54 protein-coding genes and 3 pseudogenes (1 of these 57 running past the window's edge) are annotated in these 57,671 nt (G+C 52.7%); 34 read left to right on the forward strand and 23 right to left on the reverse strand.

All coding sequences use genetic code 11. The annotated features are described in order from the left end of the window. A pseudogene (locus ACH0WD_RS21905) lies at positions 1–128 on the reverse strand (phage tail protein); the annotation flags it as partial. 66 nt (positions 129–194) lie between these two features. On the opposite strand from ACH0WD_RS21905, the gene ACH0WD_RS21910 reads away from it, so the two are divergent. From ACH0WD_RS21910 to ACH0WD_RS22000, 19 genes and pseudogenes are all read left to right on the forward strand, one after another. Then, the gene (locus ACH0WD_RS21910) at positions 195–788 is read left to right on the forward strand and encodes a recombinase family protein (RefSeq protein ID WP_001749283.1); all 594 of its coding nucleotides are present in this window, start codon (positions 195–197) and stop codon (positions 786–788) included. Between the two features lie 59 nt (positions 789–847). After that, positions 848–2,038 (forward strand): phage tail sheath protein, encoded by a 1,191-nt coding sequence (locus tag ACH0WD_RS21915; protein ID WP_001286716.1) that lies wholly within the window; start codon positions 848–850, stop codon positions 2,036–2,038. A 12-nt stretch (positions 2,039–2,050) separates the two neighbouring features. Further along, on the forward strand, positions 2,051–2,569 hold the full coding sequence (locus ACH0WD_RS21920; RefSeq protein WP_001251408.1) for a phage major tail tube protein: 519 nt from the start codon (positions 2,051–2,053) through the stop codon (positions 2,567–2,569). A gap of 55 nt (positions 2,570–2,624) precedes the next feature. After that, positions 2,625–2,900, forward strand: coding sequence for a phage tail assembly protein (locus ACH0WD_RS21925; protein WP_001031303.1), 276 nt, complete (start codon positions 2,625–2,627; stop codon positions 2,898–2,900). Then, entirely contained in the window at positions 2,897–3,052 is a 156-nt protein-coding gene (locus ACH0WD_RS21930; RefSeq protein ID WP_000143830.1) for a GpE family phage tail protein, read from the forward strand. The genes ACH0WD_RS21925 and ACH0WD_RS21930 overlap by 4 nt, the downstream gene beginning before the upstream one ends. After that, on the forward strand, positions 3,045–5,492 hold the full coding sequence (locus ACH0WD_RS21935; RefSeq protein WP_001749285.1) for a phage tail tape measure protein: 2,448 nt from the start codon (positions 3,045–3,047) through the stop codon (positions 5,490–5,492). The genes ACH0WD_RS21930 and ACH0WD_RS21935 overlap by 8 nt, the downstream gene beginning before the upstream one ends. Positions 5,493–5,506: 14 nt before the next feature. Then, positions 5,507–5,986 carry a phage tail protein gene (locus ACH0WD_RS21940; protein WP_000978897.1) on the forward strand — a complete coding sequence of 160 codons (480 nt, stop codon included), beginning with the start codon at positions 5,507–5,509 and terminating at the stop codon, positions 5,984–5,986. Next, a complete protein-coding gene (locus ACH0WD_RS21945; protein ID WP_001749286.1) occupies positions 5,986–7,149 on the forward strand; it encodes a phage late control D family protein in 1,164 nt (387 codons plus the stop codon). The genes ACH0WD_RS21940 and ACH0WD_RS21945 overlap by 1 nt, the downstream gene beginning before the upstream one ends. A gap of 81 nt (positions 7,150–7,230) precedes the next feature. Then, positions 7,231–7,449 carry a prophage transcriptional regulator OgrK gene (ogrK, locus tag ACH0WD_RS21950; RefSeq protein WP_000468308.1) on the forward strand — a complete coding sequence of 73 codons (219 nt, stop codon included), beginning with the start codon at positions 7,231–7,233 and terminating at the stop codon, positions 7,447–7,449. Positions 7,450–7,685: 236 nt separating this feature from the next. Then, the gene (gene fieF / locus ACH0WD_RS21955) at positions 7,686–8,588 is read left to right on the forward strand and encodes a CDF family cation-efflux transporter FieF (protein ID WP_001077325.1); all 903 of its coding nucleotides are present in this window, start codon (positions 7,686–7,688) and stop codon (positions 8,586–8,588) included. A 184-nt stretch (positions 8,589–8,772) separates the two neighbouring features. Continuing rightward, positions 8,773–9,735 (forward strand): 6-phosphofructokinase, encoded by a 963-nt coding sequence (gene pfkA / locus ACH0WD_RS21960; protein ID WP_000591793.1) that lies wholly within the window; start codon positions 8,773–8,775, stop codon positions 9,733–9,735. 203 nt (positions 9,736–9,938) lie between these two features. Then, on the forward strand, positions 9,939–10,928 hold the full coding sequence (locus tag ACH0WD_RS21965; protein ID WP_000758720.1) for a sulfate ABC transporter substrate-binding protein: 990 nt from the start codon (positions 9,939–9,941) through the stop codon (positions 10,926–10,928). A gap of 100 nt (positions 10,929–11,028) precedes the next feature. Continuing rightward, positions 11,029–11,784: a CDP-diacylglycerol diphosphatase gene (locus tag ACH0WD_RS21970; RefSeq protein WP_000750756.1), complete on the forward strand. Its 756-nt coding sequence runs from the start codon at positions 11,029–11,031 to the stop codon at positions 11,782–11,784. A gap of 262 nt (positions 11,785–12,046) precedes the next feature. Further along, entirely contained in the window at positions 12,047–13,381 is a 1,335-nt protein-coding gene (locus ACH0WD_RS21975) for an MFS transporter (protein ID WP_000777314.1), read from the forward strand. Between the two features lie 10 nt (positions 13,382–13,391). Further along, entirely contained in the window at positions 13,392–14,351 is a 960-nt protein-coding gene (locus tag ACH0WD_RS21980) for an aminoimidazole riboside kinase (protein ID WP_000646487.1), read from the forward strand. A gap of 9 nt (positions 14,352–14,360) precedes the next feature. Further along, the gene (locus ACH0WD_RS21985) at positions 14,361–15,401 is read left to right on the forward strand and encodes an ADP-ribosylglycohydrolase family protein (RefSeq protein ID WP_000557874.1); all 1,041 of its coding nucleotides are present in this window, start codon (positions 14,361–14,363) and stop codon (positions 15,399–15,401) included. 62 nt (positions 15,402–15,463) lie between these two features. After that, positions 15,464–16,186 carry a GntR family transcriptional regulator gene (locus ACH0WD_RS21990; protein ID WP_001535809.1) on the forward strand — a complete coding sequence of 241 codons (723 nt, stop codon included), beginning with the start codon at positions 15,464–15,466 and terminating at the stop codon, positions 16,184–16,186. A 97-nt stretch (positions 16,187–16,283) separates the two neighbouring features. Then, a pseudogene (locus ACH0WD_RS21995) lies at positions 16,284–16,409 on the forward strand (hypothetical protein); the annotation flags it as partial. A 51-nt stretch (positions 16,410–16,460) separates the two neighbouring features. Further along, a pseudogene (locus ACH0WD_RS22000) lies at positions 16,461–16,601 on the forward strand (CDP-diacylglycerol diphosphatase); the annotation flags it as partial. An 89-nt stretch (positions 16,602–16,690) separates the two neighbouring features. Here the strand turns inward: ACH0WD_RS22000 and ACH0WD_RS22005 are convergent. The 3 genes from ACH0WD_RS22005 to lsrR all read right to left on the reverse strand — a co-directional run bounded on the left by ACH0WD_RS22005 (position 16,691) and on the right by lsrR (position 19,694). Next, positions 16,691–17,041, reverse strand: coding sequence for a cupin domain-containing protein (locus tag ACH0WD_RS22005; protein ID WP_001173086.1), 351 nt, complete (start codon positions 17,039–17,041; stop codon positions 16,691–16,693). Positions 17,042–17,054: 13 nt separating this feature from the next. Then, complete coding sequence (gene lsrK / locus ACH0WD_RS22010; protein ID WP_000113082.1) at positions 17,055–18,647, reverse strand: autoinducer-2 kinase; 1,593 nt, start codon at positions 18,645–18,647, stop codon at positions 17,055–17,057. An 87-nt stretch (positions 18,648–18,734) separates the two neighbouring features. Further along, positions 18,735–19,694 carry a transcriptional regulator LsrR gene (lsrR, locus tag ACH0WD_RS22015; RefSeq protein ID WP_001283049.1) on the reverse strand — a complete coding sequence of 320 codons (960 nt, stop codon included), beginning with the start codon at positions 19,692–19,694 and terminating at the stop codon, positions 18,735–18,737. Between the two features lie 255 nt (positions 19,695–19,949). On the opposite strand from lsrR, the gene lsrA reads away from it, so the two are divergent. The 7 genes from lsrA to ACH0WD_RS22050 all read left to right on the forward strand — a co-directional run bounded on the left by lsrA (position 19,950) and on the right by ACH0WD_RS22050 (position 26,622). Then, positions 19,950–21,485, forward strand: a complete 1,536-nt coding sequence (gene lsrA / locus ACH0WD_RS22020; protein ID WP_001167248.1) for an autoinducer 2 ABC transporter ATP-binding protein LsrA — start codon at positions 19,950–19,952, stop codon at positions 21,483–21,485. Continuing rightward, positions 21,479–22,522 carry an autoinducer 2 ABC transporter permease LsrC gene (gene lsrC / locus ACH0WD_RS22025; protein ID WP_000911133.1) on the forward strand — a complete coding sequence of 348 codons (1,044 nt, stop codon included), beginning with the start codon at positions 21,479–21,481 and terminating at the stop codon, positions 22,520–22,522. Before lsrA ends, lsrC begins: the two co-directional genes overlap by 7 nt. Then, entirely contained in the window at positions 22,519–23,520 is a 1,002-nt protein-coding gene (lsrD, locus tag ACH0WD_RS22030; RefSeq protein WP_000981826.1) for an autoinducer 2 ABC transporter permease LsrD, read from the forward strand. Before lsrC ends, lsrD begins: the two co-directional genes overlap by 4 nt. A 28-nt stretch (positions 23,521–23,548) precedes the next feature. After that, positions 23,549–24,571: an autoinducer 2 ABC transporter substrate-binding protein LsrB gene (gene lsrB, locus ACH0WD_RS22035; protein WP_000090739.1), complete on the forward strand. Its 1,023-nt coding sequence runs from the start codon at positions 23,549–23,551 to the stop codon at positions 24,569–24,571. Positions 24,572–24,599: 28 nt separating this feature from the next. Next, positions 24,600–25,475: a 3-hydroxy-5-phosphonooxypentane-2,4-dione thiolase gene (gene lsrF, locus ACH0WD_RS22040; RefSeq protein WP_000774146.1), complete on the forward strand. Its 876-nt coding sequence runs from the start codon at positions 24,600–24,602 to the stop codon at positions 25,473–25,475. Positions 25,476–25,557: 82 nt separating this feature from the next. Next, on the forward strand, positions 25,558–25,848 hold the full coding sequence (lsrG, locus tag ACH0WD_RS22045) for a (4S)-4-hydroxy-5-phosphonooxypentane-2,3-dione isomerase (protein ID WP_001543603.1): 291 nt from the start codon (positions 25,558–25,560) through the stop codon (positions 25,846–25,848). A gap of 9 nt (positions 25,849–25,857) precedes the next feature. Next, the gene (locus ACH0WD_RS22050; RefSeq protein WP_001088049.1) at positions 25,858–26,622 is read left to right on the forward strand and encodes an epimerase; all 765 of its coding nucleotides are present in this window, start codon (positions 25,858–25,860) and stop codon (positions 26,620–26,622) included. Between the two features lie 91 nt (positions 26,623–26,713). Here ACH0WD_RS22050 and tpiA read toward each other — a convergent pair whose 3' ends face one another. Continuing rightward, positions 26,714–27,481, reverse strand: a complete 768-nt coding sequence (gene tpiA, locus ACH0WD_RS22055; protein ID WP_001216339.1) for a triose-phosphate isomerase — start codon at positions 27,479–27,481, stop codon at positions 26,714–26,716. A 112-nt stretch (positions 27,482–27,593) separates the two neighbouring features. Beyond that, positions 27,594–28,190, reverse strand: coding sequence for a YiiQ family protein (locus ACH0WD_RS22060; protein WP_000802241.1), 597 nt, complete (start codon positions 28,188–28,190; stop codon positions 27,594–27,596). 100 nt (positions 28,191–28,290) lie between these two features. Between ACH0WD_RS22060 and ACH0WD_RS22065 the strand changes: the two genes are divergently transcribed. Further along, positions 28,291–28,719 carry a DUF805 domain-containing protein gene (locus ACH0WD_RS22065; RefSeq protein WP_000155232.1) on the forward strand — a complete coding sequence of 143 codons (429 nt, stop codon included), beginning with the start codon at positions 28,291–28,293 and terminating at the stop codon, positions 28,717–28,719. Between the two features lie 109 nt (positions 28,720–28,828). Here the strand turns inward: ACH0WD_RS22065 and fpr are convergent, their stop codons facing one another. From fpr to ACH0WD_RS22085, 4 genes are all read right to left on the reverse strand, one after another. Further along, positions 28,829–29,575 carry a ferredoxin--NADP(+) reductase gene (gene fpr / locus ACH0WD_RS22070; RefSeq protein WP_000796301.1) on the reverse strand — a complete coding sequence of 249 codons (747 nt, stop codon included), beginning with the start codon at positions 29,573–29,575 and terminating at the stop codon, positions 28,829–28,831. Between the two features lie 96 nt (positions 29,576–29,671). Further along, complete coding sequence (glpX, locus tag ACH0WD_RS22075) at positions 29,672–30,682, reverse strand: class II fructose-bisphosphatase (protein WP_001250617.1); 1,011 nt, start codon at positions 30,680–30,682, stop codon at positions 29,672–29,674. Between the two features lie 111 nt (positions 30,683–30,793). Continuing rightward, the gene (glpK, locus tag ACH0WD_RS22080) at positions 30,794–32,302 is read right to left on the reverse strand and encodes a glycerol kinase GlpK (protein ID WP_000136808.1); all 1,509 of its coding nucleotides are present in this window, start codon (positions 32,300–32,302) and stop codon (positions 30,794–30,796) included. Positions 32,303–32,322: 20 nt separating this feature from the next. After that, positions 32,323–33,168: an MIP/aquaporin family protein gene (locus ACH0WD_RS22085; RefSeq protein WP_000084285.1), complete on the reverse strand. Its 846-nt coding sequence runs from the start codon at positions 33,166–33,168 to the stop codon at positions 32,323–32,325. Between the two features lie 398 nt (positions 33,169–33,566). Between ACH0WD_RS22085 and zapB the strand changes: the two genes are divergently transcribed. Then, entirely contained in the window at positions 33,567–33,806 is a 240-nt protein-coding gene (zapB, locus tag ACH0WD_RS22090; RefSeq protein WP_000051370.1) for a septal ring assembly protein ZapB, read from the forward strand. A gap of 221 nt (positions 33,807–34,027) precedes the next feature. Here zapB and rraA read toward each other — a convergent pair whose 3' ends face one another. The 7 genes from rraA to priA all read right to left on the reverse strand — a co-directional run bounded on the left by rraA (position 34,028) and on the right by priA (position 42,011). Beyond that, a complete protein-coding gene (rraA, locus tag ACH0WD_RS22095) occupies positions 34,028–34,513 on the reverse strand; it encodes a ribonuclease E activity regulator RraA (RefSeq protein ID WP_000872918.1) in 486 nt (161 codons plus the stop codon). A 92-nt stretch (positions 34,514–34,605) separates the two neighbouring features. Beyond that, entirely contained in the window at positions 34,606–35,535 is a 930-nt protein-coding gene (menA, locus tag ACH0WD_RS22100) for a 1,4-dihydroxy-2-naphthoate polyprenyltransferase (protein ID WP_000139636.1), read from the reverse strand. Between the two features lie 66 nt (positions 35,536–35,601). Further along, positions 35,602–36,933 (reverse strand): HslU--HslV peptidase ATPase subunit, encoded by a 1,332-nt coding sequence (hslU, locus tag ACH0WD_RS22105; protein ID WP_001293360.1) that lies wholly within the window; start codon positions 36,931–36,933, stop codon positions 35,602–35,604. A 9-nt stretch (positions 36,934–36,942) separates the two neighbouring features. Further along, positions 36,943–37,473, reverse strand: a complete 531-nt coding sequence (hslV, locus tag ACH0WD_RS22110) for an ATP-dependent protease subunit HslV (protein ID WP_000208240.1) — start codon at positions 37,471–37,473, stop codon at positions 36,943–36,945. Between the two features lie 91 nt (positions 37,474–37,564). Beyond that, positions 37,565–38,539 (reverse strand): cell division protein FtsN, encoded by a 975-nt coding sequence (ftsN, locus tag ACH0WD_RS22115; RefSeq protein ID WP_000068811.1) that lies wholly within the window; start codon positions 38,537–38,539, stop codon positions 37,565–37,567. 93 nt (positions 38,540–38,632) lie between these two features. Continuing rightward, entirely contained in the window at positions 38,633–39,658 is a 1,026-nt protein-coding gene (gene cytR, locus ACH0WD_RS22120; RefSeq protein WP_000841337.1) for a DNA-binding transcriptional regulator CytR, read from the reverse strand. 154 nt (positions 39,659–39,812) lie between these two features. After that, positions 39,813–42,011 carry a primosomal protein N' gene (gene priA, locus ACH0WD_RS22125; RefSeq protein WP_000109407.1) on the reverse strand — a complete coding sequence of 733 codons (2,199 nt, stop codon included), beginning with the start codon at positions 42,009–42,011 and terminating at the stop codon, positions 39,813–39,815. A 203-nt stretch (positions 42,012–42,214) separates the two neighbouring features. Here priA and rpmE point away from each other — a divergent pair, with 203 nt between their 5' ends. Then, positions 42,215–42,427: a 50S ribosomal protein L31 gene (gene rpmE / locus ACH0WD_RS22130; RefSeq protein ID WP_000715284.1), complete on the forward strand. Its 213-nt coding sequence runs from the start codon at positions 42,215–42,217 to the stop codon at positions 42,425–42,427. Between the two features lie 44 nt (positions 42,428–42,471). On the opposite strand, the gene ACH0WD_RS22135 is transcribed toward rpmE, so the two are convergent. The 3 genes from ACH0WD_RS22135 to metJ form a co-directional block, all read right to left on the reverse strand. Beyond that, a complete protein-coding gene (locus ACH0WD_RS22135) occupies positions 42,472–43,134 on the reverse strand; it encodes a TIGR02117 family protein (protein WP_000792796.1) in 663 nt (220 codons plus the stop codon). Between the two features lie 200 nt (positions 43,135–43,334). Continuing rightward, positions 43,335–45,125: an aryl-sulfate sulfotransferase gene (locus tag ACH0WD_RS22140; RefSeq protein ID WP_000899638.1), complete on the reverse strand. Its 1,791-nt coding sequence runs from the start codon at positions 45,123–45,125 to the stop codon at positions 43,335–43,337. 456 nt (positions 45,126–45,581) lie between these two features. Then, the gene (gene metJ / locus ACH0WD_RS22145) at positions 45,582–45,899 is read right to left on the reverse strand and encodes a met regulon transcriptional regulator MetJ (protein ID WP_000852811.1); all 318 of its coding nucleotides are present in this window, start codon (positions 45,897–45,899) and stop codon (positions 45,582–45,584) included. Between the two features lie 264 nt (positions 45,900–46,163). Between metJ and metB the strand changes: the two genes are divergently transcribed. Together metB and ACH0WD_RS22155 are read left to right on the forward strand one after the other, a co-directional pair. Then, positions 46,164–47,324, forward strand: a complete 1,161-nt coding sequence (gene metB / locus ACH0WD_RS22150) for a cystathionine gamma-synthase (RefSeq protein ID WP_000197213.1) — start codon at positions 46,164–46,166, stop codon at positions 47,322–47,324. Positions 47,325–47,326: 2 nt separating this feature from the next. Next, entirely contained in the window at positions 47,327–49,759 is a 2,433-nt protein-coding gene (locus tag ACH0WD_RS22155) for a bifunctional aspartate kinase/homoserine dehydrogenase II (protein ID WP_000110805.1), read from the forward strand. A gap of 115 nt (positions 49,760–49,874) precedes the next feature. Here the strand turns inward: ACH0WD_RS22155 and mscS are convergent, their stop codons facing one another. The 3 genes from mscS to ACH0WD_RS22170 all read right to left on the reverse strand — a co-directional run bounded on the left by mscS (position 49,875) and on the right by ACH0WD_RS22170 (position 53,092). After that, complete coding sequence (gene mscS, locus ACH0WD_RS22160) at positions 49,875–50,732, reverse strand: small-conductance mechanosensitive channel MscS (protein WP_000398251.1); 858 nt, start codon at positions 50,730–50,732, stop codon at positions 49,875–49,877. A 2-nt stretch (positions 50,733–50,734) separates the two neighbouring features. Continuing rightward, a complete protein-coding gene (locus ACH0WD_RS22165; RefSeq protein ID WP_000406812.1) occupies positions 50,735–51,733 on the reverse strand; it encodes a hypothetical protein in 999 nt (332 codons plus the stop codon). A 234-nt stretch (positions 51,734–51,967) separates the two neighbouring features. Then, complete coding sequence (locus ACH0WD_RS22170; RefSeq protein ID WP_001134803.1) at positions 51,968–53,092, reverse strand: hypothetical protein; 1,125 nt, start codon at positions 53,090–53,092, stop codon at positions 51,968–51,970. A gap of 135 nt (positions 53,093–53,227) precedes the next feature. Here ACH0WD_RS22170 and ACH0WD_RS22175 point away from each other — a divergent pair, with 135 nt between their 5' ends. The 3 genes from ACH0WD_RS22175 to katG form a co-directional block, all read left to right on the forward strand. Then, the gene (locus ACH0WD_RS22175; protein WP_000865252.1) at positions 53,228–54,784 is read left to right on the forward strand and encodes a bifunctional UDP-sugar hydrolase/5'-nucleotidase; all 1,557 of its coding nucleotides are present in this window, start codon (positions 53,228–53,230) and stop codon (positions 54,782–54,784) included. A 194-nt stretch (positions 54,785–54,978) separates the two neighbouring features. Continuing rightward, on the forward strand, positions 54,979–55,869 hold the full coding sequence (gene metF, locus ACH0WD_RS22180; RefSeq protein WP_000007508.1) for a methylenetetrahydrofolate reductase: 891 nt from the start codon (positions 54,979–54,981) through the stop codon (positions 55,867–55,869). 164 nt (positions 55,870–56,033) lie between these two features. Then, positions 56,034–57,671, forward strand: partial view of a catalase/peroxidase HPI gene (gene katG, locus ACH0WD_RS22185; RefSeq protein ID WP_000108115.1) — the 5' portion only. It continues 543 nt past the right edge of the window; 1,638 of the gene's 2,181 nt are visible here — the first part of the coding sequence; it begins with the start codon at positions 56,034–56,036; its stop codon lies off the right edge, out of view.

Below are 57,671 nucleotides of genomic sequence, written 5' to 3' on the forward strand. Positions count from 1 at the left end.
AGTGTAATGGTAGTCGATGTTACCGCGCCGATAGTTCTCGCAAATTGTTTTTTGTCCGGAATATCGCCGCCATTCTGCGATTTTTGCAGTGCACCCGCAGCGAGATTTATCGTTTCTCCTAAACCAACGTTTATGAAAATGCAGAGATAACGGGCAACTGGCATCATCTCCGGTTTTTATTCAGGGGGATGCTCATGCTTATTGGCTATGTACGCGTGTCAACAAATGACCAGAACACGGAATTGCAGCGTAATGCGCTGGAGTGTGCAGGATGTGAGCTGATTTTTGAGGATAAAATCAGCGGCACGAAGTCTGACCGACCGGGACTGAAAAAACTGCTCAGAACATTATCAGCAGGTGACACTCTGGTAGTCTGGAAGCTGGACAGGCTGGGGCGTAGTATGCGGCATCTGGTCATTCTGGTTGAGGAACTGCGCGAACGCGGCGTTAATTTTCGCAGCCTGACAGATGCTATTGATACCAGCACGCCGATGGGGCGTTTTTTCTTTCATGTGATGGGTGCCCTGGCTGAAATGGAACGAGAACTCATTGTCGAGCGGACACGCGCCGGACTGGAAGCGGCCAGAGCTAAAGGTCGTATTGGTGGCAGACGTCCGAAGCTCACCGCGAGTGAGTGGGAACAGGCAGGACGGTTGCTGGCTGCGGGTGAATCACGTCAACGCGTGGCGCTGATTTTTGATATTGGCCTGTCCACGCTCTATAAAAAATTCCCCTCATCAGCGACAAAGAATAAATTGTGTCATCCCTTAGCCAACCGGGACAAATAGCCTGACATCTCCGGCACAACTGAAAATATCACTCACCCATTAACCACGGAGTTAAACGGATGAGTGACTATCATCACGGCGTGCAGGTGCTGGAGATTAACGACGGCACCCGCGTCATTTCCACCGTATCCACCGCCATTGTCGGCATGGTCTGCACGGCCAGCGATGCGGATGCGGAAACCTTCCCCCTCAATAAACCGGTGCTGATTACCAATGTGCAGAGTGCAATTGCAAAGGCCGGTAAAAAAGGCACGCTGGCGGCATCGTTGCAGGCCATCGCTGACCAGTCAAAACCGGTCACCGTTGTCGTGCGCGTGGAAGACGGCACCGGCGATGACGAAGAAACGAAGCTCGCGCAGACCGTTTCCAATATCATCGGCACCACCGACGAAAATGGTCAGTACACCGGACTGAAAGCCCTGCTGGCGGCGGAGTCGGTAACCGGTGTTAAACCTCGCATTCTCGGCGTGCCGGGACTGGATACCAAAGAGGTGGCTGTTGCACTGGCATCAGTCTGTCAGAAGCTGCGCGCTTTCGGGTATATCAGCGCATGGGGCTGTAAAACTATTTCCGAGGTGAAAGCCTACCGTCAGAATTTCAGCCAGCGTGAGCTGATGGTCATCTGGCCGGATTTCCTCGCATGGGATACGGTCACCAGTACCACCGCCACCGCGTATGCCACCGCCCGTGCGCTGGGTCTGCGCGCTAAAATCGACCAGGAGCAGGGCTGGCATAAAACGCTGTCCAATGTCGGGGTGAACGGTGTTACCGGCATCAGCGCATCTGTATTCTGGGATTTGCAGGAGTCCGGCACCGATGCTGACCTGCTTAACGAGTCAGGCGTCACAACGCTGATTCGCCGCGACGGTTTCCGCTTCTGGGGTAACCGTACCTGCTCCGATGACCCGCTGTTCCTCTTTGAAAACTACACCCGCACCGCGCAGGTGCTGGCCGACACGATGGCTGAGGCGCACATGTGGGCGGTGGACAAGCCCATCACCGCAACGCTGATTCGCGACATCGTTGACGGCATCAATGCCAAATTCCGTGAGCTGAAAACAAACGGCTATATCGTGGATGCGACCTGCTGGTTCAGCGAAGAATCCAACGATGCGGAAACCCTCAAGGCCGGAAAACTGTATATCGACTACGACTATACCCCGGTGCCTCCTCTCGAAAACCTGACCCTGCGCCAGCGTATTACCGATAAATATCTGGCAAATCTGGTCACCTCGGTTAACAGCAATTAAGGAGCCTGACCGATGGCAATGCCGCGCAAACTCAAGTTAATGAACGTCTTTCTGAACGGCTACAGCTATCAGGGCGTCGCAAAGTCCGTCACGCTGCCAAAACTGACCCGTAAGCTCGAAAACTATCGCGGTGCGGGGATGAACGGCAGCGCACCGGTAGACCTCGGCCTTGATGACGATGCGCTGTCAATGGAGTGGTCGCTCGGTGGTTTCCCGGATTCGGTTATCTGGGAACTTTACGCTGCAACTGGTGTGGATGCCGTGCCGATTCGTTTTGCAGGCTCTTACCAGCGTGACGATACCGGCGAAACGGTGGCCGTTGAAGTGGTCATGCGTGGACGTCAGAAAGAAATCGACACCGGCGAGGGTAAACAGGGAGAAGACACCGAGTCGAAAATCTCCGTGGTCTGCACCTATTTCCGGCTGACGATGGACGGTAAGGAGCTGGTCGAAATTGACACCATCAACATGATTGAGAAGGTGAACGGCGTCGACCGGCTGGAGCAACACCGCCGCAATATCGGCCTGTGATTTTCATCCGGTCAGCCAGGCTGACCGGTAACCCCGATTCAGAAGTGAGAAAACCATGAACAAAGAAAATGTCATTACCCTGGACAATCCGGTCAAACGTGGTGAGCAGGTTATCGAACAGGTCACGCTGATGAAACCCAATGCCGGGACGCTGCGCGGTGTCAGTCTGGCTGCGGTCGCGAACTCCGAAGTCGATGCACTGATTAAGGTGCTGCCGCGCATGACGGCACCGATGCTGACCGAGCAGGAAGTCGCCGCGCTGGAACTGCCTGACCTTGTGGCTCTGGCCGGTAAGGTGGTCGGTTTTTTGTCGCCGAACTCGGTGCAGTGACGTTTCCGAAAAATCTCTCGGTCGATGACCTGATGGCGGATGTGGCTGTGATATTTCACTGGCCGCCATCAGAACTGTATCCCATGAGCCTGACCGAACTCATCACATGGCGCGAAAAGGCGCTCCGGCGAAGCGGAAACACGAATGAGTAACAATGTAAAATTACAGGTATTGCTCAGGGCTGTTGACCAGGCATCCCGCCCGTTTAAATCCATCCGCACAGCGAGCAAATCGCTGTCGGGGGATATCCGGGAAACACAAAAATCACTGCGCGAGCTGAACGGTCACGCATCCCGTATTGAGGGATTTCGCAAGACCAGTGCACAGCTCGCCGTGACTGGTCATGCACTTGAAAAGGCACGGCAGGAGGCCGAAGCCCTTGCCACACAGTTTAAAAACACCGAACGTCCGACCCGTGCTCAGGCGAAAGTGCTGGAATCCGCAAAGCGTGCGGCGGAGGACTTACAGGCGAAATATAACCGCCTGACGGATTCCGTTAAACGCCAGCAGCGGGAACTGGCCGTTGTGGGAATTAATACCCGCAATCTTGCACATGATGAGCAGGGACTGAAAAACCGTATCAGTGAAACCACCGCACAGCTTAACCGTCAGCGTGACGCGCTGGCGCGTGTCAGTGCGCAACAGGCAAAACTTAACGCAGTAAAACAGCGTTATCAGGCCGGAAAGGAACTGGCCGGAAATATGGCCTCAGTGGGCGCTGCCGGTGTGGGGATTGCGGCGGCGGGAACGATGGCCGGAGTTAAGTTGCTGATGCCCGGTTATGAGTTTGCGCAGAAAAACTCAGAATTGCAGGCCGTGCTCGGAGTGGCAAAAGATTCCGCCGAAATGGCAGCACTACGCAAACAGGCGCGCCAGCTCGGCGACAATACCGCCGCCTCAGCGGATGATGCGGCCGGTGCACAGATAATCATCGCGAAAGCGGGTGGGGATGTTGATGCCATTCAGGCGGCAACGCCGGTCACGCTGAATATGGCGCTGGCGAACCGCCGCACGATGGAAGAAAACGCCGCCCTGCTGATGGGGATGAAATCCGCCTTTCAGCTTTCAAACGATAAGGTCGCTCATATCGGGGATGTTCTCTCCATGACGATGAACAAAACCGCCGCCGATTTTGACGGCATGAGCGATGCGCTGACCTATGCCGCACCTGTGGCAAAAAATGCCGGTGTCAGCATTGAAGAAACCGCCGCAATGGTCGGGGCGCTGCATGATGCAAAAATCACAGGCTCAATGGCGGGGACGGGAAGCCGTGCCGTGTTAAGCCGCCTGCAGGCACCGACGGGAAAAGCATGGGATGCACTCAAAGAGCTTGGAGTGAAAACCTCAGACAGCAAGGGAAACACCCGGCCAATATTTACCATTCTGAAAGAAATGCAGGCCAGTTTTGAGAAAAACCGGCTCGGTACTGCCCAGCAGGCTGAATACATGAAAACTATTTTCGGGGAGGAGGCCAGCTCAGCCGCCGCCGTGCTGATGACTGCCGCCTCAACCGGAAAGCTGGACAAACTGACCGCTGCGTTTAAAGCCTCAGACGGGAAGACCGCAGAGCTGGTAAATATCATGCAGGACAATCTCGGCGGTGACTTTAAGGAGTTTCAGTCCGCTTATGAGGCGGTGGGGACTGACCTGTTTGACCAGCAGGAAGGCGCACTGCGTAAGCTCACGCAGACGGCCACAAAGTATGTGTTAAAACTCGACGGTTGGATCCAGAAAAACAAATCACTGGCGTCAACCATCGGCATCATTGTCGGTGGTGCACTGGCACTGACTGGTGTCATCGGTGCCATTGGCCTCGTAGCCTGGCCGGTTATCACCGGCATTAATGCCATCATCGCGGCAGCAGGCGCAATGGGGGCAATCTTCACGACGGTTGGCAGTGCTGTTATGACGGCCATCGGGGCGATTAGCTGGCCGGTTGTGGCCGTGGTGGCCGCAATTGTCGCCGGGGCGTTGCTTATCCGTAAATACTGGGAGCCTGTCAGCGCATTCTTTGGCGGTGTGGTGGAAGGGCTGAAAGCGGCATTTGCGCCGGTGGGGGAACTGTTCACGCCACTTAAGCCGGTGTTTGACTGGCTGGGCGAAAAGTTACAGGCCGCGTGGCAGTGGTTTAAAAACCTGATTGCCCCGGTTAAAGCCACACAGGACACCCTGAACCGTTGCCGTGACACGGGCGTCATGTTCGGGCAGGCACTGGCTGACGCACTGATGCTGCCGCTTAATGCGTTCAACAAACTGCGCAGTGGTATTGACTGGGTACTGGAAAAACTCGGTGTCATCAACAAAGAGTCAGACACACTTGACCAGACCGCCGCCAGAACTCATGCCGCCACGTATGGCACCGGTGGTTATATTCCGGCGACCAGCTCTTATGCAGGCTATCAGGCTTATCAGCCGGTCACGGCACCGGCTGGCCGCTCTTATGTGGACCAGAGTAAAAACGAATATCACATCAGCCTGACGGGTGGTACTGCACCGGGGACACAGCTTGACCGCCAGTTACAGGATGCGCTCGAAAAATACGAGCGGGATAAACGTGCGCGCGCCCGTGCCAGCATGATGCATGACGGTTAAGGAGGTGACGAAAAATGATGCTCGCGTTAGGTATGTTTGTTTTTATGCGCCAGACGCTGCCACACCAGACCATGCAGCGTGAATCAGATTATCGCTGGCCGTCAAATTCCCGTATCGGTAAACGGGACGCTTTTCAGTTTCTCGGTGTGGGTGAGGAAAACATCACGCTGGCCGGTGTGCTTTATCCCGAACTGACCGGCGGCAAGCTGACGATGACCACGCTCAGGCTGATGGCAGAGGAGGGGCGGGCGTGGCCGTTGCTGGATGGCACCGGCATGATTTACGGCATGTATGTCATCAGCAGGGTGAGTGAAACAGGGAGTATTTTCTTTGCAGACGGCACACCCCGGAAAATTGATTTTACGCTGTCACTCACCCGCGTTGATGAATCACTGGCCGCGCTTTATGGCGATATCGGTAAACAGGCGGAATCGCTCATCGGTAAGGCCGGCAGTATGGCGACCAGATTCACAGGTATGACGGGGGCGGGATAATGCTGGATGCGCTGACATTTGATGCAGGCAGTACGCTGACGCCGGATTACATGCTGATGCTCGACAGCAGGGATATTACCGGCAATATCAGCGACCGTCTGATGAGCATGACCCTGACGGATAACCGGGGCTTTGAGGCTGACCAGCTTGATATTGAACTGAACGATGCCGACGGGCAGGTCGGGCTGCCGGTTCGTGGCGCTGTCCTGACGGTGTATATCGGCTGGAAAGGTTTTGCCCTGGTATGCAAAGGGAAATTTACCGTTGATGAGGTTGAACATCGGGGCGCACCGGATGTAGTCACCATCCGCGCCCGGAGTGCAGATTTTCGCGGGACGCTCAATTCCCGCCGGGAAGGCTCCTGGCATGACACCACGCTCGGTGCGATTGTTAAGGCGATAGCCACCCGTAACAGGCTGGAAGCCAGTGTCGCTCCGTCACTGGCCGGAATAAAAATTCCACACATCGACCAGTCGCAGGAGTCTGATGCGAAATTCCTGACCCGTCTTGCAGAACGCAACGGCGGTGAGGTGTCGGTAAAAATGGGAAAACTGTTGTTTCTCAAAGCGGGGCAGGGAGTGACGGCCAGCGGTAAAAAAATCCCGCAGGTCACCATAACCCGCAGCGACGGCGACCGCCATCATTTTGCGATTGCTGACCGTGGAGCCTATACCGGCGTAACGGCAAAGTGGCTTCACACCAAAGACCCGAAGCCGCAAAAGCAGAAGGTAAAACTGAAACGCAAAAAGAAAGAAAAACACCTGCGCGCACTGGAGCACCCGAAAGCGAAACCAGTCACGCAGAAGAAAGCGCCAAAAGCGCCGGAAGCGCGCGAAGGTGAATACATGGCCGGTGAGGCTGACAATGTTTTTGCCCTGACCACGGTATATGCCACGAAAGCGCAGGCCATGCGCGCCGCTCAGGCGAAGTGGGATAAACTGCAACGGGGCGTTGCGGAGTTCTCCATCAGCCTGGCTACCGGTCGGGCAGATATTTACACGGAAACACCGGTTAAGGTGTCAGGCTTTAAGCGCGTCATAGACGAGCAGGACTGGACAATCACTAAGGTGACACATTTTCTGAATAATAGCGGCTTCACGACGTCCTTGGAGCTTGAGGTCAGGCTTTCTGATGTGGAGTACGAAACAGAAGATGATGAGTGATGTGGTTTATTTATCTGTTTGTTTTATAAGGATAAATTAACTAAAATAGCACCATCAACAAAACCGGAAGAGGTGCTCGCGATGTTTCATTGTCCTTTATGCCAGCATGCCGCACATGCGCGTACAAGCCGCTATATCACTGACACGACAAAAGAGCGTTATCACCAGTGCCAGAACGTGAATTGCAGCGCCACGTTCATCACGTATGAGTCGGTACAGAGATACATCGTGAAGCCGGGAGAAGTCCACGCCGTAAGGCCGCACCCGTTGCCGTCAGGGCAGCAAATTATGTGGATGTGATCACAAAAATAGCCCCTCAGTTGAGGGGCTTTATTTATGGTCGATGTGGACGCTATGTGGACAGTGGTTGACATAAATCCATTTATATCATCAGGTTAGGTGCTTTTTTGTGACACCATCCCTGTCTTCCCCCACATGATGTGGGGGTTTTTTTTATCTCCAGTTTGTCATTCTGTTATTAGCTTACTGTTTTAAACCATCCGTTATACTACCGGCAGAAGATAGCGGGAGTATTTATGAATCAAACCTATGGACGGCTGGTTAGCCGGGCGGCTATCGCGGCAACGGCGATGGCATCAGCGTTACTTTTGATCAAAATTTTGGCGTGGTGGTATACGGGATCGGTGAGTATTCTGGCGGCGTTGGTGGACTCGCTGGTGGATATTGCCGCGTCATTGACGAATTTGTTGGTCGTGCGTTATTCGCTGCAACCCGCAGATGATGAACACACGTTTGGGCACGGTAAAGCGGAGTCGCTGGCGGCGCTGGCGCAAAGTATGTTTATTTCCGGTTCGGCGTTGTTTCTGTTTTTGACCAGTATCCAGAATCTGATTAAGCCGACGCCAATGAACGACCCCGGCGTGGGGATTGGCGTTACCGTCATCGCTCTGATATGCACTATTATACTGGTCACGTTTCAGCGCTGGGTGGTACGCAAGACCCAAAGTCAGGCGGTACGGGCGGATATGCTTCATTATCAGTCTGATGTTATGATGAACGGAGCGATTCTTATCGCGCTGGGGTTATCCTGGTACGGTTGGCATCGTGCGGATGCCCTGTTTGCGTTAGGTATCGGCATCTATATTTTGTATAGCGCGTTGCGTATGGGGTATGAGGCGGTGCAGTCATTATTGGATCGCGCGCTGCCCGATGCGGAACGACAGGAAATTATTGATATCGTGACGTCATGGCCGGGAGTCAGCGGCGCGCACGATCTCCGCACGCGGCAGTCAGGGCCGACTCGCTTTATTCAGATTCATTTGGAAATGGAAGATAATCTGCCGCTCGTTCAGGCGCATTTTGTGGCTGACCAGGTAGAGCAGGCGATTTTGCGGCGTTTTCCGGGTTCAGATGTCATTATTCATCAGGATCCCTGTTCAGTCGTCCCCAGGGAAGGCAGGAAGTTCGAGCTTGTATAATTGATTGTTAAAAAGTGAGCCAGGCCAGCATTTTGTGTATAAATTACCGCCATTTGGCCTGACCTGAATCAATTCAGCAGGAAGGGATTGTTATACTATCTGTATATTCGTTGGATCGTTTCGAAGTGCGAAATCGGCTTCCGGCAATAGATTTCATTTTGCATTCCAAAGTTCAGAGGTAGTCATGATTAAGAAAATCGGTGTGTTGACAAGCGGCGGTGATGCGCCGGGCATGAACGCGGCAATCCGCGGTGTTGTGCGCGCAGCGTTGACGGAAGGGCTGGAAGTCATGGGCATTTATGACGGCTATCTGGGCCTGTATGAAGATCGTATGGTGCAGCTTGACCGTTACAGCGTATCTGACATGATCAACCGTGGCGGTACTTTCCTCGGTTCTGCCCGTTTCCCGGAATTCCGTGACGAAAATATTCGCGCTGTCGCGATCGAAAACCTGAAAAAACGCGGTATCGATGCGCTGGTAGTTATTGGCGGCGACGGTTCTTATATGGGTGCAAAACGTCTGACTGAAATGGGCTTCCCGTGCATCGGTCTGCCAGGCACTATCGATAACGACATCAAAGGCACCGACTACACTATCGGCTATTTCACTGCTCTCGGCACTGTAGTGGAAGCGATTGACCGTCTGCGTGACACCTCCTCTTCTCACCAGCGTATCTCTATCGTTGAGGTGATGGGCCGTTATTGCGGCGACCTGACGTTGGCGGCGGCTATTGCTGGCGGCTGTGAGTTTATCGTGGTGCCGGAAGTTGAATTTAATCGCGAAGATCTGGTGGCCGAAATCAAAGCCGGGATCGCGAAAGGGAAAAAACACGCTATCGTCGCTATTACTGAGCATATGTGCGATGTTGACGAACTGGCGCACTTTATTGAAAAAGAAACGGGCCGTGAGACGCGTGCGACGGTGCTCGGCCACATTCAGCGCGGTGGTTCCCCGGTACCTTACGATCGCATTCTGGCTTCCCGTATGGGCGCGTATGCTATTGACCTGCTGCTGGAAGGCCATGGCGGTCGTTGTGTCGGTATCCAGAACGAGCAGCTTGTTCATCATGACATCATCGATGCGATTGAAAACATGAAGCGTCCGTTCAAAAGCGACTGGATGGAGTGCGCGAAAAAACTGTACTGATTGTTTTTGCGCGCCTGATGGCGCTACGCTTATCAGGCCTACAGGTTGCAGAAACGTGTAGGCCGGATTAGGCGTTAGCCGCCATCCGGCAATCCCTCAGATTTATTCCTCGAAGTTATAGCCAATCTTTTTTTATTCTTTAATGTTTGGATCTCTTTCTGGCACGCTTTGCTCATCACAACACAACATAAGCGAGTCGGGCGATGAAAAAGTGGGGCGTGGGGTTCACATTATTGCTGGCGTCAACCAGCCTTCTGGCAAAGGATATTCAGTTACTTAACGTATCATACGATCCAACGCGTGAGCTGTACGAGCAGTACAACAAAGCGTTTAGCGCGCACTGGAAGCAGGAAACCGGCGACAACGTCGTGATCCGCCAATCGCACGGCGGTTCGGGTAAACAGGCGACTTCCGTCATTAACGGCATTGAAGCCGATGTCGTGACGCTGGCGTTGGCTTACGATGTGGACGCTATTGCGGAACGTGGTCGTATCGATAAAAACTGGATTAAGCGTCTGCCGGATAACTCAGCACCTTACACCTCCACCATCGTTTTCCTGGTCCGCAAAGGCAATCCAAAACAAATTCATGACTGGAACGATCTGATTAAACCCGGTGTGTCGGTGATTACGCCAAACCCGAAAAGCTCTGGCGGCGCCCGCTGGAACTATCTGGCGGCATGGGGCTACGCCCTGCACCACAACAATAACGATCAGGCCAAAGCGCAGGACTTTGTCAAAGCCCTGTTTAAAAACGTTGAAGTGCTGGACTCCGGCGCGCGCGGCTCAACCAATACTTTCGTTGAACGCGGTATCGGTGATGTGCTGATTGCCTGGGAAAACGAAGCGCTACTGGCGACGAATGAACTGGGTAAAGATAAATTCGAGATAGTGACCCCGAGTGAATCTATTCTCGCAGAGCCGACCGTTTCCGTGGTCGACAAAGTGGTGGAAAAGAAAGACACCAAAGCGGTAGCGGAAGCGTATCTCAAGTATCTCTACTCGCCGGAAGGGCAGGAGATAGCAGCGAAAAACTTCTACCGTCCGCGCGATGCTGACGTGGCGAAAAAATACGACGATGCGTTTCCGAAGCTGAAGCTTTTCACCATTGACGAGGTGTTTGGCGGCTGGGCGAAGGCGCAAAAAGATCACTTCGCTAATGGCGGTACGTTCGACCAAATCAGCAAACGCTAAACCGTTTATAAACCCGGTAACGTATTATGTTACCGGGTTTTTTCTTTGCCACAATTTTGCGTTACTCTTCCCCGTCTATGGGTCACAGGGAACGCATATCATGAAAAAAACAGGCTACTTTTTACTGGCGGTGATAGTGATTGTCGCCGCGGCGGGCGTCGGTTACTGGAAATTTTCCGGCAATCCTGATGCATTACGGGAAATCGTGCTTGAACAGTGCCTGCCCGATCAGTTACAGCATCAAAACCCAGCGCCGTGCGCGGAAGTCAAACCTCGCGCCGGCTATGTCGTCTTTAAAGATCGTCACGGTCCATTGCAATATTTATTGATGCCCACCTACCGTATCAACGGTACAGAAAGCCCGCTATTGCTGGAACCCGCTACGCCCAACTTTTTCTGGCTGGCCTGGCAGGCTCGCGGCTATATGAGTAAAAAATACGGGCATGATATTCCGGATAGCGCGGTCTCGCTGGCGATTAATTCGCGGCTTGGTCGTTCACAGGACCATTTGCATATCCATATTTCTTGCATCCGTCCTGACGTTCGGGAGCAACTGGATAACGATCTCACGCGCATCAGCACTCGCTGGCTTCCGCTGCCGGGCGACCTGATGGGGCATGAATACCTGGCGCGCCGGGTAACCGAGAGCGAACTGGCGCAGCGTAGTCCGTTTATGATGCTGGCGGAAGAGGTGCCGGAAGCGCGCGATCATATGGGACGCTATGCGCTGGCGGTGGTACGCCAAAGCGATGGCTCTTTTGTCCTGCTGGCGACCGAGCGTAATTTACTGACCTTCAATCGCGCATCGGCGGAAGAGATTCAGGACCATAGTTGCGCCATTTTGTCTTCCCGCTGATTTTCGTTACACCCCCTGCTCATTATCTTATTGATTCTTATCCCGGTTTAAAACCGGGGTAAGATCGTGTCTATAAAAATATGTGAAACCGATCAAAAGATATAAAGGTATACCTTTATATCTTTTTATGGTTAGTTACACTCTCTTCATAGCCTCCATAGATTGTCTGGTGGATGGCTTATATAAAAACGTTTTTATTTCATGTAGTGACATCATTAATTGTTCACCAGATTTGCGCTGCTAAGCGTAAAGGAATATCAACATGAAACTTTCTATCGTGGAAAAAATCGGCTTCGGCGCGGGAGATATGGCGATAAACGTTGTGATTATCGCCATGCAGCTGCTCCTCGCCTATTTCTATACCGATATCTACGGCCTGAGCGCCGCTGATGTTGGCGTACTGTTTGTGGTTGTGCGGATGATTGATGCCATTATCGATCCGGCCATGGGGGTCCTGACCGATAAACTGAACACGCGCTGGGGGCGTTACCGCCCGTGGCTGCTGTGGTTTGCCATTCCTTTTGGTTTCGCCGTGTATTTGATGTTTATTACGCCTGACATGGCTTATATGGCCAAGCTGGCGTGGGCCTATGGCACCTATATTCTTATGACCCTGGTCTATACCGCGATCACCATTCCCTATATTTCGATGATTGGCGTGATTACCAGCGATCCCGTCGAACGGTTAAGCGCCAACGGCTATCGCTTTGTGATGACCAAGATTGCCGCTTTCCTGGTGACTATCGTCGTACCGATGCTTGCCGTCTGGCTGGGGCAGGGCAACAAGGCGCTGGGTTACCAGTTTTCCATGGGGCTGATGGGGGCGATGGGCGCCTTGCTGTTTATCTTCTGTTTTCTTACCACGCGTGAACGCAGCGAGCCGGAAATTACCTCGTTATCGGTGGGGAAACAGTTTAAATATCTGTTACGTAACGATCAGTGGATTATTCTCGGCGTTGTTATTCTGCTGCTGATGTGCGGTTATGTTATTCGCGGTTCCGTTGCCGCTTATTACGCCAAGTATTATCTGAACGGCGGAGATAGCCTGATTTCACCCTTCCTGACCACCGGCGTCGTTGCCTCTATTTTAGCGATGATCGCCACCACCTGGATAACTAAATTCTGGGACAAAATTAAGATGTTCCGCTACACCCAGATTATTACTTTTATCCTGAGCGCGCTGATGTATTTCTCCGTCGGGCGTGAAAATCTTATCCTGGCGTTTGCGTTCTATTTTCTTATTAATTTCTTCTGCGATATGCAAATGCCGGTGTTCTGGTCCTCTATCGCCGAAGCGGTGGATTACGGCGAAAAGAAAACCGGTCTGCGCGTTTCCGGGTTGGCGTTTGGCGGCATCCTCTTCTTCCAGAAGTTTGGGATGGGGATCGCGGGCGGGATACTCGGATTCCTGCTGAGCCACTTTGGCTATCAGGCCGATGTTGAACAGAGCGCACGTTCGCTCACCGGTATTGCGCTGATGATGACGCTCATTCCGGCTCTGTTTCACCTTGCGGTTGGGCTGCTTATGAAAAAGTATCTGATTAACAACGAATATTATCGTGATATTCAGCTCGCCCTGGCGCAGAAACAGGCATAAGGAGGCGCAAATGAAGGCCATGAATAAGGTTTGGGTTATCGGCGATGCCTCCGTTGATCTGGTGCCGGAAAAACAGAACAGCTATCTGAAATGCCCCGGCGGAGCGTCGGCGAACGTGGGGGTATGCGTTGCCAGGCTGGGCGGAGAGTGCGGTTTTATTGGCTGTCTTGGCGACGATGACGCCGGTCGCTTCCTGCGCCAGGTTTTCCAGGATAACGCTGTGGATGTCACGTTTCTAAGGCTGGATGCGGCCCTGACCAGCGCGGTGCTGATCGTTAACCTGACGGCTGATGGGGAGCGTAGTTTTACCTATCTGGTGCATCCAGGTGCCGATACCTACGTTTCGCCGCAGGATTTGCCGCCGTTCAGGCAGCACGAATGGTTTTACTTCAGCTCAATTGGCCTCACCGACAGGCCCGCTCGCGAGGCGTGCCTTGAGGGAGCGAGAAGAATGCGTGAAGCGGGTGGTTACGTACTGTTTGACGTCAATCTGCGCAGCAAAATGTGGGGGAATACTGATGAAATCCCTGAACTGATCGCCCGGTCCGCCGCGCTGGCTTCTATCTGCAAAGTCTCGGCAGATGAGCTGTGCCAGCTCAGCGGGGCCAGCTACTGGCAGGATGCGCGTTATTACCTGCGCGATCTGGGCTGCGACACTACCATCATTTCGCTGGGGGCCGATGGCGCGCTGTTGATTACCGCCGAGGGGGAGTTCCATTTTCCCGCACCACGCGTCGATGTCGTCGATACCACCGGGGCAGGCGATGCTTTTGTCGGCGGCCTGCTGTTCACCCTTTCCCGCGCAAATTGCTGGGATCATGCCCTGCTGGCGGAAGCCATCAGCAATGCCAACGCCTGCGGCGCTATGGCGGTGACGGCAAAAGGCGCAATGACCGCTCTGCCGTTTCCTGAGCAGCTAAACACTTTTCTTTCCAGCCATTCGCTGGCACAAGCCATGACCGTGAAATAAGGAGTCATCATGCACGTTGATCAAAACAAAATACTGGGATGCCTGGTGGGCGCCGCCGCCGCGGACGCGATGGGAGCCGCGACGGAAGTACGCACCCAGCAGCAAATAAAAGACTATTTTGGCGGCTGGGTGACGACCTTTCAAAAACCGCCAGCAGACACGTTTGGCCGCTGCAACGAAGCGGGGATGTGCACGGATGATTTTATTCAGGCGAAGTACATCATGGATGCGCTGCTGCGCCATCAATGCCAGGTCAGCGACGAGGCGATGCGCGAGGCTTTTCAGCAGTGGCTGGATTATCCTTTCTACGCCAACTTTACCGGTCCGACGACGCGTGCGGCAATGAAAGCGATATTTAATGATAATCGCGCCTCTTTGCAGGGCGAGCTGGAAGGCGAAAAACAATCGGTACAGATCATTAATAAGGGTAATGCGGAGGCAACGAACGGCGCCGCCATGAAGATTTGGCCAGCGGCGGTTCTGCATCCGGGCGATATCGACGCGGCGATTGACTGCGCGCTACAGATTTGCCGCTTTACCCATAATAACGTGCTGGCAATGTCCGGCGCGGCGGCGATGGCGGCGGCAACCAGCGAGGCGTTAAGAGCGCAGACCAATGCAGACAGCATTATTGCTGCCGGTATTTACGGCGCGCAAAGAGGCTATCTGCTGGCGCAGGAGCAAGGGGCGATGATGGTGGCAGGTCCTTCCGTTGCCCGACGCATTGAGCTGGCCGTGGATATCGGTAAACGTCATCGCCATTGGGAAACGGCGGTGGTGGAACTTGCTGATATTATTGGCTCCGGACTGCACGTGAGTGAAGCGGTGCCGGCGGCCTTTGGCCTGTTCGCGTGTTGTCCGAATTCTGCCGTAGATGCTATTATCTCCGGCGTTAATATCGGCAATGATACTGATACTGTCGCCACCATGGTTGGGGCGATTTCCGGCGCATTCCATGGCGTGGAGGCTTTTCCCGCCGATTATTTAACGACTTTGGATCGTATGAATCATTTCGATTTGGCAGAACTGGCCAGGCAAATCGCAGGGTAGCGACTTCACCCTGCCGGGGACGGTAAAACGTCCCCTGCTGGCGAAGACGTGAGGTGCGCAGCTTGCAGGTTGATAAAACGAGCTTTACTCCGCTTTATAAGCAACTATTTTTTATCATCTGTCAGCAGATCCAGAACGGGTCTTTGCCTTTGGGTAGCCAACTACCGACGCAAAAAGAGATCGCCAGAGCCTACAACGTCTCGCTGATTGTGGTTAAACAGGCCTGGAGCGAATTAATCAATGCGGGCATTATTTCCTCCCAGCGCGGGAGTGGTTCGGTGGTGTGCTCGGTGCCGGAAGGCGTGAGCTACGGGCACACGTTTCGCGGTATTACCCGCGATCTCCAGGACGCCAGCGTGGCGATTGAGAACCGTATTCTGGAAATCGCGCCGCGCCGCGCGCGCGACGCTCAGGCAGACGGCTTGAGCCTGCCCGCACAGCATCACTATCTCTATATTTCGCGTATTCGTTGCCTGAATAACCGTCCATTTAACCATGAGAAAATTTATCTCGATCTTAGCTTCTTTCCCGATCTGCAACTCACACCGCAGGCGCTGGAGCATACGTCGCTTTATTCGTTATTAAACGTCACAAGCGACTCGGCGATAGAAAAAGTTGAGGCGATTTTACCTTCCGCTGACCTGTGCGAAAAATTGCAAATCGCCGCCAATAAACCGCTGTTATCCGTCGCCAGACAGACGTTTCAGGCCGGGAAGGACAGCCCTTTTGAGTATTGCCGCTATTACGTGCTGTCTGAATACTTTGGTGAAATTCATTATCACTGATCTGTCCGCTTAATCCTGCGATAACCCCACCATATCTGGCGTTTACCTGCCTGACTGTCCGTCGTATTCTTGCTGAAAAAATCGTCAGGAGACAGGTATGTCGCTCTGGTTGCCCCATCCTCTGTTCCTTCCTTTCATCATGGTTGGCGTTACTATCCTTCTGTTGGCGACTTCGCTACTGCCGGAGTTTATGACCGCACTGCTATTTTTTGCTGCTGTGGTGGCGATGGGACCAGGGAAAGTTCCTGCGCGGGCGGGGATGCTGTGATGTATCGCGCTGGCGGTGATACGCCAAAGCGATGGCTCTTTTGTCCTGCTGGCGACCGAGCGTAATTTACTGACCTTCAATCGCGCTTCTGCCGAGGAAATTCAGGATCATCAGTGTGATATCTTGAACCAACAGGTCATCAAATGACAGCTTGATATTGCATTAACGAATGCCGTTTGGAGGCCGGACAAGGCTCTCGTGGCGCTATCCGGCAAAATCTGGCGATGGCGCGGGCGTTACCAGGCCGGTGGATCTGCGGGGTGGCTGTCATTTTCCAGATGCGGCGATTTAATAAACACGCCTTTCCAGGGTTTATCGCCGTTATTAATGAGATAATGCGCCTCCCCAGGTTCGCACTGTAAAACATCTCCAGTTTGCAGGATATGAGGTGTTCCTTCCAGATACAGGCACACTTCACCGCTTAGGGTATAAAAAACCTCACAAGCGGTATTATGGCGATGGTTAGGGAATGACTGCCCTGGTTGTAGTATGACGACGCCCATATCGCAGCCCGGCCCACGGATTAAGTATTTAGGGCCATTATCGCCAAAGCGGTATTGATGATTCTTCTCATTCGTTTTTTGCATGCTTATTCTCCTGTTACAGGCCTGGCGCTTTCCAGAGGGATGTCGTTAAGCCACCATCGACCAGCGCGCGTTGATCCTGATAAACGGCCTGCCATTTTTCTCTGGCCTGCTGATAGACAGCGAAATTTTCAGGATTAGGTTTATGCTCCCGATCCCAGCGCACTAGCTTTTCTCCCGTTTCCGCCAGCGATGGCCAGATACCCACGCCAACGCCTGCGGCAATAGCGCACCCTAGCGCGGTAGCTTCTTTGACGACAGGTACGTGAACGGTGAGTCCCGTAACGTCGGCAAGGATTTGGCTCCATAATTTGCCTTTAGATCCTCCGCCGGCAAAAACCAGCGAGTCGGCCTGTACGCCGGAAAACGCGGCAATTTGCTGTAAATTGCAGGCGGAAACAATGGCGGCATTCTCTTCCAGCGCGCGAAATAGGGTCGCTTTATTACACTTTTCAGGATCGATAGACAGATTGATAAACGACGGCGCGGCATGGTACCAGCGTTTAAAACGCATAACGTCAGAGAAGATGGGCATCACACCGTGCGCGCCGGGAGGCACCCGGCTGGCCATATCTTCCAGCAGGGAATACGCATCAATACCTAACCTTTCAGCGATTAGTTTTTCCTCGGCGCAAAAGGCGTCGCGGAACCAACGCATCGTTAACCCAGTAAAAAAGCTAATAGACTCGGTTTGTACCATACCGGGGATCACATGAGGATTGATGCGAACGTTCATGTTTGGGTCGGTGACCGGCGCGGGAAGATTGACGACCTGTTGCCAGAAGGTTCCGCCCAGCACGGCCGTTTGCGCCGGGCGTACGACGCCCAGCCCCAGACAGCCTAACTGCACATCGCCGCCGCCAACGATGACCGGCGTACCCGCTTGCAGGTCGCACTGTTCAGCCGCTTTCTGTGAAATGTGACCGAGCAGCGTCCCGGTTTCTTTTACCGGCGAGAGAATGTCAGAACGCAGGCCCGCCATCTGTAACAGACTACGTTTCCAGTTGCGGGTCACCAGATCCAATAACCCCGTCGTGCCTGCGTTGGAGGGATCGACCGCCAGTTCGCCGCTGAGCATAAAGGCCATCCAGTCGCTGATCATAGTGACGGTTGACGCGCGATGATAAATATCCGGACGATGGTGGGCAAGCCAGAGCAGACGCGGAATAGCGCTGAGCGCCAGCGTTTGCCCGGAGCAACGATAAACTTCCTCCTCAAAGGTGTTATCGTGCAGCTCTTTTAATTCACTGACTTCGTGCGCCGCGCGGGCGTCAACATTAGCGCAGGCCCAAATTGGTTCGCCGTTACTGTCATAAATAACAATGCCTTCACGCATCGAGCAGGCCGATACGGCAGCGATAGCCGTTGCAGGGATGGCGGCTTTCTGTAGTGCCTGACGGATACACTGGCAAGCCAGTTGCCAGTTTTTGGCAAGATCAAACTCCATCGAACCAGGCACATCCGGCACGGCCAGATGCTGCCATTCCGCTTGACCGACAGCTATTTGCTTTCCTTGTAGATCAAAAATTACTGCTCTGACGCTACCGGTACCGGCGTCAAGAGCCATCAGGTAATGTCCTGATTCAGTATGGGTACAGAGTCGAGCCATTTTTTTATCCTCGGCTATTTTTACATCGTTACATAAAATCCTGTCAGTTATTGTTTATTGAATTGAGGTAAGTGTTATTTTATTTTTTTATTTTTCAATAAGTTGAATTATTTTCCCTGCGGTTTTCTGATCGGTAACCAGCGCATTGATATAGTTACCGCGCATAGCGGCAATAATAGCTTCTGCTTTTTGTTCGCCGCCGGCGACGCCAATCACGGTTGGGATCGTGGAAAGTGAATTTAACTTCAGGCCAATTAATTCGTTATGGATTTTGATGTCTGGAATGATTTCGCCATGAGCATCAAAAAAATAGCCCAGAATATCGCCTACTGCGCCTTTGCGGCCAATCATGAGTTGTTCACCCTGAGTGATATAACCGGATTTTAAAATACTGGCTTGATCTTTCTGGTTAATTGCCCCAATCCCCACGATGGCGGCATCGGCAGCTTGCGCTGTGAGCATCACATCCCGCACGCTATTTTCATTGCGCAGCGTGCAGGCAATTTCCTGCGATGATGCGCGCAGCGGCGCGGGCATAATACTTACGCTACAAGCGGCATCAAGCTGGCCTATTCCGGTCATATACGGCCCCACGCCGCCGGATAACGTGACCAGGCGGATTTGTTGCGCCGAGATAAATCCGCTGAGGCGTTTTAATGTGGTCATCGTGGCTTCGCCAAAGCCGACGGCCAGCAGTTGCTGTGGCCGCAGTGACTCCATCAACATATGGGCGGCGCCGATTCCTAAGCGCAGACCAATATCGGCATCGGGTAATGCCGGCAGCACGCGGATATTCTGCAATGCGAAGTGGTTGCGCAAGGCATTTTCATACTCAAGACACCCTTCGAAGCGGGAGTTGATTTGTACGCGAATAATACCGGACTGATGCCCTTTCTCCAGCAGACGAGAAACCTTTAGCCGGGTTAGCCCCAGACGCTCGCTGATTTCACTCTGCGTCAATCCATCGTGATAGTAGAACCAGGCAATACGCGCCACCTGCTCTTCTTCGCACATTCCATAATCAGATACCAACGTATTATCGCTCATTGTCATAACCTGGCTTTACTTTGAACATTTCTAAATCATTAACACAATTGTTCAGTTATCACTCCGAAATAACCGTGATTAACGCCACAAAAACGCGTCAAATCTGAACATTTATCATCTAAAAATTCATTTATTCAGAAAACGTGATCTGGATGAGAGTTTTTTAACCAAATAACTACTACCGTTTTGAACAATTTCTTTTTCAAAAAACATTTGTTCAGTCCCGTCAGTCAACATTGAGGGAGCGGAGGCAACATGCAAATCAGTCACAATACTGCATCCCCTCTGATTTGTGTGCAGAACATTTATAAAAGTTATTCCGGCGTCGAAGTACTAAAGGGAATTGACTTTACTCTGCATGCGGGAGAGGTGCACGCATTGCTTGGCGGCAATGGTGCGGGTAAATCAACATTAATGAAGATTATTGCCGGTATAGTCCCGCCAGATGGAGGGACTATCGATATTGCTGGTGTGCGTTGCAGTCATTTAACGCCTCTGAAGGCGCACCAGTATGGCATTTACCTGGTTCCCCAGGAGCCTCTGTTATTTCCGAGTTTATCTGTGCGGGAAAATATCTTGTTTGGCTTGCAGGGACGTCAGGCCTCCACGGAAAAAATGCAGCAGCTATTAAAGGCGATGGGATGCCAACTCGATCCGGCGAGCGCTGCGGGTACGCTTGATGTTGCAGACCGCCAGATCGTTGAAATTATGCGCGGCTTGATGCGCGACTCGCGAATCTTAATTCTTGATGAGCCCACGGCGTCGTTAACGCCAGCCGAAACTGATCGGTTATTTACGCGTCTGCAAGAGTTGCTGAAAAAGGGTGTCGGAATTGTATTTATTTCTCATAAGCTACCAGAAATTAGACAGTTAGCTCACTGCGTTAGCGTGATGCGTGACGGTAAAATCGCATTATTCGGAAAAACGCATGACCTTTCTACCGACGAGATTATTCAAGCTATCACCCCGGCAACGCAGGGCGTCAGTCTTTCCGCGAATCAAAAGTTGTGGCTGGAATTGCCTGGCAGCCGCCCGCAGAACGAACGCGGCGCGACGGTATTAGCGCTGGAGTCACTGACGGGCGAAGGTTTTATGAATATCAACCTTGAGGTGCGGGCAGGCGAAATCCTTGGTCTGGCCGGGTTGGTCGGCGCGGGACGCACAGAACTGGCTGAAACGCTGTACGGTATTAGACCGGTCAATGCGGGGCGGATGCTGTTCAATGGCGAAGAAATTAACGCCCTGACAACCCAACAGCGGTTGCAGCTCGGCCTGGTCTATTTGCCGGAAGATCGGCAGTCATCCGGGCTGTATCTTGACGCTTCCCTGGCATGGAATGTCTGTTCGCTGACCCACAACCAAAAAGGATTTTGGATAAAGCCCCAGCGGGATAACGCCACCCTTGAACGTTACCACCGCGCGTTAAATATCAAACTCAATAATGCCGAACAGGCGGCGCGTACTTTATCCGGCGGTAACCAGCAAAAAGTATTGATTGCCAAATGCCTGGAAGCCTCTCCGCAATTACTGATTGTCGATGAACCGACCCGCGGTGTCGATGTCTCCGCCCGCAGCGATATTTATCAGCTGTTGCGCAGTATCGCGCAACAAAATGTCGCAGTGCTGTTTATTTCCTCCGATCTGGAAGAGATAGAGCAGATGGCCGATCGCGTATATGTCATGCACCAGGGGGAACTGGGGGGGCCTGCGTTATGCGGCGAGGAAATTAACGTTGATACCATCATGCACGTTGCGTTTGGCGAACATGGTGCGTCGGAGGCAACATGTTGAAATTCATCCAAAATAACCGGGAAGCGACGGCACTGCTGGCAATAGTCTGTTTATTCGTGTTTCCTGGCGCGCTGGATAGCCAGTATTTGAGCGTGCAAACGCTGACAATGGTTTTCAGTAGCGCGCAAATTTTGATGCTGTTGGCGATTGGCGCGACGATGGTAATGCTCACCCGCAATATTGATGTATCGGTGGGCTCGACGACAGGCATGTGCGCGGTATTGCTGGGAGTGATGTTAAACGCCGGCTATAGCCTGCCGGTCGCCTGCCTGGCCACACTAATATTAGGAATTGTCGCCGGATTTTTTAATGGCGTACTGGTTGCCTGGTTGAAGATACCCGCCATTGTCGCCACGCTGGGAACGCTGGGCTTGTATCGTGGGATCATGCTGCTATGGACAGGGGGGAAATGGATTGAAGGATTACCCGCAGGCTTAAAGCAACTCTCTGCTCCGGTGTTTCTGGGAATTTCCGCAATCGGCTGGTTTACCCTGGTGTTAGCGCTGCTTATGGCCTGGCTCCTGGCGAAAACCGCCTTTGGCCGCAATTTTTACGCCACCGGCGATAACCTGCAGGGCGCCCGGCAATTGGGTGTCCGTACCGAGATGGTACGCATCATGGCATTTTCACTTAATGGCGGTATGGCGGCATTGGCTGGAATCGTGTTTGCCTCGCAGATTGGCTTCATTCCCAATCAAACCGGCACGGGGCTGGAAATGAAAGCCATCGCGGCCTGCGTATTGGGGGGAATTAGCCTGTTAGGCGGGTCAGGCACGGTCATCGGCGCTATTCTCGGCGCTTATTTTCTTACGCAAATCGATAGTGTGTTAGTGCTGCTGCGTATCCCCGCCTGGTGGAACGATTTTATTGCTGGCCTGGTATTGTTGGGCGTACTGGTATTCGATGGGCGGCTGCGTTGCGCATTACAACGCAATCTGCGCCGCCAGAAATATGCCCGTTTTATATCACCACCCACTCCACTACAGGCGGAAGCAAAAACGCACGCACAACAGAATAAAAACAAAGAGGTGGCATGATGAATCCATGGCGACGCTATAGCTGGGAAATTGCGCTGGCAGCCTTATTGATCTTTGAAATTCTGGCTTTCGGTCTGATTAACCCACGTTTATTAGATATTAATGTCTTACTTTTTAGCACTAGCGATTTTATTTGTATCGGTATTGTCGCTTTGCCGCTAACAATGGTTATTGTCAGCGGTGGCATGGATATTTCATTTGGTTCTACAATCGGGCTATGCGCGATTACCCTGGGTGTGCTGTTTCAGCTCGGTATGCCGCTACCTTTAGCGATTATTATTACCCTACTACTTGGCGCAATATGTGGGCTGATAAATGCCGGACTTATTATTTATACCGGCGTAAACCCGTTGGTGATTACCCTGGGAACCATGTATTTATTTGGTGGTAGCGCATTATTGTTATCTGGTATGGCTGGCGCCACGGGTTATGAAGGTATTGGTGGATTTCCCACAGCGTTCACTGACTTTGCCAATATTTCATTTCTTGGTATTCCCATGCCGCTTATTTTTTTTCTTGTGTGCTGTCTGTTTTTCTGGCTGCTCATGCATCGCACGCATATGGGACGCAACGTTTTCCTGATTGGCCAGAGCGCCCGTGTCGCGCAGTACAGCGCGATCCCGGTGAATCGCACGTTGTATACCGTGTATGCCATGACCGGATGCGCCTCCGCTATCGCCGCCGTATTACTGGTTTCTTACTTTGGCTCCGCACGTTCGGATCTGGGCGCCTCTTTCCTGATGCCGGCCATTACGGCGGTTGTGCTGGGAGGCGCCAATATTTATGGCGGCTCCGGGTCGATTATGGGGTCCGCGTTGGCGGCGCTGCTGGTGGGATTTTTACAGCAGGGGCTACAGATGGCCGGAGTGCCGAATCAAATTTCCAGCGCATTGTCCGGTGCGCTTCTCATTGTTGTTGTCGTTGGTCGTTCCGTCAGTTTGCATCGTCACCAAATCCTTGAATGGTACTCACGCCGTCGCAATGCGCATCAGGCATGATTTCCTTTTGAAATTTATGGAGAAAAAAATGGCAAGACACAGCATTAAAATGATCGCCTTACTCACTGCGTTTGGTCTGGCATCTGCGGTAATGACCGTGCAGGCGGCAGAGCGGATTGCTTTTATTCCCAAACTGGTTGGCGTGGGCTTTTTTACCAGCGGCGGCAATGGCGCGCAGGAAGCGGGAAAAGCGCTGGGCATTGACGTAACTTACGATGGCCCTACAGAGCCCAGCGTCTCAGGCCAGGTTCAACTGGTGAATAACTTTGTCAATCAGGGGTATGACGCCATTATCGTTTCTGCCGTTTCGCCTGACGGCCTGTGCCCGGCGTTGAAGCGGGCAATGCAAAGAGGCGTGAAAATATTAACCTGGGATTCCGATACCAAGCCGGAGTGCCGTTCTTACTATATCAATCAAGGGACGCCAAAACAGCTCGGCAGCATGCTGGTAGAGATGGCCGCTCATCAGGTGGACAAAGAGAAAGCGAAAGTCGCTTTCTTCTATTCCAGCCCAACGGTGACCGACCAGAACCAGTGGGTAAAAGAAGCTAAAGCCAAAATTAGCCAGGAACATCCGGGGTGGGAGATAGTCACTACCCAGTTTGGCTATAACGATGCCACGAAATCGCTCCAGACGGCGGAAGGTATCATCAAAGCGTATCCCGATCTGGATGCCATCATCGCGCCTGACGCTAACGCTTTACCTGCTGCGGCACAGGCGGCGGAGAACCTTAAACGCAATAATCTCGCGATTGTTGGTTTTAGTACGCCGAATGTAATGCGCCCTTATGTTCAGCGCGGCACTGTTAAAGAGTTTGGCCTGTGGGATGTCGTCCAACAGGGAAAAATTTCCGTATATGTCGCCAACGCGTTGCTGAAAAATATGCCAATGAATGTCGGTGATTCACTGGATATTCCCGGCATCGGCAAAGTCACCGTTTCACCTAATAGTGAGCAGGGATATCACTATGAGGCAAAAGGTAACGGCATTGTGTTATTGCCGGAGCGTGTCATTTTCAACAAAGACAATATCGACAAATATGATTTCTGATAACTGTTATGTATCGACGGAGTAAAGAATGGCTGATTTAGATGATATTAAAGATGGCAAAGATTTTCACACCGATAAACCACAAACTAACACTTTGTTCGCATTAAAAGGCTGTGGCGCGCTGGATTGGGGAATGCAGTCCAGACTGGCGAGGATTTTTAATCCCAAGACCAGAAAAACGGTCATGCTGGCCTTTGACCATGGATACTTCCAGGGGCCGACAACCGGACTTGAGCGTATTGATATCAATATTGCGCCGCTCTTTGAATATGCTGATGTCTTAATGTGTACTCGCGGCATATTACGCAGTGTGGTACCTCCGGCAATTAATAAACCAGTCGTTTTACGCGCGTCCGGGGCAAATTCTATTCTCACTGAATTAAGCAATGAGGCGGTTGCGGTGGCGATGGATGACGCTGTGCGGTTGAATAGCTGTGCTGCTGCCGCACAGGTTTATATTGGTAGTGAGCATGAACATCAGTCGATTAAAAATATTATTCAACTGATTGATGCCGGGTTACGCGTCGGGATGCCAATAATGGCAGTGACCGGGGTGGGTAAAGATATGGCTCGCGACCAGCGTTATTTTTCACTGGCAACGCGTATCGCTGCGGAAATGGGGGCGCAAATTATCAAAACGTATTATGTCGATAAAGGTTTTGAGCGTATTGCGGCAGGTTGTCCGGTGCCGATTGTCATCGCCGGCGGTAAAAAACTGCCTGAACGTGAAGCATTGGAAATGTGCTATCAGGCGATTGACCAGGGGGCTTCTGGCGTAGATATGGGGCGTAATATATTCCAGTCAGAAGATCCGGTAGCCATGATTAAAGCGGTACATGCTGTCGTTCATCATAACGAAACAGCAGAGCGTGCTTATGAGCTGTTTTTGAGTGAGAAAGGTTAAATGAGATCGCTTCCCCATCTTTTACCGATGCGAGGAGATGGGGATGACTGTTATTTTATTTGGAATAATCAGGGGGTTAATGATGCACGTTACGCTGGTTGAAATTAACGTTCATGATGACAAGGTTGAACAATTTATCGATGTTTTTCGGCAGAATCATCTGGGCTCAATTAAAGAGCCGGGTAACTTGCGTTTTGATGTTCTGCAGGATCCGCAGGTGCCTACGCGATTTTATATTTATGAAGCCTACGTTGATGAACAGGCCGTCGCTTTTCACAAGACAACGCCACACTACAAAACTTGCGTGGAGCAGCTTGAACCGTTGATGACCGGTCCGCGGACAAAAAAAGTTTTTATGGGTTTGATGCCTTAAGGAGCGCTCATGAACAGCCAGTTTGCCGGATTAACGCGCGAAGCATGTGTGGCATTGTTAGCGTCATATCCGCTTAGTGTGGGTATTCTGGCAGGGCAGTGGATTGCGTTGCATCGCTATCTGCAACAGTTGGAAGCGCTAAACCAGCCGCTGTTGCATTTGGATTTGATGGATGGTCAATTTTGCCCGCAGTTTACCGTTGGGCCATGGGCAGTTGGGCAACTGCCGCAAACCTTTATCAAAGATGTTCATTTGATGGTAGCGGATCAATGGACGGCGGCGCAAGCCTGCGTGAAGGCGGGCGCACACTGCATCACGCTTCAGGCAGAAGGCGATATTCATCTGCATCATACGCTAAGCTGGCTTGGTCAGCAGACCGTGCCCGTTATCGGCGGTGAAATGCCGGTGATTCGGGGGATTAGTTTATGCCCGGCAACGCCTCTGGATGTCATTATCCCTATTCTGAGCGACGTTGAGGTTATTCAACTACTGGCAGTGAACCCTGGATACGGCAGTAAAATGCGCTCCAGTGATTTGCATGAGCGCGTGGCACAGCTTCTCTGTCTACTTGGTGATAAACGCGAAGGTAAAATTATCGTTATTGATGGGTCGTTAACGCAGGATCAGTTGCCTTCGCTGATTGCACAGGGCATCGATCGTGTTGTTTCTGGTAGTGCGTTATTTCGTGATGATCGGCTGGTTGAGAATACGCGGAGCTGGAGGGCGATGTTTAAGGTTGCCGGGGATACTACTTTCTTACCCTCCACAGCATAAATGCCGGATGGCGGCTTTACCTTATCAGGCCTACATAAGCACTCGGCTGGTAGGCCTGATAAGCGCAGCGCCATCAGACATTGATTGGCAATTAAGCCTGTTTAGCAGCTTCTGCTGCTTTCACGATCACGGCGAAGGCGTCAGCTTTCAGAGAAGCGCCGCCTACCAGTGCGCCGTCGATGTCCGGCTGCGCGAACAGTTCGGCTGCGTTGGAGGCATTAACAGAACCGCCGTACTGGATAATAACCTGTTCAGCGATTTTCGCGTCAGCTTTGGCAATGTGGTCACGGATGAATTTGTGCACTGCCTGCGCCTGCGCAGGCGTTGCAGATTTACCGGTACCGATCGCCCATACGGGTTCATAAGCGATAACCGCGCCTTCAAAGGCTGCCGCGCCCTGCGTTTTCAGTACCGCGTCGATTTGGCGTGCGCACACTTCTTCTGTTTTGCCCGCTTCGTTTTCCGCTTCGGTTTCACCGATGCACAGTACCGGCGTCAGACCTTGTTCTTTCAGTACGGCGAATTTTTTGGCGATCAGCTCGTCAGATTCTTTGTGATAAGTACGACGCTCGGAGTGGCCGATAATAATGTACTGCGCGCCGATATCCTTCAGCATTTCAGCCGAAGTTTCACCAGTGAATGCGCCAGACAGGTTCAGATCAACGTTCTGCGCGCCCAGCATAATGTGGCTACCGGCAGCAGCGCGTTTCGCCAGATCGATATACATTTCCGGCGGAGCGATTGCCACATCGCAGCCTGCTACGCCCGTCAGTTCTTTACGCAGGTTAGCCACCAGTTCGTTTACCATGTGGCGGCTGCCGTTCAGTTTCCAGTTACCCATCACTAAAGGATGTCGCATTTCATTTCTCCACGCTTAGTCAGCGAATTAAGGAAGATGGCCGCTCGTCAGAGCAGCATGGTCTGTGAAACAGTATAGAGATTCATCCCCGGAAAGGCTTTGCTTTTTGTCATCAATTCGCCCCTTCCAGATTTTCAGATAACGCCAGCTTAATCGGTTCAACCGCGAAGGTCAGCCCCTTTTCGCCGTTATCTGCGACAACATAACGTACCGCGCCTTCGGTCTCGGCGTAATAGTGTTTACCTTTACCGGCGATAAGCATCTTTTGCAGTTTTTTCTGGCTTTGCTCTTTTGTCAGCAACGGGGCGACAGTGCGAATAATGGCGGCCATATATTCCAGCGCTTTCGCTTTCGCCGCTTTCTGTTCCGGCCCCTGAATGGGCAGCCAGGTAATCTGCATACTTTTCACTTTGAGCGTACCGCGCTCCAGCGCCGTGGAGGCATACAGATTTTCGTTAATCTTACTGGCGGCGCGGGTCAGATTCGCCTTATCGCGGCTATTCTCAATGGCGCGAAATTCATTGAGCGGCAGATCGGGATTCTGGCGGTTAAAGTTCTCACGAAACTGGCTAATAGAAAGATCAAAGGTTGGCGAGCCCGCCAGCAGATAGGGCGCTGTCGTGGTCGATGAAGAGAGCTGCGCGTGCGCCGTTATGCTGGCGGTGAGAGCAGAAAACAACAGTAAAAACAGAGTACATCCTGGCTTCATCAATCTTACCTTTCGTTAGGACTGCTCACGATTAAAACGATAACTGTCGGGCTTGTCAAAAGGGTAAACTGTAGCGGAAGGCAAAATATAAGGAACTTACATGACCATACAGCAATGGTTATTCTCATTTAAAGGGCGTATCGGACGCCGTGATTTCTGGATTTGGATCGGCCTCTGGTTTGCCGGGATGCTGGCGCTATTTTCGCTGGCGGGGAAAAACCTGCTTGATATCCAAACGGCGGCATTTTGCCTGGTGTGCCTGCTGTGGCCGACCGCCGCCGTCATGGTCAAACGTCTGCATGACCGGGGACGCTCCGGCGCGTGGGCGTTGCTAATGATTCTGGCGTGGATGCTGCTGGCCGGAAACTGGGGGATGCTGCCGGGGATGTGGCAGTGGGTCGTCGGGCGATTTATTCCGACACTGATCCTGGTAATGATGCTTATCGATCTGGGCGCGTTTGTCGGTGTTCAGGGGGAAAATAAGTTTGGGAAAGCGACACAGGACGTGAAGTTTAAAGCAGAACCGTGAACGGGCGGTAAACCGTAATTTGCCCGGTGGCGCTGACGCTTACCGGGCCTACAGATTGGTGATGATTTGCAGGAGGCCGGATAAGCCCCAGCCGCTATTCGGTAAAACATCACCAGTAATGTTCAGCCGTCATCTGCCCCGGTCGGCGGCGCAGATGTTTAGTCATCTGTCGGGTCTCTTTCAGCAGTTGCTGCGTATCGCGCACCATCTGCGGGTTCCCGCACAGCATGACGTGGCTGGTCTCTTTATCCATCGGCAATCCTACGGCTTTTTCCAGCTCGCCGTTTTCAATGAGCGCTGGCATGCGTCCGGTGAGCGAGCCTGGCACGCTCTCCCGGCTGACCACCGTTTGGATGCGCAGCTTGCCTTCATAACGCTGTTGCAGTTCCAGCATTAGCGGCAGATAGCTTAAATCGGCGGCGAAGCGTGCGGCGTGGACCAAGACCAGATTTTTAAAGCGCGCGACATCCTGGCCATATTGCAGAATAGACAAATACGGGCCAATAGCGGTTCCGGTCGCCAGCATCCATAGCGTCTCGCAGTCAGGCACTTCATCCAGTACAAAGAAACCCGACGCGTCGCTGACCACTTGCACCTCATCGCCAGGTTTTAGCGCCGCCAGCCGCGGGCTGAGCTTTCCTTGCGGCACCGTCACCAGATAAAACTCTAAATTCGGATTGTCAGGCGCATTCACATAGGAATACGCGCGCTGAACGCGCTCGCCATCGATCTCCAGTCCGAGTTTGGTAAATTGGCCTGCAGTAAAAGGATTAATGGGGGCGTGAACGGTCAGGCTGAACAGTGCGTCAGTCCAGTTTTGCACCTTAGTGACTTTACCTGTTACCCAATCGGCCATGGTTTTCTCCTGTTCTGAATCGCTAACCTTATCTTCGTTCGTCAGGAGAAAGATTTCCAGCCCCGCGAGGCTGGAAGGCTCTAACTAACAAATGCGCTAGAGGATATGCGCCTGTACATCCGGATCTTTACGATCAAGATAGTGGATAGACTGAATGCGGCGGATGGTGCGTGATTTGCCGCGGATCAGCAGTGTTTCCGTCGTGGCAATATGGCCTTTCCGGCTAATTCCTTCCAGCAGATCGCCTTTCGTGATGCCGGTCGCGGAGAAAATAACGTTATCGCTACGCGCCATGTCGCCCAGGCATAACGCCTTGCCCGCTTCAATGCCCATTGCTTTGCAGCGCGCCAGTTCCTGTTCGCCAATGCGGCGGTTTTCTTCGCTGTCGCCTTTCACGTCATGGCGCGCCAGCAGACGCCCCTGCATATCGCCGTCCAGCGCGCGGATCACCGCTGCGGATACCACGCCTTCTGGTGCGCCGCCAATCCCGTACAGCACGTCGACTTCGCTATCCGGCATACAGGTTAGAATTGAGGCCGCGACGTCGCCGTCAGGAATGGCAAACACGCGTACGCCCAGTTTGGCCATCTCTGCGATGACCTCGTCATGACGCGGTTTTGCCAGAATGGTCACGGTCAGATCGCCAAGCGGTTTACCCAGCGCATCCGCGATGTTGTGCAAATTATCCGCCAGCGGCAGATTGAGATCGATCGCCCCTTTGGCGCCCGGACCGACAATCAGTTTTTCCATATACATATCGGGCGCATTCAGGAAACAGCCTTTATCGCCGACCGCCAGCACCGCCAGCGCGTTCGCCTGACCCATCGCCGTCATGCGCGTGCCCTCAATCGGATCGACGGCGATATCTACCGCATCGCCGTGGCCGGTACCGACTTTCTCGCCGATATAGAGCATCGGGGCTTCGTCGATTTCGCCTTCGCCAATCACGATGGTGCCGTCAATGTTGACCTGGTTGAGCATGATACGCATGGCGTTGACCGCCGCGCCGTCCGCGGTATTTTTATCGCCGCGTCCCAGCCATTTGTAGCCAGCCAGCGCCGCCGCTTCGGTCACACGGGAAAATTCGATGGCAAGTTCTCGTCTCATAACAAACTCGTAGCAAAAAGGAGTGGCGCGCAGTGTAGCACAGGGGAAGGAGGGAATAATTGATGTGTGTGCGGAGTTGCCCCCGCACAAAGATTTTGCCGGATGGCGACCTTACTTGTCGTGATCTTCCCACGCCATTGCGCGTTTAACCGCTTTCTTCCAGCCGCTATAACGGTAGTTACGCTCGGTGGTTTCAATGCCGGGGCGGAATTCTCGCTCAATGACGGCTTTTTCCTGCAGCTCGTCCAGGTTCTGCCAGTAACCGACGGCCAGACCAGCCAGATAGGCGGCGCCCAGCGCGGTCACTTCGCGCACTTCCGGGCGTTCCACCCGCGTGCCGAGAATATCTGACTGGAACTGCATCAGGAAGTTGTTGGCCACTGCGCCGCCGTCCACACGCAGAGCGTGCAGGCGGATACCGGAGTCGGCCTGCATCGCTTCCAGTACGTCGCGGGTCTGGTAAGCGATGGATTCGAGCGTCGCGCGGATAATGTGATTAGAGTTCACGCCGCGGGTCAGGCCAAAAATGGCGCCGCGGGCATACGGATCCCAGTACGGCGCGCCCAGACCGGTGAAGGCCGGAACCACGTAGACGCCGTTGGTATCTTTCACTTTCGTGGCGAAATATTCGGAGTCGAATGCGTCGCTGATGAGCTTCATTTCATCACGCAGCCATTGAATGGACGCTCCCGCCATAAACACCGCGCCTTCCAGCGCATAGTTGACTTCGCCGCTTGGGCCGCAGGCGATGGTGGTCAGCAGGCCGTTTTCCGATTTTACCGCTTTCTCGCCGGTGTTCATCAGCATAAAGCAGCCGGTGCCGTAGGTATTCTTTGCCATTCCTTCCTTTACGCACAGTTGGCCGAATAGCGCAGCCTGCTGATCCCCGGCAATCCCGGCGATAGGAATACGTGTACCGCCTTTACCGCCAATATTGGTCTGGCCGTAGACTTCGGAGGATTTACGTACCTGGGGCAGCATCGCGCGTGGGATATCCAGCACGTCCAGCATTTTATCGTCCCAGTCCAAATCATGGATGTTGAACAGCATGGTTCGTGAGGCGTTGGTGTAATCCGTAACGTGGACGCGGCCCTGCGTCATCTTCCAGATAAGCCAGGTATCCACCGTACCGAACAGCAGCTCGCCACGCTTCGCGCGTTCGCGCGAACCTTCCACATGGTCAAGGATCCATTTCACTTTAGTGCCAGAGAAGTACGGGTCGACGACCAGACCGGTATTGTCGCGGATGTAATCTTCCAGGCCGTCGCGTTTAAGCTGTTCGCAAATATCGGCGGTACGACGGCACTGCCAGACAATAGCGTTGTATATCGGTTTGCCGGTTTCACGTTCCCAGACGATCGCGGTTTCACGTTGGTTGGTGATACCGATAGCGGCAATCTGATCGGAACTGATATCGGCCTTAGCCAGCACTTCTACCAGCGTTGAGCTTTGGGACGCCCAAATTTCCATCGGGTCGTGTTCTACCCAGCCTGGCTTAGGATAAATTTGCTCAAATTCACGCTGTGATACGCTGACGATATTCGCGTCATGATCCATAACGACCGCGCGGGAGCTGGTGGTACCCTGGTCGAGCGCAACGATATATTTTTTTTCAGTCATAATTTTGTCCCGTAATCAGATTACAGCGAAGCATTTTGTTGTGTGGTCGCGGTGGAGTCCTTCTCTTCCACGACGCAGGTATCGCACGGCAAATGACGGCCAATAAATTTGCGATAAGCAAACGCGCCCAGAATGGCGCCGACGATGGGGCCAAACAGCGGCACCAGGAAGTAAGGAATGTCTCTACCGCCGGTAAACGCAATTTCACCCCAGCCGGCAAGCCCGGCGAACATTTTGGGGCCAAAGTCACGCGCCGGATTCATCGCAAACCCGGTCAACGGCCCCATAGAGGCACCGATAACGGCGATCAGTAAACCAATGAGCAGTGGCGCAAGCGGACCGCGAGGTACGCCGTTTCCGTCGTCGGTCAGCGCCAGAATCAGCCCCATCAGAATAGCGGTAATCACCATTTCAACCGCGAAGGCCTGCACAAAATTGATATGAGGATTCGGGTAAGTTGAGAAAATGCCTGCGAGATCGAGACTTTCAACGCTGCCACGGACGATATGGTGGGTTTGTTCGAAGTCCACAAAAAGATTGTAATAAAGCCCGTAAACTAACGCCGCTGCGCAAAAGGCGCCGGCAACTTGAGAAATAATAAAAGGAACAACTTTACGTTTGTCGAAACAGGCAAATAGCCAGAGTGCGATGGTCACTGCCGGGTTCAGGTGTGCGCCAGAAACACCTGCCGTCAGGTAGATAGCCATCGCTACTCCCAGACCCCAGATGACGCTGATTTCCCACTGTCCAAAAGTAGCTCCGGCAACTTTAAGCGCAGCGACACAACCCACACCGAAAAAAATCAACAACCCGGTACCGAGGAATTCAGCAATGCACTGGCCTTTTAAGGTTGATGTTTGACTCATAATCGGATCCTGAAGAGTATGTAATGATTATTGGTATGCGAGGAAGTCATGGACATCCACGATGCCCTGTAGGCACACTGTTAATTTATCGTTAACGAGCAAAAACGAGAAATATCGAAATCAAAATGTGTGTACTGCGTCAATAAAATGAGCGTTATCGCGCCATGAGGCGCATTTTGAGACAGCAGAAGAGAGTGAATTGAATCATTTCATTAACCAATATGTTAACACTTTTAAGTTATTGAATGAATGTTACCAGGAGATGGATGAAAATTGCTGCAAACCGCGATCTACGCGGTATGTCGCTGGACAGCGAGAGCGGGGCTTCATACAATCGACACTATATATTGTGCGCGTTTACGTGAAGCGTCGCCTTGCAATTCAGGAGAGGTAAGATCATGTCTTTAGAAGTGTTTGAGAAACTGGAAGCAAAAGTACAGCAGGCGATTGACACCATCACCCTGTTACAGATGGAAATTGAAGAGCTGAAAGAAAAGAACAACAGCCTGACGCAGGAAGTGCAGTCTGCACAGCATCAACGTGAAGAACTCGAGCGTGAAAATAATTCTCTGAAGGAACAGCAGAGCGGCTGGCAGGAACGTTTGCAGGCGCTGCTTGGTCGTATGGAAGAAGTCTAATCCTCGTCATATTTCACGTTATGGCGGCGTTGGCTGCGTGCGTTCACCCCAGTCACATAGTGGCCTATGCTCCTGGGGATTCACTTACTTGCCGCCTTGCCCTGACGCGAAATCTATAGAGGATTTAGAATGCGGATACCGGTGGGCCGGATAAGGCGTAAGCCGACATCCGGCAATCAGCGACAACGCATAAAAAAGGCGCCTTACGGCGCCTTTTTTGATCACTCGATATCAAGCGGGTCTTCGGAAAGGATAATCCCGGTGTTGTCGGCATAGAGATGATCGCCGGAGAAGAACGTCACGCCGCCGAAATTGACGCGCACATCGCTTTCCCCAATGCCTTCACCTGCGGCGCCAACCGGAATGGCGGCGATCGCCTGGATGCCGATGTCCAGCTCTTCCAGATCGTCCACCTGACGCACCGCGCCATAGATAACCAGCCCTTCCCATTCATTTTGCGTGGCCAGACGCGCCAGCTCCGCATCGACTAATGCACGGCGGACAGAACCGCCGCCATCGACCAGCAGAACCCGACCACGGCCATTTTGTTCGAGCAGATCGTACAGCAACCCGTTGTCCTCGAAACATTTTACCGTGATGATTTGTCCGCCAAACGACGACCGCCCTCCAAAATTAGAGAACAGCGGTTCCACGACGTTGACATCTTCCTGATAGATGTCACAAAGCTCGGAAGTATCGTATTTCATAGGCTTAACGTTCAGTTGCTGCGAGAATTTTTAGTATATCGCGCTAAGTATACTGTTGGCAAAATCATCAATTGTTAATTGATATTTGTCAGTTAAACGGCCCACTGACTTAAGAGTATCCCAATCACAAATAACAGGTTGGTTAACAACGCGCCTTTAACGGTACGTTCAAGCATCGGGCGCATTGCCGCAGGCTCCCTTTCGCGCATTACGTAGCGCGCTTGTTTAATGAGCAAGGGCGCGGCCAGAATAAACAACCATCCCCACGGACTGTGTAGCGAGAGCAGATTAAACAGCGCCAGACAGAGCAGCGCGCCTAGCAACAGGCAGGCGTGATAACGACGCGCGTTGACATCGCCCAGTCGTACCACAAGGGTGTTTTTGCCGTTCTCTCTGTCGCTATTAATATCGCGCAGGTTATTAATATTCAGCACCGCCGTCGCCAGTAAACCGCAGGCGGTGGCCGGGAGAATTAGCGCCGGAATCAGCGTATGCGCCTGGAGATACCAGCTCCCCATGACACTTAGCCAGCCAAAGAATACCAGAACAGAGATATCACCCAGCCCGATATAGCCGTAGGGCCGATTACCCACGGTGTAGGTGATGGCGGCGATAATCGACAGCCCGCCCAAAATCAGGAAGCCGACAAAATCGGTTAACGTATGGCACGCGACCGCCACCAGCGCCAGTCCGGAGATACAGATCAGCATGACGGTAATGATTAACGCCCGCTTCATCTCCTGCCGGGTGATGACGCCTTTTTGCATCCCCCGCAGCGGCCCGATGCGATCCGGTTTATCACTGCCTTTGACAGCGTCGCCGTAATCATTGGCGAGGTTGGATAAAATTTGCAGCAGCCCGGCGGTGATAAGGGCCAGCAGTGCGACCAGAGGATCGAAATAGCCTTGCCACCATGCCAGGGCCGTACCGACGATAATCGCTGCGAAGGCGAGGGGTAAGGTTTTGGGTCGTAAGCTTTCCAGCCAGGCCTGGGTGCGGCTAATTTGTTGTTGTTCAGTCATATTTAGCGCCAATAAAAATGGGGCTTTTCAGCCCCATCAACAGTGATGAAAATGCATTGGACGCGATTATAAGATAAAACGGCTTAGATCTTCATCTGCGACCAGCGCATCCAGATGTTTGCTCACATATTCCGCATCAATTGTGATGTTTTGGCCGTGCAGATCGCTGGCGTTATAGGAAATCTCTTCCATCAGACGCTCCAGTACGGTATGCAGACGGCGCGCGCCGATGTTTTCGGTGGTTTCGTTAACCTGCCAGGCGGCTTCGGCAATACGTTTAATACCGGAATCGGTGAACTCGATATTGACGCCTTCAGTTGCCATCAGCGCTTTATACTGCACGGTGACGGAGGCGTTTGGCTCGGTCAAAATGCGTTCGAAATCGCTGGTGGTCAGCGCCTGAAGTTCAACGCGAATCGGCAGACGGCCCTGCAGTTCCGGGATCAGATCAGACGGCTTCGCCACCTGGAACGCGCCAGAGGCGATAAACAGAATATGATCCGTTTTGACCATCCCGTGTTTGGTCGAAACCGTGCAGCCTTCTACCAGCGGCAGTAAGTCGCGCTGTACGCCTTCGCGTGAAACATCCGGGCCGGAGGTTTCGCCACGCTTACAAATTTTGTCAATTTCATCGATAAACACGATGCCGTGCTGTTCAACCGCGTCGATAGCGTCCTGTTTCAGCTCTTCCGGGTTGACCAGCTTAGCAGCCTCTTCTTCAACCAACAGTTTCATCGCGTCTTTAATTTTCAGCTTACGCGGTTTCTGTTTCTGACCGCCCAGGTTCTGGAACATAGACTGCAACTGGCTGGTCATCTCTTCCATGCCCGGAGGCGCCATAATCTCTACGCCCATCGGCGCGGCGGCGAGGTTAATCTCGATCTCTTTATCGTCGAGCTGGCCTTCGCGCAGTTTTTTGCGGAACGTTTGACGGGCGGCAGAAGGCTCCTGCTGCTGTTCGGCCTGGCCCCAGTTATTTTTTGCGGGTGGGATCAGTACGTCGAGAATACGTTCTTCCGCCAACTCTTCCGCACGATAGCGGTTTTTCTCGATAGCCTGTACGCGAACCATTTTCACCGCGGCATCGGTCAGATCGCGGATGATAGAGTCCACTTCTTTCCCGACATAGCCCACTTCGGTGAATTTGGTGGCTTCGACTTTAATGAACGGCGCGTTGGCGAGTTTTGCCAGACGACGGGCGATTTCGGTTTTACCGACGCCGGTCGGGCCAATCATCAGAATATTTTTCGGCGTTACTTCGTGGCGCAGCTCTTCATCAAGCTGCATACGACGCCAGCGGTTACGCAATGCAATCGCCACGGAACGCTTTGCGTTATCCTGGCCGATAATGTGTTTGTTCAGTTCGCTGACAATTTCGCGTGGGGTCATTTCAGACATGAGAGGTCCTTACGCTTTGGCGGTCAATTCTTCAATGGTGTGGAAATGGTTGGTGTAAATGCAGATATCGCCTGCAATATCCAACGCCTTTTCAGCAATTTCGCGCGCGCCGAGCTCGGTATTTTCCAACAGAGCGCGAGCGGCAGCCTGGGCATAAGGACCGCCGGAGCCGATAGCAATTAAATCGTTTTCAGGTTGCACGACATCGCCGTTACCCGTGATGATGAGCGAGGCGGTTTCATCCGCGACGGCCAGCAACGCTTCCAGTTTGCGTAGCATACGGTCGGTACGCCAGTCTTTCGCCAGTTCAACGGCGGCTTTGACCAGGTGCCCCTGATGCATTTCCAGTTTACGTTCAAACAGCTCGAACAGCGTGAATGCATCCGCAGTACCGCCCGCAAAGCCCGCAATGACCTTGTCGTTGTAGAGGCGGCGGACTTTCTTCACGTTGCCTTTCATTACTGTGTTACCCAGTGTGGCCTGACCATCACCGGCGATTACCACGTGGCCGTTACGGCGTACGCTTACTATTGTTGTCACGAGCAGACCCCTTGGTTACTAATGCTGAATTGCGGCCCCGTACGGCGTACGGGGCATAATGCAAGTATAGATGGGGGAGATTTTGAGGGTTTCAACCCCCGGTGGCGAGTCGAATGCAGTTTGTATGGCCCGCCATCTTCAGACGGTTAATGGTGCTGTCGGCATTTTCTTTACCTTTCACCGGCCCGATAACCACGCGATTCCAGCCGTTATTGGTGGTAATTTTGGAGTCAAAGCCTTCAAACGCCAGCTGAGCGCGGACGCTTTCTGCCTGCTCGGCGCCTTTGAATGAACCACATTGCACCATCCAGCGACGTTCATCTTTTTTCTCTGCTGTCGCCTTCGGCGCTTCAGGCGCGCGCGTAATGGGCGCGGCTTTTGGCGCTGCCGCGCTGGTATGCGCCGGCGTTTGCAGCAAATCCTGATAAGGTTGCTGCGAGGCCGTCTGCTTCGGCGGCTGACTTTGGCGCGCGGGTTGCGCCGGGGCGGACTGTACCGTGCGGGTTTGCGGCTGCTCGTTTACCCGCGGCTGCGTACGTGGTTGCTGAACAGGCTGCGTTTGAGCCCACTGCTGCTGCTGCGCCTGACGCTGGCGCTGTAGCGTTTGCTGGCGTTGTTCTGGCGTCTGCTCGTTCCACGGCACTTCGTTAAGTTGCGTTGGCTGCTGACGCATATCCGCCTGCATCTGCTCCAGGAGTTGACGCTGTTCGCTGGTGAGCTGATTCGGATTCATGACTTCGCCGCCGGCGGACGGTTCCGTTGGCGTACGCACGCCCGGCTGGCGACTTTCCAGCTCTTTGATGTAACGCCAGCGCTCTTCCGGTTTTGGCGGAAGCCCATTGCCGGTGACTTTCTGGTTTTGTAGCGTTTCGGACTCTTCTTTCTTATGGTGAGTAATGAAGTACAGACCGCCGATAAAGGTCACAAGGACGGCTGCCGCAATCGCGACCATTGCCGGCGAGACGGCAGGCATGTTGCTTTGCTTCTTCCGTGAGTTCCGTGAGGTGCTCTTTTTGCGCCGCGAAGGAGCCGGTTGGCCGCGACGTACATAATCTCGTTGTGCCACTATCGTTTCGCTGTATTTATTCGTTCGTCAGCCCGTCATGTTACTGAAGCGGCGGGCCTTTGACCAGACAGGTGAGTCTTAAAGCTATTTACTTTAGGGTAAAGCGCGCGTAGAACCGCGAATAATCAGCTCGCAATCCATTAAACGCGAGCCGCTGCTCACATTTTGCCCCTGCATCTGATCGAGCAACAGCAGCATCGCCTCGCGACCAATGTCAAAACGCGGCTGCGCCACGGTTGTCAACGGAGGGTCGCAAAACTCGGCCAGCGCGATATTGTCAAAGCCGATAATCGACAGATCGTCAGGCACTTTCAGACCCTGGCGCTTGGCCCAGGAGAGGGCGCCCAGCGCCATTACGTCGCTATGACAAAAGACGGCGGTAGGCGGCAACGGTTGCTCAAGCAACTGCTTTAATGCGTTTGCCCCGGCTTCAAAGGTAAAGTCGCCACGGGCGATGTAATGCGGATCGACCACAATGCCACTGCGTCTTAATGCCTGTACGTAACCTTGTAAGCGATAGTGACAGAGCGGCATATCTTCCGGCCCCGCAATACAACCAATCCGCTTGTGGCCCAAATCCAACAGGTAGTTCATGGCATTGAACGCGGCGGTCAGGTTATCGATATGTACCGTCGGCAGTTCAAGCTCCGGCGCAAACTCATTCGACATCACCATCGGAGGCAAATTGCGCTGCTCCTCAACGCTAGCGTCAAAGGGCAGTCGGGAACTGAGAAGTACCATGCCGTCGATCTGTTTGGTGATGATGAGATTAAGAAAGGTTTTTTCTTTCTGGTTTTGATGGGCGCAATCGCCAATCAGTACCAGATACCCCTGTTCTGCCGCGGTCACTTCGATACCGCGGATAATTTCACTGAAGAAGGGATCGCAAATATCCGGGACAATCACCAAAATCGTACGGGATTCATTGCGTTTTACATTTCGCCCCATCGACTGCGGGAAATAACCCACTTCAAGCGCGGCCTGTTCAACCCGGCTACGGGTCGACTGGGAGACTTTATCGGGGTTCATTAACGCGCGGGATACGGTTGCCGTAGAGACTTTCGCCTTCAACGCAACATCCTTCATCGTAGCGGCAGTAACCTGCTTGTTCGATTTCACTCTTTCTCCTCGCCTGGGAACTGCTGGCGCAGATCTATCCCTGGTAACACTCATCGAAAACATTTTTATCAGATAGTGCGTGGAAGCGGTTACAGAATTTTCATAAAAAGTGTGATGGATCTTTAATTTTACGATCCGCCTCGCATCGTGAGGACTATCCTTCAATCGGATCGACGTCCAGAACCCATTTAACTTTCCGCGCTTCCGGGAGCGTATTGATCAACGCCAGCGTGCCGCTGATGATGTGTTGCAGGCGAATCCGTGAAGGATGCTGAAGTAAAATTTGCCAGCGATAGCGGCCGCCGCGTTTTGGCGCGAGGGCCGGAACCGGACCTAAGATCCACAGCTTATCGTCTGATAGCGGGCTGGCCTGAATCAGATTACGCAACTGCTGGAGAAAGACGGGCGCCTGCTGATTGTTGTGATCCTCTGCGCGAATAATGACGTGGCTGGTCCATGGCGGAAGCTGGAGCGTTTGCCGTTCCGCCAGCGCCTGCTCCGCAAACGCATCATAGCCTTTATACAGTAACGTTTGCAGCAGGGGATGTTCAGGATGGTGCGTTTGGAGCACCACTTCGCCCTGTTTGCCCGCGCGCCCGGCGCGGCCGGAAACCTGAGTGTAGAGCTGGGCGAAGCGTTCCGCCGAACGAAAATCTGCGGAAAAAAGCGCGCCATCGACGTCCAGCAACGCCACCAGCGTGACGTCCGGAAAGTGGTGGCCTTTCGCCAGCATTTGTGTGCCTATCAGAATGCGCGCTCCGCCGCGGTGAACTTCCGCCAGATGCTGCTCCAGCGCGCCTTTACGACTGGTGGTATCACGGTCGATTCGTGAGATCGGCACGCCGGGGAAGAAGGGCGCCAGCACCTGTTCCAGCTGTTCGGTCCCTAACCCAACCGGTAGCATATGTGTGGAGCCGCAGGAGGGGCACTGACGCGGTACCGGACGCTGGCTGTCGCAGTGATGACAGCGTAAATGATGCTGCGCCTGGTGCAGCGTGTAGTAGTGATCGCAACGCGGGCACTCCGCAATCCAGCCGCAGTCGTGGCAAAGCAGCGCGGGCGCGAATCCCCGGCGGTTAAGAAATAAAATTACCTGATTGTCGGCCTGGAGATGTTGGCGCATACGGGCGATAAGGGCGGGCGCCAGTCCCGCCTGAAGACGCTGGCCTTTTAAATCCAGCACATGCTGCAGGGCTGGGCGGGCGTTGCCTGCGCGCCGCGTCAGACGCAGCATCCGGTATTTTTTCTGCCGCACGTTGCATAGCGTTTCCAGGGCTGGGGTGGCGGAGCCGAGAATAATCGGGATCTGCTCGCTATGGGCGCGATACACTGCCAAATCGCGGGCATGGTAGCGCCACCCTTCCTGCTGTTTATAAGAGCTGTCGTGCTCTTCGTCGATGACAATTACGCCAAGATTTTTAAACGGCGTAAACAGCGAGGAGCGCGTGCCGATGACAATCGCCGCTTCGCCGTTTTTCGCTTTCAGCCATGCCGAAAGACGCTCGCTGTCGTTTAGCCCGGAATGCAGCACTTCCACCGGCGCGTTAAAACGTTCGCGAAAACGGGCGATCGTTTGCGGCGTCAGGCCGATTTCCGGCACCATCACCAGCGCCTGTTTGCCCTGGGCGAGGACGTTTTCCAGCACACTCAGATACACTTCGGTCTTGCCGGAACCGGTTACGCCTGCCAGCAACCAGGCGGAGAAACCGTCCGACGCGCTGTGAATTGCGCCGACCGCTGTCGCCTGTTCGGTATTCAGCCGCAGGCGCTCTCCTGCGACGGCATAACGCTCCCGCCAGTCGGTAAACGCGGGCGTTTCACTGGCAAGCTCACAAAGCCCCTTACGCCGCAGCGTTTGCAGCGTGGCGTCAGTAAAATCAAGCTCGGCTACCTGATAGCGCCAGATCTTTCCTTGCCGCAGCGCCGCCAGCGCCTGTTGTTGTTTGGCGGAGCGTTTCAGGCTGTTGATGTCGACGGCTTGCCCCTCTTCGGTGGCGAACCAATACCATAGGGGCGCGTTGCTGGCTGGTTTTCCCTGACGCAGTAAAACCGGCAGAGCGTGAAACAGAACGTCGCCGAGGGGATGGTGGTAGTAATCCGCCGCCCAGAGGAGTAAGCGCCAGATGGAGGGAGAAAAGATTGGCTCGTTATCCAGGATTTCAATGACCGATTTTAATTCATCGAGCGGCAATTCGCTGTGGTCGCTAACCGAGACGACAATGCCCACGCGCTCTTGCTGCTTGCCGAACGGCACGCGCACGCGGCACCCGGCTTTGGCGACCCCGACTTCCGGCAGCAGGTAATCAAAGGTTCGGGGAAGCGGAACGGGCAAGGCAACGTGCGCGACGGACATAGCATCTTCCTGACTTGAAATTTCGTCGGGTAGTATACACATTACGATAAGGGAGCGCGGATCAGTTTGCATACGGTGGTCAAATTCTGTATGATTCGCCGCCTTTGGTGCGTGTTGTGAGCATCAAACCCTTTACTATTAACTTCGCGTGGTGTCTGGCGTTAGGGCTGGAAGAGCGACGCGGCCTTACACTGAGGTTCCCCATGAAAAAAGGTATTCACCCGAATTACGTAGAAATTACTGCAACCTGTTCTTGCGGTAATGTTATCAAAACCCACTCTACCGTGGGTCACGACCTGAACCTGGACGTGTGCGGCAAATGCCACCCGTTCTTCACTGGTAAGCAGCGTGTTGTTGATACCGGTGGTCGTGTTGAGCGCTTCAACAAGCGCTTCAGCATCCCTGGCAGCAAATAAGTTACCGCCAGAAAAAAAGCGCCGCAGGGCGCTTTTTTTGTTTTCTAGGGATAACAGTATTTGTTCAGACACATTCTGTGATCCGTAATCGCTTTCATTACGCTTCCTGCCGTGAGTTTTAACGCAGGATTTATAGTCAGTCCCGCGCTTTCCAGCCCCTTCGCTGTCCATTTATTGCAGGTATTGAGTATGCCGTAGCGGCCATTCGCGGCGTAAAACTGGCTATCGCCGTAAATTCCTTGTTTTAACGGAATCAGATTACCCTCTTCGTCACGCGCAAAGCTGCGGCCCAGATAACGCATCAGACTGTTACGCTGGTTTGTGTGCAGGAGCAGTGATTTTATCTCGCTACCGGCGAAATAGCGTTCTGGTTTACCGGAAAAGGCGACGATGTGCATAACCGCACCGGATGACCAGAACATGGCCTGGAGCGTAAGCGCGGTGGTTATTTCTTGTGACTGATAAAAGCCCTTATCGCCCCAGCCGATTTCATACCACTGCGTCTCCTGAGCGAACCGTTTTTTAAGCTGTGGCAGAACGGTATTAACATCATGGGCCGGCGCAATAATTCCCGTGTGCCAGCCATGACTGACGATATAGATTTCTGTCGGGGAGGGCTGTCCGCCTGTCGTAGGTTTTACGGCTTGTGGAAAGGTTGTGCAGCCATATAGCAATAAACTTAACCAGGCGATAAAGAGATTTTTCATGACATATCACCAGCAAAGGCGCGGTATGTTGTGGCGTTTGTCTAATGACGCTGCGTTTATCGGGTCGGTGCCGGATTGGTAATCCATTGATATTTTTGCATTCCTCTTCGAGGGCAATAAGGCGAATGTCATAACTACAATACGTTTTAACCATTCAGGCGGAAGTTGGCTTCCGCCTGTTTTACTTTTACTATCTCGCTTTATTTTTTAAACATCTGCTCTGGATCGATAATCAGCGCCCGATAACCCAGCATACCGGCACGGTTACTGTGTACTTTTAGCTCCAGCATCACATCCTGAGTGCCGTCTTTGACTTCATCCAGAACGGAAACGATCGGTTTTGTACCGCTCATTCCCGCTGTAGCCGAGTACATGAACATCGTTTTGGTTTCCGGGCGATATTCCGTGACGGAAGTAATGGCGCTGTACCAGTCAAAACCGCGCTCTTTACCATATTCCCACATTTGGGAAACCGTCATATTTTTTTCGTCAATTTGATATTCCACGCCGCGGGAATATTTCATTGATGGCATGGCCGGTTGTTCCATGCCGCGCGCATCGCCGTTATCAAAGGCGGTCACGACGATTTTACCTCCGGTGCTTTTGGATGGCACTAACCAACCGGTATGTTGTGTCCATGTCCAGTCAAATCCACCGTCGCAGTGGTGCGCTTCGCAGGTTAGCGGTTTACCATTGCTGTCTACGGGTTTCAGCACTTTTTTCGCCAGTTCGCCTTTCCAGCCGGATGGATCGGAAAGTATCCATTTCACTTTTTTATCGCGGCCAATTTTGATGATGGCAGACTGGTGGCGCGAGCTAATGATAATGCTGTCGTCGCGAGGATCGTAGCTGACGGAGTTAACATGCGCCCAGTTGCGGCCCGGGCCGGAACCCGCGATATCGCCGAAGGGTTGTTTTGCAAGCTGCTCTTTGGTCATGACCTGACCGGAATGTTCGGCATCGACGCTCAAACATACCGCTCCCTGATCCATCGCCAGAATAACGTCGTCACGATAGGGGTCGAGGATTTTTGGCAGATCCCAGTAATCGACGGTATCGCCGTTCTGGTCAACTTCAAGAATATGATCACGCACCGTATTGATGGTGTATTTACCATTTAATGGATAATTTTCTTTTGCGACACGCAGCAGGTAGGTGCCTTTCGGCGTTTCGGTAATGGCGTGCGAAAAATCAATAAATCCTTTTGGCAGTCGTTTATCGGAAATAACGCGGCCTAAGAAATCATATTTAAAGTAACGTTGACCCTGGCCAAAAATAAGATTGCCATCGTTAACCTGATGGAAGCTCATCATGGAACCAAAGCGCGTTATATCATCCTGGTTACGGAATTTATCAATATTCATATAGCCGCGAACATCGCCATTCGTATCGCTAATCCAGTTGATACCGGTATAATCCCAGTTCGCCGCGCCGCCTGCGACATGCATAATGTGGCCGGCTCTTGGCATCCCTGTTATATGGTTAAAAAGATATAAGCGATTTTTAAGCGAGCTATCGACTTTAACCGGTTCTACTGTAGGAAGAACGGCAGTTTGCCCGGTAGTAGAGGGTAATGATACCGGTGCGGCGTAAATGGACCACGTATAAGTTTGTTTTTTACCTTCTTCAGTCCAGTCAACTTTAACCTTATTGACATAATCTGGATACAAGCCAAATACAGGTATGCCGTCATGGGTATTTATAGCCTGCGGGCCGACATCATAACTGATCGGGATACCTTTTTCCCCTTTCCCTAAAACGGTAACCTTCACGTCCTGTACATTATGATTGGCTTTATTAATGATTGCTGTTAATGGGAAAACGCCGCCGTAGGGAGCGACATCGACCATACCTAATGGCCCTTCATGTACTGGAATGACATCTGCTGATGCGACCATTGGCCTGTTTGGGTCTAAAACGCCTGAGGCCAAAACGCTGCCGCTCAAACACAGGCAGCATAATACAGGTAAGACTTTCCTTGTAAATAACATATTTATTTCCCCATTCGATATTATCGATAAAATGAATGTATATTAACCTTCTTATTTATCGGAGATGAAAAAACATTTAAAAAAGTAAAACAATCCGCGGAGGGGAATAATGATGTTTGTCACAAATATGAGGTGTCCATGGTCTTTTTAACAATACTCATCGTTATACTATTTGTTCAGTAAATATATGGCGGTGTATTATTATTCATGTACGCTTTGCTACGTGAAAATTTAAATAAAGATTGGAAGTTTAAATATAATAAAATTATATCGGTTATGACATGTCGGGAATTTTTTTCAGGAAAATAAAGAAGAGAAACTTATCATGTCTGACAAATTTATCCATCGAGGGCTATTCGGGAAGATGAACGTTTAGAAAAATGTCGGAGATAGCCGTGTACAGGGGGAATCGTTAAAAAAGCGCGGCCAGAGGCGTTCTGACCGCATGCTTTGCTATCAGTATTCCCACGTTTCCGGGTCAATCCCCATCTCACGCATGATCTCTTTTGCCGCTTCCGGGATTTCATCGCTGCGCTCTTTTCGCAGATCGGCATCATCCGGCAAGGGTTGCCCGGTAAAGGCGTGCAGAAATGCTTCACACAACAGCTCGCTGTTGGTGGCGTGGCGCAGGTTGTTCACCTGACGACGCGTACGTTCATCGGTGAGGATTTTTAACACCTTCAGAGGAATGGAAACCGTAATTTTTTTGACTTGCTCACTCTTCTTACCGTGCTCAGCGTATGGGCTGATATATTCGCCGCTCCATTCAGCCATGAGATACTTAATCCTCTTCGTCATTAATATTGAGGTCTGAACCTGAGCCCGGACCATAATCGCGCGTAGTTTACCGTAGTGGCGCGGCCCTGACACGAAGTTAGCGGTCGCAGATGTGCGCTAATGCATATAATTTTAACGGCTATTTGCGGTTTGCTCAATCTATACGCAAAGAAGTTTAGATGTCCAGATGTATTGACGTCTATTGTGGTAGTGGTTAATCTGTGGTCTGACTTTCACCGACTCAGCCAGGAATATCTTCATATGACGCGTAAACAGGCCACTATCGCAGTGCGTAGCGGATTAAACGACGACGAGCAATACGGCTGCGTTGTGCCGCCAATCCATCTCTCCAGCACCTATAACTTTACCGGTTTCAATGAGCCGCGCGCGCATGATTATTCCCGCCGCGGTAATCCCACGCGTGATGTTGTTCAGCGCGCATTAGCGGAACTGGAAGGCGGCGCGGGCGCGGTATTGACGAATACCGGCATGTCGGCGATTCATCTGGTCACCACCGTTTTCCTCAAGCCGGGCGATCTGCTGGTCGCGCCGCATGATTGCTATGGCGGCAGTTATCGTCTGTTTGACAGTCTGGCGACACGCGGCTGTTATCGTGTGCGGTTTGTCGATCAGGGTGATGAACGCGCCTTACAGGCGGCGCTGGAAGAAAAACCGAAGCTGGTACTGGTAGAAAGTCCAAGTAATCCATTGTTACGCGTGGTGGATATTGCGAAAATCTGTCGGCTGGCGCGCGAGGCGGGCGCAGTGAGCGTCGTTGATAACACGTTTTTAAGCCCGGCGCTGCAAAATCCGCTGGCGTTGGGTGCCGATCTGGTGTTGCATTCATGCACGAAATATCTCAATGGTCATTCGGATGTTGTGGCCGGCGTGGTGATTGCTAAAGATCCGGAAATGGTCACTGAACTGGCGTGGTGGGCGAATAATATTGGCGTGACCGGCGGGGCGTTTGATAGCTATCTGCTGCTGCGCGGTTTGCGAACTCTGGTGCCGCGTATGGAGCTGGCGCAGCGCAACGCGCAGGCGATTGTGAAATATCTGCAAACCCAGCCGTTGGTGAAAAAACTGTATCACCCGTCGCTGCCGGAAAATCAGGGGCATGAAATTGCCGCGCGCCAGCAAAAAGGCTTTGGCGCAATGTTGAGTTTTGAACTGGATGGGGATGAGGAGACGCTGCGTCGTTTTCTGGGCGGGCTGTCGCTGTTTACGCTGGCGGAATCTTTAGGGGGAGTGGAAAGTTTGATCTCTCACGCCGCCACCATGACGCATGCCGGTATGTCGCCGCAGGCGCGTGCCGCCGCCGGGATCTCCGAAACGCTACTGCGTATCTCCACCGGTATTGAAGATGGCGAAGATTTAATTGCCGACCTGGAAAATGGCTTCCGGGCTGCAAACAAGGGGTAAACATGAGTGTGATTGCGCAGGCAGGGGCGAAAGGTCGTCAACTGCATAAATTTGGCGGCAGTAGTCTGGCGGATGTGAAGTGTTACCTGCGTGTCGCAGGCATTATGGCGGAGTATTCGCAGCCTGACGATATGATGGTAGTGTCCGCCGCAGGCAGTACCACCAACCAGTTGATTAGCTGGCTCAAGTTAAGCCAGACCGATCGCCTTTCTGCGCATCAGGTATTACAGACGTTACGCCGCTACCAGTGCGATCTGATTAGCGGGCTGCTTCCCGCCGACGCGGCAGATGACTTAACCAGCGCTTTTATCAGCGATCTGGAACGTCTTGCCGCCTTGCTCGACGGCGGCGTAACGGATGCCGTCTATGCTGAGATCGTCGGACACGGCGAAATTTGGTCGGCGAGATTGATGTCCGCCGTCCTGAATCAGCAGGGTCTGGATGCCGCCTGGCTGGACGCGCGCGCATTTTTACGCGCCGAACGCGCCGCACAGCCGCAGGTTGATGAAGGGCTATCTTATCCTTTATTGCAACAGCTACTGGCGCAGCATCCTGGCAAACGTCTGGTCGTGACCGGCTTTATCAGCCGCAATCACGACGGCGAAACGGTCCTGTTAGGCCGGAACGGTTCCGACTATTCCGCCACGCAAATCGGCGCGCTGGCGGGCGTTTCCCGCGTGACCATCTGGAGCGATGTCGCGGGCGTTTATAGCGCCGACCCGCGTAAAGTGAAAGATGCCTGCCTGCTGCCGTTGCTGCGTCTGGACGAAGCCAGCGAGCTGGCGCGTCTGGCGGCGCCTGTTCTGCACGCCCGCACGCTACAGCCAGTGTCCGGCAGCGATATCGATTTGCAGTTGCGCTGTAGCTACACGCCGGATCAAGGGTCAACCCGAATTGAACGAGTGCTGGCTTCCGGGACGGGCGCGCGTATCGTGACCAGTCACGATGATATCTGTCTGATTGAGTTTCAGGTGCCCGCCAGCCAGGATTTCAGGCTGGCGCATAAAGAGCTCGACCACATTTTAAAACGGGCGCAGGCGCGTCCGCTGGCGGTGGGCGTGCATCGCGATCGCCAGCTATTGCAGTTCTGCTATACCGCCGAGGTAGCGGATAGCGTACTGAAACTCCTCGACGATGTCGGGCTGCCGGGCGAATTGCGCCTGCGGCAGGGGCTGGCGCTGGTGGCGATGGTCGGTGCGGGCGTCACTCGCAATCCGCTACACTGCCATCGCTTCTGGCAGCAGTTGAAAGGTCAGCCAGTGGAGTTTACCTGGCAGTCGGAGGAGGGCATCAGTCTGGTGGCGGTGCTGCGTACCGGCCCGACTGAGAGCCTGATTCAGGGGCTGCACCAGTCTGTTTTCCGCGCCGAAAAACGCATTGGCCTGATGCTGTTCGGTAAGGGGAACATCGGCTCCCGTTGGCTGGAACTGTTTGCCCGTGAACAAAGCACGCTTTCCGCGCGTACTGGTTTTGAATTTGTGCTGGCGGGCGTGGTGGATAGCCGCCGTAGCCTGTTGAATTATGAAGGGCTGGACGCCAGCCGCGCGCTGGCATTCTTTGATGATGAAGCCGTTGAGCAGGACGAAGAGTCGCTATTCCTGTGGATGCGTGCGCATCCGTATGATGATTTAGTGGTGCTGGATGTGACAGCAAGCGAGCAACTGGCCGATCAGTATCTGGATTTCGCCAGCCACGGTTTTCATGTGATTAGCGCCAATAAACTGGCGGGCGCAAGCGCCAGCGATAAGTATCGCCAGATTCATGACGCGTTTGAAAAAACCGGGCGTTACTGGCTGTATAACGCCACCGTGGGCGCGGGGTTGCCGATCAACCACACGGTGCGGGATCTGATTGACAGCGGCGATACGATTCTCTCGATCAGCGGGATCTTCTCCGGGACGCTATCCTGGCTGTTCCTGCAATTTGACGGTACGGTGCCGTTTACCGATCTGGTGGATCAGGCCTGGCAGCAGGGGCTGACCGAACCCGATCCGCGCGTCGATCTTTCCGGAAAAGATGTCATGCGTAAGCTGGTGATTCTGGCGCGCGAGGCGGGATACGACATCGAGCCGGATCAGGTGCGTGTAGAATCGTTGGTGCCGGCGCATTGTGAAGAAGGGTCTATCGATCACTTTTTCGAAAACGGCGACGCGCTGAATGAACAGATGGTGCAGCGTCTGGAGGCAGCCCGCGAACTGGGGCTGGTGTTGCGTTACGTGGCGCGTTTCGACGCCAATGGCAAAGCGCGCGTCGGCGTTGAAGCGGTGCGTCCGGAACATCCGCTGGCGGCGCTGCTGCCGTGCGATAATGTCTTTGCTATTGAAAGCCGCTGGTATCGCGATAACCCGCTGGTGATCCGTGGGCCGGGCGCGGGTCGCGATGTGACCGCCGGGGCGATTCAGTCGGATATCAACCGCCTGGCGCAGTTGCTGTAATAAAGGCAAGTTCGTGAACGAAGCGCCGGGTTGCGCTTCGCTCCCTCATCAATACGTTATGCAGTCATTCTGTAGATACTGATATACGAAGCGCTATCCGATTGCTGACGAAACATTATGGCGTGATGCTTTTTACATTCTCAACCCGGACATCCATCCGGGGGTAAGGAATATTGATGCCGTTTTCATCCATTGCTTCCTTGATATTTTCCAGAAGATCGTAGTAAGTACTCCAGTACTGAGCGTTGGGCACCCATACGCGAACATAGAAATTCAGGCTAGAGGGCGCAAGTTCGCCCAGGCGGACCGTAATATCGCGGGTTTTATCAATGCGATGATCTTGTTCAATAATACGATGTATCACGCTTTTTACGTCAGCAATACGGCTTTGGTAATCCACGCCAATAATCAGATCAATACGTCGATAGGGGTGTCGTGAATAGTTGATAATATTATCAGCAATAATTTTACCATTCGGGATGACAACTTCTTTGCTATCCGCAGTGAGCAGAGTGGTGGAGAAAATATGGACCTTTTCTACTGTGCCGATAACCAGGCCAATTTGTACAATTTCCCCGGCGCGGAAAGGGCGCAGGGAGACAAGCAGTACGCCTGCGGCAAAGTTGGAAAGTGACCCTTGCAGCGCCAGACCAATGGCTAAACCCGCCGCGCCGATAACGGCAATAATTGAGGAGGTTTCTATACCGACACGGCCAAGAGCGGCTACTGCCGTGAAAGCTATCGTGATGTAGCGAACCAGCGCGGAGAAAAAGTGGACAATAGTGGCATCCACTTGCCGCCTGAGAAGTAATTTTTCCAGCCCCCTCGATAGTAAGCGAGCTATTAACTTACCGATGAAAAGTAGAATGATGGCGGCAACAACATTCCAGCCAAAATGAATTACCGAGTCACTGTGCTCGGCCATCCATTTGATCGCGCCTTTAATTTTTGGAAATAACTCAAAACCTTCCATGTTTATCCTCTGTCAGCAGTATCCGCGGTATTAGCGGTAATAAAACGGTTCATTTTTGCCTGGATAATCGCCGCGCCGACGGGTGGCAGCAGTAACGCCCAGAATAGTGTCCAGCCGGTTCGTATTCCGCCATCTTCGTTTTTATTCGCCAGCAGAGCGCGGATTTCATCGCTAAGCGTCAGACACAATATGGCTGTGCCAAACGGCATAATTGCTGACAGCCATCCCGCGCCACATGCGGTCATGAGTCGGGGCGAAGGCGCCACAAATTGCATTTCCCGGTGAATTCTGAAGAACCAATAAATAATATAAAATGGAATGAAAAAGGCCAATAATGCGACGACAAGGGGTTCTGCGCACTCAGGTCGCTGGGTTGATGAGAACCTTTTGGGCGGTGCAATATAGAAAAGTTCTTTTTTGAGCGGTAATAGTAGCAAAAGCGCGATAACCGCTAAAGTAATTACGATTATTCCTATATAAGGAATTGAGTATATAAATATAGACAGATAGCCAGCGATGATAAATTTGAACAGTAAGCAGAGGCTAAATAAAATAACAAATGTCTGAGCACTGCCGATAGCGCTGAAAAGCAGCATGGGGACTAACAGCGTTATGATCCCCACACCCAGATTAATTAAAAACTGCGCTATGATAAGCCTGACTACGTCAGACGGGCCATTTATGCAGAAGGAACAGACCACGCCAATGATTAACAGGAGCGCAACAAAGTAGAAGGGGTAACAATTTTTTATACGGCAGACAAACCAGCTGGCAACCATACCCAGGAGGTATCCCAGTTGGCCGCCAACGAGAATGGCGCCAATACGATCGGCTGGAATAGACAGAGATTTACTCCAAAAATAAACACCATACGACGATCCCAGCGAACCGATAAAAGAGAGCACCAAAAAGAAAAAAGTGATCCCCCAGAATCGATAGCTACTCAGGAGATCGGCACAGGTCCATTTTTTATCTGACATTGACGGTAAAGTAATTTCCATATTTATCCCTTGTTTTCCATAGAAAATAAGAATGTATAGAACTATTTAAATTGATAATAAATATTGATTATGTGAATAACGTTTATAGCCGATTTTAACTTAAAACGAAGGGCCATTTTATCAAATGGTTCTATTCTTTTTCAGCGTATAAAAGCAGGATGTGAGGTGATTAAATCTGTAGCGCCTTCTGAATGATAATCTGTGATTTTTTATGCGTGGCATTACATCATTGGGTTAAATGTGATTCCATTGTGAGTTATATTTTTCCGTCAGCAAATACAGAATTTGCGTGACGCGTTTGGCGGAATAGTGGGCGCTTTGCTGGAATTCAGGTTGTTGCCATAGCCAGGTAACAAAGCGGCGACTGGCCGCCAGATTAACGGCGACACCTTGTTCTAAGTGGGAACCAGTTAACGAACAGACCATTTTGCGGTTGTGACCTTGCCCCCAGAGTTGCCACTGATTTTGCCACCATCCCTGCCATGTTTTGCCTAACAGTTGCCACTCTGCGCGGCAATCGTCATCGTTTATCTCTTCCTCAACGAACCACAGCGAGGAGAGACGCTGGCGAAACCGCTCCGCCCATGCCGTAATGACCGCGCCGCGCAAAAAACACTCATGGGCAATGATGTGTGTCGTGACATCAGGAAAGCGGTTTTTCAGCACCCGAAAATGACCATGCGCCGTAATGACCGGGCGAAGTATTGTCCCTTGCGCGTTCCGTTTAAGCGCCGCCGAGCCATACTGAATCTCATCGAACTGGCTGCGCTGTAAAAATTGCCGTTCTTTAATGGCGATACGGTGAATAATATCGCCATCCTCACCCTCGGGCGGCGCAATTCCTTTCCAGTGGTAATGCAAACTCTTTCCGGCAGAAAGTAACGTGAAATTGCTGGAAAGGTGAAGAACATTGCCGCGAACAGCGTCAAAACTGAATAAAAAGTACAATTGTTGGAAGGCATTCGCTCCCTGAAACGGTACGAGCAGCGGAATACTGCAAATCTGTTCCGGCGTTTCGGCGACATTCAGCGCGTGCTTTTTTGGCGTCCAGACTTTCTTACAGTACTGGCACTGAAGTCGCTGCGTTCCGCCGGGATTACGTCCATAGCGAATCCATGTTTTTTGATAGCAGTCGGGACAAAAGTGACCATGCTCTTTGGCATATTGCGCGATATAAGCAGACGCCCAGCGGCGAAATTCCCCCTCGTTGAAGAGCGGCGGATAACTGCCGCAGGCTCGACAATGCAATGCCGGATAACCCAGGCGATAGTCCGGCCACACATAATCCGGCGAGTCAGGCAGCCCAAGATTGCGACAACCAGCGCTTTTGCAGGCATTAATGGTGAACAGAGGCGGCATATATTTTACCAACGATTTTGGCAGGTCGTTGATTCTGCCTTCATAAAACGGTACGCGGGTGTGAGGACTCTCACATAAAAAAACCTTTCAGAACGTAACGTAGCGAATCTTTATATGACTGAAAGGGACTTATTTATGAAAGTAAAACTGCTTGCTGCCGGTATTTTGTTCACGCTGCCGTTCTGGGCCTGCGCCAAAGATGTCACCATTATTTACACCAACGATCTACACGCCCATGTGGAGCCTTATAAAGTGCCGTGGATTGCTGACGGTAAACGCGATATTGGCGGTTGGGCCAATATCACCACGCTGGTGAAGCAGGAAAAAGCCAAAAATAAGGCGACGTGGTTTTTTGATGCCGGAGATTACTTTACCGGACCGTATATCAGCAGCCTGACGAAGGGTAAAGCGATTATCGATATTTTGAATACCATGCAGTATGACGCTGCCACTATCGGTAATCATGAGTTCGATCATGGCTGGGACAATACATTGTTGCAACTGAGCCGGGCAAAATTCCCTATCGTGCAGGGCAATATTTTTTATGAGGACAGCAGTAAATCCTTCTGGGATAAGCCGTACACCATTGTTGAAAAAGATGGCGTCAAGATTGGCGTAATCGGCTTACACGGTGTCTTTGCTTTTAATGATACGGTTTCTGCCGCGACGCGCGTGGGCATTGAGGCACGCGATGAAATTAAGTGGCTGCAACGTTACATTGATGAACTTAAAGGTAAAGTCGATCTGACCGTGGCGCTGATTCACGAAGGCACCCCGGCCCGCCAGTCCAGCATGGGAAATACCGATGTGCGACGCGCGCTGGATAAAGATATTCAGACCGCAAGTCAGGTAAAAGGGCTGGATATTTTGATTACCGGCCACGCGCATGTCGGTACGCCGGAACCGATTAAAGTCGGTAATACGCTGATCCTCTCAACGGACAGCGGCGGCATTGATGTCGGCAAACTGGTGCTGGATTACAAAGAGAAACCACACCACTTTACGGTGAAGAACTTCGAGCTGAAGACCATTTTTGCTGATGAGTGGAAGCCCGATCCGCAAACGAAACAGGTGATCGACGGCTGGAACAAAAAGCTCGATAAAGTCGTGCAGCAGACGGTGGCGCAATCGCCGGTTGAGCTGACCCGCGCGTATGGCGAATCGTCGTCGCTGGGGAATCTGGCGGCGGATGCGCTGCTTTTTACGGCGGGGAAAGACACCCAGTTAGCGCTTACTAACTCTGGCGGTATCCGCAACGAAATCCCGGCTGGCGCGGTGACGATGGGGGCGGTAATCAGTACCTTCCCGTTCCCTAATGAACTGGTCACGATGGATTTAACCGGTAAACAATTGCGCAGCCTGATGGAGCATGGCGCTGGATTAAGCAACGGCGTATTGCAGGTGTCTAAAGGGCTGGAGATGAAGTATGACAGCAGCAAACCTGTCGGCCAACGGGTTACCGTGCTGACGCTCAATGGCAAGCCGATTGACGATGCTACGGTTTATCACATCGCTACCAACAGCTTCCTTGCCGACGGCGGCGATGGTTTTGCGGCATTCACGGAAGGCCAGGCGCGGAACACCTCCGGCGGATACTATGTGTCGAATGCGATAGTTGATTACTTTAAGGCGGGCAACACCATCACGGATGAGCAGCTCAAAGGAATGCGCGTTGCGGATGTGAAGAAGTAATTTCCCCTGCCGCGGCGCGTTCAGTGCCGCGGCGTGACATGAAGAAAATTCATCTTTGCTGAATATTCCTCATTCTTTGGCGTGATTTTTCAGTTGACGTCCTTCCGCTTTTCCGTCATTTTTACATCTGGACGTCTAAACGGATAGATGTTTACAACACAACAAATAATAACATGCGATTGATGAGGTAAGGTATGAGCTTTTTTCACGCCAACCAGCGGGAAGCCCTGAATCAGAGCCTGGCGGAAGTACAGGGTCAGATTAACGTTTCGTTTGAATTTTTCCCGCCGCGCACCAGTGAAATGGAGCAAACCCTGTGGAACTCCATCGATCGCCTGAGCAGTCTGAAACCGAAGTTTGTTTCGGTAACGTATGGCGCCAACTCCGGGGAACGCGACCGCACTCATAGCGTTATTAAAGGCATTAAAGAGCGTACTGGGCTTGAGGCCGCGCCGCACCTTACCTGTATTGACGCCACGCGCGATGAACTGCGCACCATCGCCCGCGACTACTGGAATAACGGTATCCGCCACATTGTCGCTTTGCGCGGTGATTTGCCGCCGGGCAGCGGTAAGCCGGAGATGTACGCCGCCGATCTGGTTGGTTTGCTCAAAGAGGTGGCCGATTTCGATATTTCAGTAGCGGCCTATCCGGAGGTACATCCGGAAGCGAAAAGCGCGCAGGCCGATCTGCTTAATCTGAAGCGTAAAGTGGATGCTGGCGCTAACCGAGCGATAACCCAATTTTTCTTCGATGTGGAAAGCTACCTGCGTTTTCGCGACCGCTGTGTTTCTGCCGGTATCGACGTAGAGATTATTCCCGGCATTTTACCGGTGTCTAACTTTAAACAGGCGAAAAAATTTGCCGATATGACCAATGTCCGCATTCCGTCCTGGATGTCACTGATGTTTGAGGGGCTGGATAATGACGCAGAAACCCGCAAGCTGGTGGGCGCTAACATTGCGATGGACATGGTGAAAATTTTAAGCCGTGAAGGAGTGAAGGATTTCCACTTCTACACGTTGAATCGTGCGGAAATGAGTTATGCCATTTGCCACACGCTGGGCGTAAGACCGGGTTTATAACCTCCAGCTCCCTGCCGGGAGCTTTATTACAACTCATATTGATCTACATCTCTGTAACTAAAAATATAAAAGGTATTAGCTATCGAATCTGTGGATTAATTCAACTATATCTATTTGCTCCTGGTGTATATCGTAACGGTAACACTTTAAAAGGGAGCTGAGATATGAGCACGACCGACGATACCCATAACACGTTATCCACTGGAAAATGTCCTTTCCATCAGGGGGGGCATGACCGAAGCGCAGGCGCAGGGACTGCCAGCCGCGACTGGTGGCCGAACCAGCTTCGCGTGGATCTTTTGAATCAACATTCCAACCGTTCTAACCCGCTGGGTGAAGACTTTGACTACCGCAAAGAGTTTAGCAAGTTAGACTACTCCGCCCTGAAAGGGGATCTCAAGGCGCTGCTGACCGATTCACAACCGTGGTGGCCCGCCGACTGGGGCAGCTATGTCGGTTTGTTTATTCGTATGGCCTGGCATGGCGCTGGCACCTACCGTTCTATTGATGGTCGTGGCGGCGCGGGTCGTGGTCAACAGCGTTTTGCGCCGCTTAACTCCTGGCCGGATAACGTCAGCCTGGATAAGGCGCGTCGTTTGTTGTGGCCGATTAAGCAGAAATATGGCCAGAAAATTTCCTGGGCCGACCTGTTTATTCTGGCGGGTAACGTGGCGCTGGAAAACTCCGGCTTCCGTACCTTCGGTTTCGGCGCCGGGCGTGAAGATGTTTGGGAACCGGATCTGGATGTGAACTGGGGCGATGAAAAAGCCTGGTTGACTCACCGACACCCTGAAGCGCTGGCAAAAGCGCCGCTGGGCGCGACCGAGATGGGCCTTATCTACGTTAACCCGGAAGGGCCGGATCACAGCGGCGAACCACTTTCTGCCGCCGCCGCTATTCGCGCTACCTTTGGCAATATGGGGATGAACGACGAAGAGACCGTGGCGTTGATCGCTGGCGGGCATACCCTCGGTAAAACCCACGGCGCGGCAGCGGCATCCCATGTAGGGGCCGATCCGGAAGCCGCGCCGATTGAAGCGCAGGGCTTAGGTTGGGCCAGCAGCTATGGTAGCGGCGTTGGCGCGGATGCTATCACCTCCGGGCTGGAAGTGGTCTGGACGCAGACGCCGACCCAGTGGAGCAACTATTTCTTCGAGAACCTGTTCAAATATGAGTGGGTACAAACCCGTAGTCCGGCTGGCGCTATCCAGTTTGAAGCGGTAGACGCGCCGGACATCATCCCGGACCCGTTCGATCCGTCGAAAAAACGTAAGCCAACCATGCTGGTCACCGACCTGACGCTGCGTTTTGATCCGGAGTTCGAGAAGATTTCCCGTCGTTTCCTTAACGATCCGCAGGCCTTTAATGAAGCCTTTGCTCGTGCCTGGTTCAAACTGACGCACAGAGATATGGGACCAAAAGCGCGTTACATCGGACCGGAAGTGCCGAAAGAAGATCTGATCTGGCAGGACCCGTTGCCGCAACCGCTCTATCAGCCAACGCAGGAAGACATTATCAACCTGAAAGCGGCGATCGCTGCATCCGGGCTTTCTATTAGCGAGATGGTTTCGGTTGCCTGGGCATCCGCGTCTACTTTCCGCGGCGGCGATAAGCGTGGCGGCGCTAACGGCGCGCGTCTGGCATTAGCGCCTCAGCGCGACTGGGAGGTCAACGCCGTTGCGGCTCGCGTTCTGCCGGTATTAGAAGAGATCCAGAAAACGACGAATAAAGCCTCGCTGGCCGATATTATTGTGCTGGCGGGCGTGGTCGGTATCGAGCAGGCGGCCGCTGCTGCGGGTGTC

The organism is Salmonella sp. 2020_1395, from assembly GCF_043848115.1.
GTDB classification, from domain to species: Bacteria; Pseudomonadota; Gammaproteobacteria; order Enterobacterales; family Enterobacteriaceae; genus Salmonella; species Salmonella enterica.

Bases quoted from the DNA above. Each gene is read 5' to 3' on its own strand.
- ACH0WD_RS21910 (WP_001749283.1), top strand. From the start codon at position 195: ATGCTTATTGGCTATGTACGCGTGTCAACAAATGACCAGAACACGGAA.
- ACH0WD_RS21915 (WP_001286716.1), top strand. From the start codon at position 848: ATGAGTGACTATCATCACGGCGTGCAGGTGCTGGAGATTAACGACGGC.
- ACH0WD_RS21920 (WP_001251408.1), top strand. From the start codon at position 2,051: ATGGCAATGCCGCGCAAACTCAAGTTAATGAACGTCTTTCTGAACGGC.
- ACH0WD_RS21925 (WP_001031303.1), top strand. From the start codon at position 2,625: ATGAACAAAGAAAATGTCATTACCCTGGACAATCCGGTCAAACGTGGT.
- ACH0WD_RS21935 (WP_001749285.1), top strand. From the start codon at position 3,045: ATGAGTAACAATGTAAAATTACAGGTATTGCTCAGGGCTGTTGACCAG.
- ACH0WD_RS21940 (WP_000978897.1), top strand. From the start codon at position 5,507: ATGATGCTCGCGTTAGGTATGTTTGTTTTTATGCGCCAGACGCTGCCA.
- ACH0WD_RS21945 (WP_001749286.1), top strand. From the start codon at position 5,986: ATGCTGGATGCGCTGACATTTGATGCAGGCAGTACGCTGACGCCGGAT.
- ogrK (WP_000468308.1), top strand. From the start codon at position 7,231: ATGTTTCATTGTCCTTTATGCCAGCATGCCGCACATGCGCGTACAAGC.
- fieF (WP_001077325.1), top strand. From the start codon at position 7,686: ATGAATCAAACCTATGGACGGCTGGTTAGCCGGGCGGCTATCGCGGCA.
- pfkA (WP_000591793.1), top strand. From the start codon at position 8,773: ATGATTAAGAAAATCGGTGTGTTGACAAGCGGCGGTGATGCGCCGGGC.
- ACH0WD_RS21965 (WP_000758720.1), top strand. From the start codon at position 9,939: ATGAAAAAGTGGGGCGTGGGGTTCACATTATTGCTGGCGTCAACCAGC.
- ACH0WD_RS21970 (WP_000750756.1), top strand. From the start codon at position 11,029: ATGAAAAAAACAGGCTACTTTTTACTGGCGGTGATAGTGATTGTCGCC.
- ACH0WD_RS21975 (WP_000777314.1), top strand. From the start codon at position 12,047: ATGAAACTTTCTATCGTGGAAAAAATCGGCTTCGGCGCGGGAGATATG.
- ACH0WD_RS21980 (WP_000646487.1), top strand. From the start codon at position 13,392: ATGAAGGCCATGAATAAGGTTTGGGTTATCGGCGATGCCTCCGTTGAT.
- ACH0WD_RS21985 (WP_000557874.1), top strand. From the start codon at position 14,361: ATGCACGTTGATCAAAACAAAATACTGGGATGCCTGGTGGGCGCCGCC.
- ACH0WD_RS22005 (WP_001173086.1), bottom strand. From the start codon at position 17,041: ATGCAAAAAACGAATGAGAAGAATCATCAATACCGCTTTGGCGATAAT.
- lsrK (WP_000113082.1), bottom strand. From the start codon at position 18,647: ATGGCTCGACTCTGTACCCATACTGAATCAGGACATTACCTGATGGCT.
- lsrR (WP_001283049.1), bottom strand. From the start codon at position 19,694: ATGAGCGATAATACGTTGGTATCTGATTATGGAATGTGCGAAGAAGAG.
- lsrA (WP_001167248.1), top strand. From the start codon at position 19,950: ATGCAAATCAGTCACAATACTGCATCCCCTCTGATTTGTGTGCAGAAC.
- lsrC (WP_000911133.1), top strand. From the start codon at position 21,479: ATGTTGAAATTCATCCAAAATAACCGGGAAGCGACGGCACTGCTGGCA.
- lsrD (WP_000981826.1), top strand. From the start codon at position 22,519: ATGATGAATCCATGGCGACGCTATAGCTGGGAAATTGCGCTGGCAGCC.
- lsrB (WP_000090739.1), top strand. From the start codon at position 23,549: ATGGCAAGACACAGCATTAAAATGATCGCCTTACTCACTGCGTTTGGT.
- lsrF (WP_000774146.1), top strand. From the start codon at position 24,600: ATGGCTGATTTAGATGATATTAAAGATGGCAAAGATTTTCACACCGAT.
- lsrG (WP_001543603.1), top strand. From the start codon at position 25,558: ATGCACGTTACGCTGGTTGAAATTAACGTTCATGATGACAAGGTTGAA.
- ACH0WD_RS22050 (WP_001088049.1), top strand. From the start codon at position 25,858: ATGAACAGCCAGTTTGCCGGATTAACGCGCGAAGCATGTGTGGCATTG.
- tpiA (WP_001216339.1), bottom strand. From the start codon at position 27,481: ATGCGACATCCTTTAGTGATGGGTAACTGGAAACTGAACGGCAGCCGC.
- ACH0WD_RS22060 (WP_000802241.1), bottom strand. From the start codon at position 28,190: ATGAAGCCAGGATGTACTCTGTTTTTACTGTTGTTTTCTGCTCTCACC.
- ACH0WD_RS22065 (WP_000155232.1), top strand. From the start codon at position 28,291: ATGACCATACAGCAATGGTTATTCTCATTTAAAGGGCGTATCGGACGC.
- fpr (WP_000796301.1), bottom strand. From the start codon at position 29,575: ATGGCCGATTGGGTAACAGGTAAAGTCACTAAGGTGCAAAACTGGACT.
- glpX (WP_001250617.1), bottom strand. From the start codon at position 30,682: ATGAGACGAGAACTTGCCATCGAATTTTCCCGTGTGACCGAAGCGGCG.
- glpK (WP_000136808.1), bottom strand. From the start codon at position 32,302: ATGACTGAAAAAAAATATATCGTTGCGCTCGACCAGGGTACCACCAGC.
- ACH0WD_RS22085 (WP_000084285.1), bottom strand. From the start codon at position 33,168: ATGAGTCAAACATCAACCTTAAAAGGCCAGTGCATTGCTGAATTCCTC.
- zapB (WP_000051370.1), top strand. From the start codon at position 33,567: ATGTCTTTAGAAGTGTTTGAGAAACTGGAAGCAAAAGTACAGCAGGCG.
- rraA (WP_000872918.1), bottom strand. From the start codon at position 34,513: ATGAAATACGATACTTCCGAGCTTTGTGACATCTATCAGGAAGATGTC.
- menA (WP_000139636.1), bottom strand. From the start codon at position 35,535: ATGACTGAACAACAACAAATTAGCCGCACCCAGGCCTGGCTGGAAAGC.
- hslU (WP_001293360.1), bottom strand. From the start codon at position 36,933: ATGTCTGAAATGACCCCACGCGAAATTGTCAGCGAACTGAACAAACAC.
- priA (WP_000109407.1), bottom strand. From the start codon at position 42,011: ATGTCCGTCGCGCACGTTGCCTTGCCCGTTCCGCTTCCCCGAACCTTT.
- rpmE (WP_000715284.1), top strand. From the start codon at position 42,215: ATGAAAAAAGGTATTCACCCGAATTACGTAGAAATTACTGCAACCTGT.
- ACH0WD_RS22135 (WP_000792796.1), bottom strand. From the start codon at position 43,134: ATGAAAAATCTCTTTATCGCCTGGTTAAGTTTATTGCTATATGGCTGC.
- ACH0WD_RS22140 (WP_000899638.1), bottom strand. From the start codon at position 45,125: ATGTTATTTACAAGGAAAGTCTTACCTGTATTATGCTGCCTGTGTTTG.
- metJ (WP_000852811.1), bottom strand. From the start codon at position 45,899: ATGGCTGAATGGAGCGGCGAATATATCAGCCCATACGCTGAGCACGGT.
- metB (WP_000197213.1), top strand. From the start codon at position 46,164: ATGACGCGTAAACAGGCCACTATCGCAGTGCGTAGCGGATTAAACGAC.
- ACH0WD_RS22155 (WP_000110805.1), top strand. From the start codon at position 47,327: ATGAGTGTGATTGCGCAGGCAGGGGCGAAAGGTCGTCAACTGCATAAA.
- mscS (WP_000398251.1), bottom strand. From the start codon at position 50,732: ATGGAAGGTTTTGAGTTATTTCCAAAAATTAAAGGCGCGATCAAATGG.
- ACH0WD_RS22165 (WP_000406812.1), bottom strand. From the start codon at position 51,733: ATGGAAATTACTTTACCGTCAATGTCAGATAAAAAATGGACCTGTGCC.
- ACH0WD_RS22170 (WP_001134803.1), bottom strand. From the start codon at position 53,092: ATGCCGCCTCTGTTCACCATTAATGCCTGCAAAAGCGCTGGTTGTCGC.
- ACH0WD_RS22175 (WP_000865252.1), top strand. From the start codon at position 53,228: ATGAAAGTAAAACTGCTTGCTGCCGGTATTTTGTTCACGCTGCCGTTC.
- metF (WP_000007508.1), top strand. From the start codon at position 54,979: ATGAGCTTTTTTCACGCCAACCAGCGGGAAGCCCTGAATCAGAGCCTG.